This window comes from Geodermatophilus sp. SYSU D00742 (assembly GCF_054049935.1).
In genome coordinates, this window is the sequence record NZ_JBJGYJ010000007.1 from 56,382 (window position 1) to 112,637 (window position 56,256).

The window sequence follows — 56,256 nt, forward strand, 5'->3', positions numbered from 1 at the left end:
GCGGATGGACGGGCGGCACGGGCTGACCGGGGTGCTCGGCCGCATGCTGGCCGACCTTGTGCGCAGCGACGACGCCGTCGACGCCGACCCCGGTGACCGGCTCGCCGGGGAGCTGCTCGAGCTGGTCACCACCGCCGCCGGCGGCGACCGGTCACCGGGAGGGGCGGCGCGGGCGGACCGGGACCTGCTCGCCGCCGTCCGGGCGCACGTGGAGGAGCACCTCGCCGATCCCGGGCTCGACCCGCGGTCGATCGCGGCGGCCCACTTCGTGTCGGTCCGCCAGCTGCACCGGCTGTTCGCCGGCGAGGAGGACACCGTGGCCCGCTACGTCCGGCGGCGGCGACTGGAGCGGGCCCGCGAGGAGCTGGCCCGCAGCGGCGCGCGGGAGCTGTCGCTCACCGCGCTGGCGCACCGCTGCGGCTTCGCCGACCCGTCGGTCTTCGGCCGCGCGTTCCGGGCCGCGTACGGCGTGACGCCGTCCCGCTACCGGGTCCTCGCCCGCGGCTGACCGGTCAGGCGCGGACGGCGGCCAGCACGCGGGCCGCAGCGTCGGCGACCGGGACCTCCTCGCGCTCCCCGCTCGCGCGGTCGCGCAGCTCGACCACACCGTCGGCCAGTCCGCGCCCGACCGTGACGATCGTCGGCATCCCGAGCAGCTCGGCGTCCTTGAACTTCACCCCGGGCGACACCTTGGGCCGGTCGTCGTAGAGCACGGTGAGCCCCGCCCCCACCAGCTGGGTGGCCAGCGCCTCGGCCGCCTCGAACACCGCGGCGTCCTTGCCGGTCGCCACGACGTGCACGTCGGCCGGCGCGATCTCCCGCGGCCAGAGGAGGCCGAGCTCGTCGTGGGTGGACTCGGCGATCGCGGCCACGGCCCGCGAGACGCCGATGCCGTAGGAGCCCATCGTCACCGTGACGAGCTTGCCGTTCTCGTCGAGCACCTCGAGGCCCAGGGCCTCGGCGTACTTGCGGCCGAGCTGGAAGATGTGCCCGATCTCCACGCCACGGGCCAGCTCCAGGGGGCCCGAGCCGTCCGGTGCCGGGTCGCCGGGCAGCACCTCGGCGGCCTCGACGACGCCGTCCCAGGTGAAGTCACGGCCGGCGACGAGGTCGAACACGTGCTTGCCGGCCTCGTTGGCGCCGGTGATCCAGCGGGTGCCCGGGACGACCCGCGGGTCGACGAGGTAGCGGATGCCCGACTCGCTGTCGGCGCCCAGCACCTGCGGGCCGATGTAGCCCTTGACCAGCTCGGGGTGACCCTCGAAGTCGGTGAACGGCTCCACCTCGGCCGGTGCGACCTGCGCCTCCAGGCGCTTGGCGTCGACCTCCCGGTCGCCGGGGACGCCGACGACCAGCGGCTCGCGCGCGCCGTCGGGGTGCACGAGCGTGACGACGACGTTCTTCAGCGTCGAGGCGGCCGTGTGGCCGGCGTCCGGGAACAGCTGCTGGGCGACCGCCACCAGCGTCTCGATGGTCGGGGTGTCCGGGGTGTCCTCGACGTGCGCCGCGGGAAGCCCGTCCAGCGGGATGGCGTCGGGCACGACGGTGGAGACCGCCTCCACGTTCGCGGCGTAGCCACCGGCCGAGCGCACGAAGGTGTCCTCGCCGATCTCGGTGGGGTGGAGGAACTCCTCGCTCTTGGAGCCGCCCATCGCGCCCGACATCGCCGAGACGATCACGTACTCCAGGCCCAGCCGGTCGAAGATCTTGATGTAGGCGTCGCGGTGGGCGGCGTAGGACTTGTCCAGGCCCGCGTCGTCGACGTCGAAGGAGTAGCTGTCCTTCATCGTGAACTCGCGGCCCCGCAGCAGCCCGGCCCGCGGCCGCGCCTCGTCCCGGTACTTGGTCTGGATCTGGTACAGCGACAGCGGGAGGTCCTTGTACGACGAGTACAGGTCCTTCACCAGGAGCGTGAACATCTCCTCGTGCGTCGGCCCGAGGAGGTGGTCGACACCGCGGCGGTCCTGGAGCCGGAACAGGTTGTCGCCGTACTCCGTCCACCGGCCGGTGGCCTCGTAGGGCTCACGGGGCAGCAGTGCCGGGAAGTGCACCTCCTGCGCGCCCATCGCGTCCATCTCCTCGCGGACGACGCGCTCGACGTTGCGGAACACCCGGTAGCCCAGCGGCAGCCAGGTGAAGCCGCCGGGGGCCGCGCGCCGGATGTAGCCGGCGCGCACCAGGAGACGGTGGCTGGGCACCTCCGCGTCGGCGGGGTCGTCGCGCAGCGTGCGCAGGAACAGGGTCGACATCCGCAACAGCACGGGGACATTGTCGGCCTACCGGCCTCCACCGCCGCCAAGTGCCCTCCCGCGGCCCCGTCGAGCCCCGCCGTGTCCCGCGGGGAGCGACGTGCGACACGGCACCGCCGGGCCCGGTGTGGCCGAGCCCGGCGGTGGGAGGGATGAGGTCAGTCGTCGCTGCCGCGGCCACGACCGCGGTCGTCACCGGGGCCGTCGTCGGAGCCGTGGCCGCCGCCGACGCGACCGGCGGAGTCGTCACCGGGCGGGTCGTCGGACCCGTGGCCGCCGCCGACGCGACCGGCGGAGTCGTCCACCCCCGCCCCGGCCGAGGCCGGGCCCGGCACCGGGGCGCTGGGGTACGCGGAGGCGGGTGAGGAGGAGCTGGAGTCCTCCGGCTCGTTCCGGTCGCCGCGCACGCCCTCGTCGAAGAACGACGGGGTGCCGTCGGTGCAGGCGACGTGCACCTCCACCTTCTGGGTGGGGCTCTCGAACTCCACCTCGCCGCCGTGGTCCTGGTCGTCGAGCCACCAGCCCACAGCCGGCGCCGCGGCCACCTGCAGCACGCCGCCCTCGCAGGAGGCGTAGACGGTGCCGCCGACGGTGACGTACTCCCCGGAGGCCGGCGCCGCGACCGGCGGCTCGGGCGCCGGGACGCTCGCGGTGCCGTCCTCCACGGCGGGCACCGACGGGGTCACCGCCGCCGAGCCGGTGGCGGACGCCGGCTGGGGAAGGGGCGAGCGGTCGGCGTCCACGAAGGAGACGGCGAGGAATCCCAGGCCGACGGCCGCAGCCGCCGACGCGGTCCAGAGGGCTCCGAAAGCCACGGTGCGCTTCATGGCGAGGACTCTGTCGTCGCGTCGGTTAAGGCCACACCAAGAGCGTGACAAGGGCGGCACCCGAACTCATCCCCCTGGGTTGGGGAGCCATCGGGACCGGCGCGATCGGCGCTACCGTCCCGCCGTGGCCCAGCTCCTGGTCGTGGAGGACGACGAGCGGATCCGCACCGCCCTGATCCGGGCGCTGCGGGAACGCGGGCACGCCGTGGCCTCGGCCGCCACCGCGCTGGCGGGGCTGCAGCTGGCGGTCGAGGAGCGGCCGGACCTCGTCGTCCTCGACCTCGGCCTCCCCGACCTCGACGGCGGCGAGCTGCTGCGCATGCTGCGCGCGGTGTCGGCCGTGCCGGTGATCGTCGCCACCGCCCGCGACGACGACGGCAGCGTGGTGGCCGCCCTCGACGCCGGTGCCGACGACTACGTGGTCAAGCCGTTCTCCTCCGGGCAGCTCGAGGCCCGCATCCGCGCGGTGCTGCGGCGCGCGTCGGGAACCGACGGCGGGCCGGAGCCGGTGACCGTCGGTGGCCTCACCGTCGACCCGCGCAGCCGCCGGGTGACCCACGCCGGCACACCGGTGGACCTCTCCCCCCGGGAGTTCGACCTGCTCGCCTACCTGGCCGCCCGCGCCGGCACCGTGGTGTCCAAGCGGGAACTGCTCACCGAGGTGTGGCAGCAGCCCTACGGCGGCTCGGACAAGACCGTCGACGTCCACCTGTCGTGGCTGCGCCGCAAGCTGGGTGAGTCCGCCGCAGCGCCGCGGCTGCTGCAGACCGTCCGCGGGGTGGGCGTCCGCCTGGCCGAGCCCGAGCAGTGAGGCGCCGCATCACCCTGCTGGTGGCGGCGACGACCTCGGTCGTGCTGCTGGCGTTCCTGCTGCCCGCGGCCGCCCTGGTCGCACGGGTCGCCGAGTCCCGCGCCCTGGACACCGCCCAGGCCCGGCTGCAGGCGCTCATCCCGGGCGTGGGGCTCGACGAGCGCGAGGAGGTGGCGGCCTCCCTCGCCGTCGGCGACGGCCGGGCGGTGACCGTGCGCTGGAGTGACGGGACCTGGCTCGGCCCCGCCGGCGTCCTGGGCGACGACCCCGCCCCGGCGGGCGCGCAGCGGCGCGAGACCGACGACGGCGTGCACCTGCTGCAGCCGGTCCGCCGCGAGGGTGGGACGGCGGTGGTGGAGGTGTTCGTCCCCGCGTCCGAGCTGCGCGCCGACGTCCCCCGGACCTGGCTGGTGCTGGGCGGCCTGGGCGTCGTCCTGCTGGTCCTCGCCCTCCTGGTCGCCGACCTGCTGGCCCGGTCGCTCACCCGCCCCGTCACCGACCTCGCGACGACGGCGCACCGGCTCGGCAGCGGTGACCTGTCGGCCCGCGTGACCCCGGCCGGGCCGGACGAGGTGCGTGAGGTCGGGCTCGCGGTGAACCGGCTGGCCGGGCGCATCGGCGAGCTGCTGGCGGCGGAACGGGAGTCCGCCGCCGACCTCGCGCACCGGCTGCGCACGCCCCTCACGGCGCTGCGCCTGGACGTCGAGGCGCTGCCCCCCGGCGACCGGGACCGGCTGCTCGGCGACGTCGACGCCCTGACCCGCGGGATCGACGAGGTGATCTCCGAGGCCCGGCGTCCGGTGCGAGAGGGTCTGGGCGCGGGTTGCGACGCCGTCGCCGTCGTGGGCGAGCGGGTGCGGTTCTGGTCGGTGCTGGCCGAGGAGGAGCACCGCGAGCTCACCGTGGCGCTCCCCGAGGAGCCCCTCCCGGTGCGGCTGGCGCCGGCCGACCTCGGCGCCGCCGTGGACGCGCTGCTCGGCAACGTCTTCACCCACACCCCGGACGGCACCTGCCTGCGGGTCGCCGTCCGGCCCCGGGACGGCGGGGGCGCGGAGGTGACGGTGGCCGACGACGGTCCCGGCCTGCCGGCGTCCGCGGTGGAGCGGGGGCACAGCGGCGCCGGGTCGACCGGGCTCGGCCTCGACATCGCCCGGCGGACCGCGGAGGGCTCCGGTGGGGCGATGCGGGTGACCTCCTCCCCCGCCGGCGCCGCGGTCACCCTGGAGCTGGGCCCTCCCCGCTGACGCGCCGGGCTACGCCACCACCCGGCCGCGCAGGATGATCAGCTGCGGGCGGGCCAGGGTGTCGAGGTCGGCCCGCGGATCGGTCTCGTACACGACCAGATCGGCCGCGACCCCCTCCTCGATGCAGGGCAGCCCGAGCCAGTCGCGCGCCCCCCACGACGCCGCGGCCAGCGCCGCCTCGGCCGGCAGCCCGGCGTCGGCCAGGGCACGGACCTCCTCGGCGATCCGGCCGTGCTCGATGCCGCCGCCGGCGTCGGTGCCCGCGAACACCGGCACACCGGCCTCGAACGCCGCGCGGACGACGGCGCCGGAGTTCGCGTACAGCCGGCGCATCGTGCTCGCGTACGAGGGGAACCTCGCCTCCCCCGCGCTGGCGAACTCCGGGAAGTTCTCGACGTTGACCAGTGTCGGGACGACGGCGGTGCCACGGGCGGCCATCTCCCCGATGAGCTCCTCGGTCAGGCCGGTGCCGTGCTCGATGCAGTCGATGCCGGCCCCGATGAGGTCGGGCAGGGCACCGGTGCCGAACGTGTGCGCGGTGACCCGCGCGCCCTCCTCGTGCGCCGCCGTGATCGCCGCGGCGAGGGCGTCGGCCGGCCACTCGGGGGCGAGGTCCCCGACCCCCCGGTCGATCCAGTCGCCGACCAGCTTCACCCACCCGTCGCCGCGGCGGGCCTGCGCCCGCACCTCGGCGGCGAGGTCCTCGGGCGCCAGCTCGATCGCCAGGCCGGGGATGTACCGGCGCGGTGCGGCCAGGTGCCGGCCGGCGCGGATGATCTGCGGCAGGTCCGGCTCGCCGTCCAGCACCCGGGTGTCGACCGGGGAGCCGCAGTCGCGCAGCGCCAGCACGCCCGCGGCCCGCTCGGCCAGCGCCTGCTCGCGCAGCCCGTCGAGGTCCTCCACGCGCACGCCGCCACGGCCGATGCCGACGTGGCAGTGCGCGTCCACCAGGCCGGGCACCAGCCAGCCGCCGCGGCTGACCGTCTCGGCACCGGGTACCGGCTCGGCGGTGATCCGGCCGTCGCGCACCCACAGGTCGCGGTGCTCCCCCTCGGGGAGCACGACACCGGACAGGTGCAGGGCGGGGGCGCTCACCGCGAGGGCCGGTCGTCCCCGGGCGGGTCGAAGTTCAGCTTGGTGAGGTCGGGCAGCCCCTGACCGTTGGCGAGACCGGGCGGCAGGGCCGGCATCCCACCCGGGAAGCCACCGGGCACGCCACCACTGGGGAAGCCGGCACCGGGCGGCAGGCCGGGCGCGCCCATCGGCCGGCGGGCGGGACCGCCCTTGCCCTTGCCCTTGCCCTTCTTGCCCTTGCCGCGCGTCTGGGCCTGCATCTGGCGTCCGCGGGCCTTCTTCGACATCGGGCCCATCCCCGGCAGGCCCATGCTGCCGGCCATCTGGCCCATCATCTTCTGGGCCTGGGCGAAGCGTTCCAGCAGCTGGTTGACCTGGGTGACGGTCACACCGGAGCCGTTGGCGATGCGGACCCGCCGCGACGCGTTGATGATCTTGGAGTTGACCCGCTCCTCCGGCGTCATCGAGCGGATGATCGCCGCGGTGCGGTCCAGGTCGCGGTCGTCGACCTGCTTGAGCTGCTCCTTCATCGCCCCGGCGCCGGGCAGCATGCCGAGCAGGTTGGCGATCGGGCCCATCTTGCGGATCGCCATCATCTGCTCGAGGAAGTCCTCGAGGGTGAAGCCCTCCCGCGAGGCCAGCTTGCCGGCCATCCGCTCGGCCTGCTCGGTGTCGAACGCCTGCTCGGCCTGCTCGATGAGGGTGAGCACGTCGCCCATGCCGAGGATGCGCGAGGCCATCCGCTCGGGGTGGAAGACGTCGAAGTCGCTCAGCTTCTCGCCGGTGGAGGCGAACATGATCGGCTGACCGGTGACGTACCGGACCGACAGTGCCGCACCACCGCGGGCGTCACCGTCGAGCTTGGTCAGGACGACGCCGCTGAACCCGACACCGTCGCGGAACGCCTCGGCCGTGGTGACGGCGTCCTGACCGATCATCGCGTCGACGACGAACAGCGTCTCGTCCGGCTGGACGGCGTCGCGGATGCCGGCGGCCTGCGCCATCAGCTCCGCGTCGATGCCCAGCCGGCCGGCGGTGTCGACGACGACGACGTCGTGCATGGTGCGGCGGGCGTGCTCGATGGAGTCCGCGGCCACCCGGATGGGGTCGCCGATGCCGTTCCCGGGCTCGGGCGCGAAGACGTCCACCCCGGCCTGGCCGGCGACGATCGACAGCTGGTTGACCGCGTTGGGCCGCTGCAGGTCGGCGGCGACGAGCAGGGGGGTGTGGCCCTGCGACTTCAGCCAGCGGCCGAGCTTGCCGGCCAGCGTCGTCTTACCGGAACCCTGCAGACCGGCGAGCATGATGACCGTCGGCGACTGCTTCGCGTAGCGCAGCCGCCGGGTCTCCCCGCCGAGGATCTGGATGAGCTCCTCGTTGACGATCTTGATGACCTGCTGGGCGGGGTTCAGCGCCTGGGAGACGTCCGCGCCGCGGGCCCGATCCTTGACCGCGGTGATGAACGCCCGCACCACCGGCAGCGCGACGTCGGCCTCCAGCAGCGCGATGCGGATCTCGCGCGCGGTCGCGTCGATGTCGGCGTCGGTCAGCCGGCCCTTGCCGCGCAGACCGCTGAAGACCTTGTCCAGGCGGTCGGAGAGGGTCTCGAACACAGCACGTCCTCGGTACGTCGCGGGCGCGGCCCGCCGGTCGGACCGACCGGCTGCTCGGCTGCCGGCACCCGGGGGACCCCGGCACCGTCGCGCCACCTCCGGACCAGCCTAACGAGCGCGGCGTCCCGCGCGGCGTCGCCGGCCGACGAACGGCGGGCGACCCCTGCCGGACCCGGCCCCGTCCCGAGCCCGCGAGGGGTGGGGCGACGGGGCCGTCGACGAGCGGTGGGGGGAGGTCCTCCGTCAGGCCGCGCGGGCGACGGCCGCGGCCACGGCGGCGGCGCCGGAACCGCCGACCACCGCGACACCGCAGTCGGCGCAGGCCCACTCGGGGCACTCCCCGCCGTCCTCGGTGTGCCCGTCGACGCACGGCGGCTGCACGAACTCCCGGTCGTCCCCGCAGGCCGGGCAGCGCCACACGCGCCCCTCGGCCGCCGCGATCTCGAAGGACCGGTGGTCCATCAGCGAGCTCCCTCCGCGTCGGCGGGACCGGTCCGTCCCACTCGCCTCCGACGGTGACACGGGGTACCGACAGGACCGCGGACCTCAGCCCGGCGTGTCCTCCCTCGCGGGCACCGGCTCGGCCACCCCGCCGCGGACGGCGGCGACCAGGGCGGCCTCCACCCGGGTCCGCTGCCCGTCGTCGATCGGCACCCCCGACGGGTTGCTGACGTAGAAGTGGTCGGCGGCGTCGGCGCCGAGGGTCTCGATCCGGGCGGAGGTGACGTCCAGCCCCTCGGCGGCGAGGGCCGCGGTGAGCCGGTAGAGCAGGCCGGCCCGGTCGTCGGCCCGCACCTCGACGATGCCGGTGGCGTCGCCGGTGACCTCGCCGTTGTGCCAGGAGATCCGCGGCGGGGCCGTCCGGACGCCGTCCTGCCGGTAGTCCGCCTCCCGCTGCCGCAGCCGGTCGGCCAGGGGCAGTGTCCCCTCCAGGGCCGCACGCACGGCGTCGGCCAGGATCGACGGCACCGGCACCCGCCCGAAGCGCGGCCGGACGGCGAACACGGCGGTCGCCCGGCCGCCGGCGACGTTGACCTTCGCCGCCCGCACGTCGAGCTGGTTGAGGGCCAGCACGCCGGCCAGCGAGCTGAACAGCCCGGGCCGGTCGGGGGCGCCGATGGTGACCTGCTGGCCGTCGGCGACGTCCTCGACCCCCACGGTGACGCCGCCCGCGCCGGGCAGTCCGACGGGGGCGGAGCTGACCTGGGGCTCGACGGGGTGCAGCACGGGCTCGGCGTCCCGGGCTGGGGCGCCGCTCAACCGGCCCTGCACGCGCGCGACCAGGGCCGCCACGAGATGGGCCTTCCACGGGCTCCACGCCGAGGTGCTCGTGGCGGCGCCGTCGGCCTGCGCCAGGGCGTGCAGCAGCTGCAACAGCGCGGGATCGTGGCCGATCGTCACCGCGACCCGGTCGATCGTCGCCGGGTCGTCGATGTCACGGCGGGTGGCGGTGTCGGGCAACAGCAGGTGGTGGCGCACCATCGCGGCGAGCGTCGCGACGTCGGCCTCCGAGAAGCCCATCCGGGTCGCGATCCCCGCCGCGATCTCCTGCCCGACGACGCTGTGGTCACCGGGCCAGCCCTTGCCGATGTCGTGCAGGAGCGCGCCGACCAGCAGCAGGTCGGGCCGGTCGACGTCGTGGGTCAGCTCGGCGACGGCCGCGGCCGCCTCGACCAGGTGCCGGTCGACGGTGAACCGGTGCCAGGGGTGGCGCTGCGGCAGGGAGCGGACCCGGTCCCACTCGGGCAGCAGCCGGGACAGCAGCCCCTCCTGGTCCAGCTGCTCGAGCACCGCGACGGCCGACCGGCCGCTGGCCAGGAGCCGGAGGAACGACCAGCGCACCTCGGCCGGCCACGGCTCGGGCACCGGCGGGGAGTGCACGGCGAGCACCTTGAGCGTGTAGGGCGACAGCAGCAGGTCGGCCCGCGCGGCCGCGGCGGCACCGCGCAGCAGGAGACCGGGATCCGCGGCGGGGCGGGCGTCCCGGGCCAGCACGACCTCGTCGCCCTGGCGGACCACACCCTCGGCCAGCGGCTCGCGCCGCACCCGCCGGTAGCGGCTGCGGGGTCGGCGCACCAGGGCCGCCTCCACCCGCCGCCAGGTCTCGTCGGCGACGAAGGCCAGCCGCCGCCCGGCCAGGCTCACCTCGCGCAGCAGCGCGTCCTCGTCGGGCAGCCCGAGGGCCACCGCGACCGGCCGCTGCTCCTGGCGGACCAGCACGTCGGTCGCCCGTCCGGACCGCCGGCGCAGCTCGTCCCGGACGTCGAGCAGGAACGCGTAGGCCGCCTCCACGTCGGCGGTCGGCTCGTCGGCCAGCTGGGCGGCGGCCACCGCGCGCAGGACCTGGCCCTCGCGCAGGCCGCCGTAGGCCTCCTTGAGGTCGGGCTCGAGCAGGAACGTCAGCTCGCCGACCTGACGGGCGCGGCCGCGGCGGAGGTCCCGCAGCTGGGGCAGCAACCGGGACGCCGACTGGCGCCAGCTGGCCAGCGTCGCGGTGCGCAGGGCGGCGGCGAGGTCGGCGTCGCCGGCCACCAGCCGGGCGTCGAGCAGCCCGAGCCCGGCCTTGACGTCGGTGGAGGCGACCCCGACCGCCTCGGCGACGGTGCGCACGGAGTGGTCCAGCCGCAACCCGGCGTCCCAGATCGGGTACCAGACGGCGTCGGCGAGGGCCGCGATCTCCGGCCGCCCGTCGTGGACCAGCACGAGGTCGAGGTCCCCGTGCGGCGGGAGCTCGCGGCGGCCCAGGCTGCCGACCGCGACCAGCGCGATCCCGTCGGCGCCCGTGCGCTGGCCCACTCCCCACCCACCCGCGCCGCGCCTCGGACGGGGCGGTGGGGTGCTCGCGACGGCGTCGTCCAGCAGTCCCGCCAGCCAGGAGTCCAGCTCCTCGCCCCGCCGCGCTCGCGGCAGTGCGGGCAGCGACCCGGTGTCCAGCACGTCTCCCCCTCCGGTTGGTCCTGACCGTGGAAACGACGTCGGCCGGGACGGCGGGTCCCCCCACCACCCCGGCCGACACTGAGCGGTCCGGCCCCGTCCTCCGCGCGCCGGGCATGCGGGGCGCGGAGGACGGGGCCCTCCTCCTAGAGGGCGTCGGCGCCGCGCTCGCCGGTGCGGACCCGGACGATCTCGTCGATCGTCGTCACCCACACCTTCCCGTCGCCGATCTGGCCGGTGGACGCCGCCTCGACGATGGCGTCGACCACCCGCGCGGCGTCGATCTCGCCGACGACGACCTCGATGCGGACCTTCGGGACGAAGTCCACCTGGTACTCCGCGCCGCGGTAGACCTCGGTGTGACCGCGCTGGCGGCCGAAGCCCTGGACCTCGCTGACGGTCAGCCCGGCGATGCCGATCAGCTCGAGGGCGTTCTTGACGTCGTCCAGCTTGAACGGCTTGACGATGGCGGTGACGAGCTTCATGCCCGGACCCCTTCCGTGTTACGGGCCTCGGCGCGCGCCTGGCCGGTCAGTGGTGCGGTGGAGCCACCGCCGCTGGTGAGAGAGGTGAAGTCGTACCCGGACTCGGCGTGGACGACCGTGTCGATGCCGGCCACCTCGTCCTCCTCGGTGATGCGGAAGCCCATGGTCTTCTGGATGGCGGTCCCGATGATCCAGGTGGCCACGAACGACACGACCAGGACCACCGCGGCCCCGACGACCTGCCGCCACAGCTGGTCGACACCACCGCCGTAGAAGAGGCCGTCGACTCCGGCCGGGGCCTCCGCGGTGGCGAGGAAGCCGACGGCGATGGTGCCCCACAGGCCGCCGACGAGGTGGACGCCGACGACGTCCAGGGAGTCGTCGTAGCCCAGGCGGTACTTCAGGCCCACGGCCAGGGCGCACAGTGCGCCGGCGACCAGGCCGAGGGCGATCGCGCCCATCGGCGAGACCGACGAGCAGGCCGGCGTGATGGCGACCAGGCCCGCGACCGCCCCGGAGGCGGCCCCCAGCGAGGTGGCGTGCCCGTCCCGCAGCTTCTCGGTGGCCAGCCAGCCGAGGATGGCGGCGCTGGTGGCGACCAGGGTGTTCACCCAGACGACGGCCGCGGAGTTGTTGGCCGCGAGGGCCGAGCCGGCGTTGAAGCCGAACCAGCCGAACCACAGCAGGCCGGCGCCGAGCATGACCAGCGGGAGGTTGTGCGGGCGCATCGCCTCGCGGCCGAAGCCGCGCCGCTTGCCGAGCACGAGCGCGAGCGCCAGGGCCGCCGCACCGGCGTTGATGTGCACCGCCGTGCCGCCGGCGAAGTCGATCGCCAGCAGGTCGTTGGCGATCCAGCCGCCGACGTGGCCCTCGGCGTCGAAGTCGAACACCCAGTGGGCGATCGGGAAGTAGACGACCGTGGCCCAGATGCCGGCGAAGACCATCCAGGCGCCGAACTTGGCCCGGTCGGCGATGGCGCCGGAGATCAGGGCCACGGTGAGGATGGCGAACACGGCCTGGAAGCCGACGAAGGCCATAGTGGGCAGCCCGCCGGACTCCGAGGTGAGGTCCTCCATCAGGCCGTTGAGCCCGAGGAACTCGGTCGGGCTGCCGAGCAGGCCCCCGCCGACGTCGTTGCCGAAGGCCAGCGAGTAGCCGTAGAGCACCCAGAGGACGCCGATCAGCGCCAGCGCTCCGAAGCTCATCATCATCATGTTGAGCACGCTCTTCGCGCGGACCATGCCGCCGTAGAAGAGGGCCAGGCCTGGGGTCATCAGCAGCACGAGCGCCGCGCTGGTGAGGATCCAGGCCGTGTCGCCGGTGTTGACCACGGCAACCTCCTGAGTGGGTCTGGGCCGGACGGCCGCATCGGGGTGGCGGCCGGTGCACCTGGGTGCACCGGATGGGGCTGCGCGCGCCGACCGGTGTCCCGGCGGGTGGCGACGTGGCGTTCACGGTGCCGCCCGCCTGTTTCACCTGAGGACGTGTCGCTGTTTCCGGGCGGTGAACTCCGGGCCGCGTGTCCGGCCGGTGTGTTCCGGCCGTGTTGCGCAGCCCCCCGGCGTGGAGACGGTCACGCCGGATCGCGCCTTGTTGCGACCCGTGTGCAGTTGCGAAGGAGGTGCAATAAGGTCGCGTCGGCGCAGGCCGCGCCGCACCGACGACACACCCCGAGGAGGCAGCGTGCACGTACCCGACGGGTTCCTGGACGCCCCGACGTCCGTGGCCACCGGGGTCGTGGCCGCCGGCGCGGTCGCGGTGGCCCTGCGCGGCGCGCGCCGCGAGCTCGACGAGCGGACGGCTCCCCTGGCCGGCCTCACGGCCGCCTTCGTCTTCGCGGTGCAGATGATGAACTTCCCCGTCGGCGCCGGCACCAGCGGTCACCTGATCGGCGGCGCGCTCACCGCCGTCCTGGTCGGGCCGTGGACGGCGGTGCTGTGCATGACGGTGGTCCTCCTCGTCCAAGCCGTGCTGTTCGCCGATGGCGGGCTCACCGCGCTCGGCACCAACGTCGTGCTCCTGGGCGTGGTCGCCGTCGGCGTGGGCTACGGCGTCTTCCGGCTGCTGTCGGCCGTGCTCCCGCGCACCCGTACCGGCGTGCTGACCGCGGCCGGCGTCGGCGCCTTCCTCTCGGTGCCCGCGTCCGCGCTCGCCTTCGTCGGCCTGTTCGCCGTGGGCGGCGTGGCCGACGTCCCGCTCGGCGCCGTGGCCACCACCATGGGCGGCATCCACCTGCTGATCGGCCTGGGCGAGGCGGCGATCAGCGTCGCCGTCCTCGGCACGGTGCTCGCCGTCCGGCCCGACCTGGTGCACGGCGCGGCAGCGCTGCGCCGACCGGCCGACCTGGCCCGCCGGTCGGCCCCGGTCGAGGCGGGCGCCCGGTGAACGCCCCCCGCCGCACCCGGGGCCTGTGGATCGCCGGGCTGCTGGTCGCCCTGCTCGTCGCCGGCGTGGGCAGCTGGTACGCCAGCGGCTCTCCCGACGGGCTGGAGTGGGCAGCGGAGGAGACCGGCTTCTCGCACACCGCCGAGGACAGCCCCGTCGCCGACTCCCCCCTCGCCGACTACGCCGTGGCCGGCGTCGAGTCCGAGCGGCTCTCCGGCGGGCTGGCCGGGGCGGTGGGCGTTGCGGTGACGCTGCTGCTGGCCGGTGGCCTCACCCTCCTGGTCCGCCGGCGCGGGCGCGAACCCGCCGGCGTCGGCGACTGAGGTGGGCGCCGGGCACGGCGGTGTCCTCGGCGCCGCCTACGTACCCGGGGACACCCCGGTGCACCGGCTGGAGCCCCACCTCAAGCTCGTCGCCGTCCTCGGGTTCGCCCTGGTCGTGGTGGCCACCCCGGTGCACGCGCCGTGGGCCTGGAGCGCCTACGCCGGGTACCTCGTGCTCGTCCTCGGCGTCGCCGCGCTGGCAGGCGTGCGCCCCCGGCGGCTGGCCCGCGGCCTGGTCGTCGAGGTGCCCTTCGTCGTCTTCGCCCTGCTGCTGCCGGTGGTGGCGCGCGGGCCACGCGTCGACGTCCTCGGGCTCTCCCTGTCCGAGAGCGGGCTCACCGCCGCCGGTGGCCTGCTGGCCAAGGCGACCCTGTCGGTGCTCGCCGCCACCGTGCTGGCCGCCACCACGCAGCCGCGGGAGCTGGTGCGCGGGCTGGAGCGGCTGCGGCTGCCCTCGGTGCTCGTGCAGATCCTGATGTTCATGTTCCGCTACGCCGACGTGGTCGGCGGCGAGCTGCGGCGCATGCGGGTCGCCCGGGAGTCGCGCGGCTTCCGCGGCCGCCACGTCGGTGCCCTGCGGGTGCTCGGCCCCGCGGCCGGCTCGCTGTTCATCCGCTCCTACGAGCGCGGCGAGCGGGTGCACCTGGCCATGCTGTCGCGCGGCTACACCGGGCGGATGCCCAGCGGCCCGGCTGCCGCGGTGCCCGCGCAGGCGTGGGGGGCCGCGCTCGCCCTCCCGCTGGCCGCAGGCGCCGTCCTGGCGTCTGGTCTCCTTCTCGGGTGAGCTCAGCACCCTCCCCGGTCGGCTCCCCGCGTCCGGAGCCCTCGCTGCGTGTCGAGGACCTCGCCTTCGCCTACCCCGACGGGCACCAGGCGCTGTTCGGCGTCGACCTGCGGATCGAGCCGGGCGAGCGCGTGGCGCTGCTCGGCCCCAACGGCGCGGGCAAGACGACCCTGGTGCTGCACCTCAACGGCATCCTGACCGCCGGGCGCGGCTCGGTCACCGTCGCCGGGCTGCCGGTCGACCGGCGCCACCTCCAGGAGGTCCGGCGCCGGGTCGGCATCGTGTTCCAGGACCCCGACGACCAGCTGTTCATGCCCACCGTCGGCGAGGACGTCGCCTTCGGCCCGCGCAACCTGGGCCTGCCGGAGGCCGAGGTCGCCGCCCGCGTCGCCGCCGCGCTGGACCAGGTGGGCATGGCCGGCGCCGCCGACCGCCCGCCGCACCACCTGTCGTTCGGGCAGCGCCGGCGGGTCGCGGTGGCCACCGTCCTGTCCATGCACCCGGAGGTCCTGGTGCTGGACGAACCGTCGTCCAACCTCGACCCGGCCGGACGCCGGGAGCTGGCCGAGGTGCTCACCAGCCTGCCGGTGACCATGCTGATGGTCACCCACGACCTGCCCTACGCCCTGCAGCTGTGCCCGCGGTCGGTCGTCCTGGACGGCGGCGTCGTGGTCGCCGACGGGCCGACCCGCGAGCTGCTGGCCGACACCGAGCTGCTCGCCCGGCACCGCCTGGAGCTGCCCTACGGTTTCGACCCCGCCAACGTCCCCTGAACCAGGAGGGGCAGGAACGGCCGCCCCCGCCCCTCCCCCGGTTCAGTCCGCGCCGCCGACCAGCGCCTCGGCGAAGGCCTCCGGCTCGAAGGGCGCGAGGTCGTCGGCCCCCTCCCCCAGCCCGACGAGCTTCACCGGGATGCCGAGGTCGCGCTGCACCGAGACGACGATCCCGCCCTTGGCGGTGCCGTCGAGCTTGGTGAGGACGACGCCGGTGACGTCGACCGCCTCGGTGAACACCCGCGCCTGGACGACGCCGTTCTGCCCGGTCGTCGCGTCGAGGACCAGCAGCACCTCGGTGACCGGCGACTGCTTCTCCACGACCCGCTTGATCTTGCCGAGCTCGTCCATGAGGCCGCCCTTGGTGTGCAGCCGGCCCGCGGTGTCGACGACGACGGTGTCCACCTCGGCCTCCACACCGGTGCGGACCGCCTCGAAGGCGACCGACGCCGGGTCGCCGCCCTCGCGACCCCGCACGGTGAGGACGCCGACCCGCTCGCCCCACGTCTCCAGCTGGTCGGCCGCGGCGGCGCGGAAGGTGTCGGCCGCGCCGAGGACCACGCTCTTGCCGTCGCCGACGAGCACGCGGGCGATCTTGCCGACCGTCGTCGTCTTGCCGGCGCCGTTGACGCCCACGACTAGGACGACCCCCGGCCGGCCCTCGCGACGGTCGACGCCCAGGGTGCGGTCGAGGTCGGGCCCCAGGACCGCGGTGAGCTCCCGGACCAGCAGCTCGCGCAGCTCCGCGCCCGAGGCGGTGGCCAGCACCATCGACTGCGTGCGCAGCCGCTCGACGATCTGCGTGGTGGCCGCGACGCCGACGTCGGCGGCCAGCAGGGTCTCCTCGACCTCCTCCCAGTCGTCCTCGGTGAGCCGCTCGCGAGCCAGCACGGTCAGCAGGCCACGGCCCAGCGAGGACTGCGACCGGGCCAGCCGCGAGCGCAGCCGCACCAGCCGGCCGGCCGAGGGCGGCGGGGTCTCGAAGACCAGGCCCGGCTCCGGCTCGGCCGGCGGCAGCGGTGCGGTCGGCGCCGGCGGCTCCGCGGTCTCCGGTGGCAGCCCCAGGCCGCTGGCGGTGGAACCGGTCGGCCGTGGCTCCTCGGTGGGCGCCGGGGCGGGGGGCCGCGGCCGCGTGAGGGTCGTCCCGAGAGCGGCATCGTCGTCCAGACGGGTGGTGCGGCGGCCACGGCCGACGAGCAGGCCGACCCCGAGGACCAGCGCGACGACGAGGATCGCGACCGCGATCAGCACGAACTCCATGCCGTCAGTCTCCCAGCCCGCGCACAGCCGGGTCTGGGCGGAACCCAGCTCCGTGGGCCACGCTGGTGGGTATGCCGCTGCCCGGCCGGGAGTCCCCGGTCCTCCTCCTCGGTCCGCTCCTGCGGCACGTCGACCCCGTCTCGGCCACCGTCTGGGTGGAGACCGACCGGCCCTGCGAGGTCACGGTGCTGGACCGCAGCGCCCGGACCTTCACCGTCGACGGTCACCACTTCGCCCTCGTCGTCGTCGAGGGCCTGGAGCCGGGGAGCACCACGCCCTACGACGTGCGCCTCGACGGCGACCGGGTGTGGCCGGAGGCCGCCTCCCCGTTCCCGACCAGCCGCATCCGGACGCCGGGCCGGCCGGCGCCCTTCCGCATCGCCTTCGGGTCCTGCCGCTACGCCACCCCCAGCAGCGTGGACCTCACCGAGGGCATCCCGCCCGACGCCCTGGACACCTACGCCGCCCGGCTGACCGGACGGCCGGAGACGGAGTGGCCCGACGCGCTGGTCCTGCTCGGTGACCAGGTCTACGCCGACGAACTGACCACGGCGACGCGCCGGTGGCTGTCGCTGCGCCGGGGCGAGCACGCACCGGCCGGCACCCAGGTCGCGGACTTCGAGGAGTACACCCGCCTCTACGCGGAGTCCTGGAGCGACCCCCAGGTGCGCTGGCTGCTGTCGACCATCCCGTCGTCGATGATCTTCGACGACCACGAGATGATCGACGACTGGAACACCTCGGCCGCCTGGCGCCGGAAGGTCACCGGACGGGACTGGTGGAAGCACCGGATCAGCGGCGGGCTGGTCAGCTACTGGGTGTACCAGCACCTGGGCAACCTCAGTCCGCAGGAGCTGGCGGACAACGCCACCTGGCAGGCGGTGCGCGCGCACCCCGACGACGCCGGTCCGGTGCTGCAGGCGATGGCCGAGGCCGCCGACACCGACCCCCGCTCGGTCCGGTGGAGCTACGTGCGGCACTGGGGTGACGCCCGCATGGTGATGATCGACAGCCGGGCGGGGCGGGTGCTCGACGAGCACCGGCGACGGATGCTCGACGACGACGAGTTCGCCTGGGTCGAGGCCGCCCTCGACCGGGCCGTCGACGAGGGGGTCGAGCACCTCGTCCTCGGTACCTCGCTGCCGTGGCTGCTGCCGCACGCCATCCACGAGGTCGAGCGGTGGAGCGAGACGATGAACGGCCGCCACCTCGGCGGGCCGGTCGGGTGGCTGTCGGAGCAGCTGCGCCAGGCAGCCGACCTCGAGCACTGGGCGGCCTTCGGCGACTCCTTCGAGCGCCTCGGCCGGATCCTGGTCTCGCTGGCCCGGGGGGAGCGCGGCCGGGCGCCGACGACCGCGCTCGTGCTCTCCGGTGACGTCCACCACGCCTACGCGGCCGAGCTCGTCTCGCCGGCCGGGCTCTCCACCCGGGTGCACCAGCTCACCGTGTCGCCGCTGCACAACGAGGCACCGCACCCGATCAAGATCGGTTTCCGCATGGGCTGGAGCCGCTGGGCGCGACGGTTGACCACCGGCATGGCACGGCTGGCCCGCGTGCAGCGCTCGGAGCTGGACTGGGCCAAGGCGGCCGGCCCCTTCTTCGGCAACCAGCTCGGCGAGCTGGTGCTCGACGGCCGGGAGGCGCGGTTCCGGTTGTTCGTCTGCGAGCGGGCGGGCGAGGACGGGGACGTGCTGCGCGAGGTCGCCGACCTGCCGCTGTCGGACCCGGTGGCGGCGGAGGTGACAGGCTGAGGCGGTGACCGACGCGACCGGGACGAAGCCCGCACCGGGCCCCGACCAGCCGCCCATCCCCGTCCGGCTGGTCACCTTCAACACCCACCACGGGGTCGGCGACGACGGCCGGCACGACCTGCCGCGGCTGGCGAAGGTGCTGGCCGCCGCCGACGCCGACGTCATCTGCCTGCAGGAGGTCGACCGCTACTTCGGCGACCGCAGCGAGGACGTCGACCAGGCGCTGCTCCTGTCGCGGGCCCTGGACATGCAGCTGGCGTGGGGGCCGGCGATCGACGAACCCCGCCGCGACGAGCGGGAGCGCCGGCAGTACGGCAACGCCCTGCTGTCGCGGCTGCCGGTGCTCGTCAGCGACGTGCACCCGCTGCCGGGCACCGGCGAGCCGCGCAGTGCCCTGCGGACCATGGTGGAGCTCGACGGCGGGACGCTGTGGGTGACGACGACGCACCTGTCCACCCGCACGGCGGAGGAGCGCGCCGCACAGGCCGCCCACCTGGCCGCGCTGCACACCGGGCCGATGGCCGCCGGCGTCCTCGTCGGCGACTTCAACACCCCGCCGGACGCCCCGGAGCTGGCGGCGCTGCGCGAGCGCTTCACCGACGCCTGGGACCTCGCCCGCGACCGCGACGACCAGGCCGGGTGGCGGTTCTGGCACCAGGACGAGGGCCACACGCACCCGGCCCGGCGACCGCACCGGCGGATCGACCACGTGTGGGTGTCGCCGGGTGTCGCGGTCGCGGGGGCACACGTGCTCGGCGGCGCCGGGGCGTCGGACCACCTGCCGGTCGTCGTCGACCTGGAGGTCACCTCGGGGGTGTGACGGAGGACCCCTGCCCCCACCCGCTCGCACGCTCGCGGCGGGCCCCTGCAGGGGGCCGTCAGGCGGGTTCGGCCTCGCGGAGGCGCTGGCTGATCACACCGGTGATGCCGTCGCCGCGCATGCTCACGCCGTACAGGGCGTCGGCGATCTCCATCGTCCGCTTCTGGTGCGTGATGATGATCAGCTGCGACGTCGACCGCAGCTGCTCCACCAGCGTCAGCAGCCGGCCGAGGTTGACGTCGTCCAGCGCCGCCTCGACCTCGTCCAGCACGTAGAACGGCGAGGGCCGGGCCCGGAAGATCGCGACCAGCAGCGCCACGGCGGTCAGCGAGCGCTCGCCGCCGGAGAGCAGCGACAGCCGCTTCACCTTCTTGCCCGGCGGGCGCGCCTCGACCTCGACGCCCGTGGTCAGCATGTCCTCCGGGTCGGTCAGGGTCAGCCTGCCCGAGCCACCGGGGAACAGCGTGGCGAAGACCTGCTCGAACTCCCGCTGCACGTCGGCGAAGGCCGAGGCGAAGACGGTGTGGATGCGCTCGTCGACCTCCCGGACGACGGTCAGCAGGTCGCGGCGGGTGGCCTTGAGGTCCTCGAGCTGGGTGGCGAGGAACGAGTGCCGCTCCTCCAGCGCCGCGAACTCCTCCAGGGCCAACGGGTTGACCTTGCCCAGCGTGGCGAGGTCGCGCTCCGCCTTGGCGGCCCGGCGCTCCTGGGCGGCGCGGTCGTAGGGAACCGGCTCGGGCTCGGGCTCCCCCGCCGCCTGTGCCGCCGCGACCTGCGCGGGCGTGGGCGGCACCGGCGCGGCCGGACCGTACTCGGCCAGCAGGGTGGGCAGGTCGACGCCGTACTCCTCGGCGGCGCGGCCCTCCAGTGCCTCGATCCGGTAGCGCTGCTCGGCCCGGGCCACCTCGTCGCGGTGCACCTCGTCGGTCAGCCGTTCCAGCTCCGCGGTCGCCACGCGGACCGCCGCCCGGACCTCGAGCAGCTCCGCCTCCCGGGCGGTGCGCACGCGGGCCAGCTCGTCGCGCTCGGCGGCCGCGCGGGCCAGCGAGTCCGCGAGCGCGGTCAGCGCCGTCTCCGCGCCGGCGCGCACCCGCGCGGCGACCGCCGCACCCCGCTCGCGGGCGACCCGGGCGGCGGCGGCCCGCTCCCGCGCCGCGCGCTCCTGGCGGGCCTGCCGGCGCAGCGACTCGGCGCGGCCGGACAGCGCCCGGGCGCGCTCCTCGGCGGTGCGCACGGCCAGCCGCGCCTCGGTCTCGGCCTGGCGGGCGGTGGCGGTCTCCAGCCGCAGCCGGTCGCGCACGGCGGGGTCGGGTTCCTCCTCCACCGGGGCGGCCTCCGCCTCGGCGAGCCGCGCCTCCAGGCCGGCCAGGGCCGCCTGCGCCTGCTCGAGGGCCTGCTCGGCACGCACCCGGGCGGCGGCGGAGCGCTCGGCCTCGGCGGCCGCGGACCGGGCGGCGGCGCCCAGCTCGGCCAGCTGCGCGGCGGCCGCCGAGCGGGTGCGGTCCGCGGCCTGCCGCGCGGCGAGGGCGGTGTCGACGTCGGCGGAGCGGTCCCGTGCGGTCGACCGGGCGGCGGCCAGCCGGTCGGCGAGGTCGGCGGCCCGCGTCGCGGCGGCGGCGAGCTCGCGGTCGGCCTCGTCGACCCGGGCGCGCACCTCGAGGCCGGAGGGGGCGTTGGCCGAGCCGCCGACCGACCAGTCGGCACCGACCACGTCGCCGAGCGCGGTGACCGCCCGCACCCGCGGATGGGTGCGCACGAGGGGGACGGCGGCGTCGAGGTCGCCGACCACGGCGACCCGGTCCAGGGCACGGGCCAGCGCCGGGCGCAGCTCCTCCGGCGCGGTCACCAGGTCGAGGGCCCAGCGGGCGCCGTCCGGCAGCTCCGGCCAGCCCTCGCGGGGCAGCGGCGGGAGGCCACCGGTGACCAGCAGCCCCGCCCGCCCGCCGTCGACCTCCCGCAGGTGCGCGAGGACGGCGGCGGCACCGGTGACGCCGTCCACCACGAGCGCGTCGGCAAGGCCGGCGAGCGCGGCGGCCAGCGCCACCTCGGCCCCGGGCTCGACGGTGAGCCGCTCGGCCACCGGTCCGAGGACGCCGGGCAAACCCGCGGCCAGCGCGGCCGCGGTGCCGTCGGCGGGGGCCAGCCCCAGGGCGAGGGCGTCCCGCCGGGCCTGCCAGGAGGCGCGGTCACGCTCGGCGGCCCGCTCGGCGGCGGCCAACTCGGTGACCGCCGCGGCCGCCGCGGCGTGGGCGGCGACGGCGTCCTGGTGCGCGGTGACGAGGGCGACGTCGGAGTCCTCCTGGCCGGACACCTCGTCGCGGCGCTCGGCCAGCCGCTCGGCGGCGACCTCGGCCCGGTCGGCGGCCTCGCCGGCGGCCAGCGCCAGCCGCTCGATCTCCGACTCCCCCGCCGCGACCCGGGAACGGGCTGCGGCCACCTGACCGGACAGCCGGGCCAGCCCCTCCCGCCGGTCGGCCAGCGCCCGGGCGGCGGCGACCCACGCCTTCTCGGCCTCGGTGAGGGCGGTCTCGAGCTCCGCGCGCGCGGCCACGGCCGTGGCCAGGCGTCCCCGTTCGGCCTCCAGGCCGGCGGCCAGCTCGGCCTCGGTCGCCGCGACCCGGTCGGCCTCGGCGTCCAGCTGGTCGGGATCGCGGCCCCCGGCCGGGGCGGGCGGGGCCGCGGAGAGGTGCCGGTGCCGTTCGGCGGCCAGCTGGGCGACACCGCGGAAGCGCTCGGTGAGCGCCGAGAGCCGGTACCAGGTGTCCTGCGCCCCGCCGAGCAGCGGCGCGTTCGCGGCGAGCTCGGCCTCCAGGGCGGACTCCCGGGTCGAGGTGCGCGCCAGCTCGGCCTCGACGACGGCGCGGCGCTGCCGGGCGGCGGTCTCGTCGGCGACGTCCTTCTCGAGGGCGTCGCGCAGCTGCACCAGGTCGTCGGCGAGCAGCCGCAGCCGGGCGTCCCGCAGGTCGGCCTGGACGCCGGCGGCACGGCGGGCGACCTCGGCCTGCCGGCCCAGGGGCTTGAGCTGCCGCCGCAGCTCCGCGGTGAGGTCCCCCAAACGGTCGAGGTTGGCCTGCATCGCGTCGAGCTTGCGGAGCGCCTTCTCCTTGCGCTTGCGGTGCTTGAGGACGCCGGCGGCCTCCTCGACGAAGGCGCGACGGTCCTCGGGGCGGCCGGAGAGGACGGCGTCGAGCTGCCCCTGCCCGACGATGACGTGCATCTCACGGCCGATGCCGGCGTCGCTGAGCAGCTCCTGGACGTCGAGCAGCCGCACCTTGTCGCCGTTGATCTCGTACTCGCTCTCACCGGAGCGGTACATGCGGCGGGTGACCGAGACCTCGGTGTACTCGATGGGGAGCGCGCCGTCGGCGTTGTCGATGGTGAGGGTCACCTCGGCGCGGCCCAGCGCCGGACGGCCGGCGGTGCCGGCGAAGATGACGTCCTCCATCTTGCCGCCGCGCAGGCTCTTGGCACCCTGCTCACCGAGGACCCAGGCGATGGCGTCGACGACGTTGGACTTCCCGGAGCCGTTGGGGCCGACGACGGCGGTGATACCCGGCTCGAGGCGCAGGGTCGTCGCGGACGCGAAGGACTTGAAGCCCTTCAGCGTCAGGCTCGACAGGTGCACGGGGAGAGGACTCTAGCCCGGCGGGGCGCCCGCGCCCGTGAGGCGAGGCGCGGGCGGGGTGGGTGGTGCCGGTGTGACGGAGCGGTTCAGGCGAGCGCGGGCTCGGCGTTGTCGCCGGCCAGGCTGAGCAGCTCGTGGGCGATGGCGGCGTCCCGTTGGGCGCGCAGTTCCTGCAGTTCCTGCTCCAGCCGGCGCACCCTCGCCCGGAGGACGGCGTTCTCCTCGACTACTCGGAGTTCCGCTGAGGTGACGACGTGACCGAACAGGGCCTTGGCCATGGTGGATGCGGCCTTTCGACTGCGTGAGTGGTTGACCTGCGCCCCGTACGACGGTCGGCGCGGTGCGTGTGTTCCCAGGGTGACAGGCCTGCTCACACAGGTCAACGGCCACACTGCACACCCACCGTGTCGGGGGGATGTCGTGTTCGTCACGCGGTCGTGAAGCCGGTTCCCCCCTGTGCCGCCTCGTCCCGCACGTCGACCCGGGCGACCCGTCCGGGGGCGTCCGCGCCGTCCAGGTCGGCCAGGACGGCGGCCACCGCGGCGTCCTCCCCCTCGAGCACCACCTCGACCCGGCCGTCGGGGAGGTTGGTCGCCGACCCGGCCAACCCGGCGGCCTCCGCACGGCCGCGGACGAACCAGCGGTAGCCGACCCCCTGGACCGACCCCGACACCAGCGCGACAGCGCGGCGGGTCATGACCGGCGGGGGCGGGTCGGGGACGACCGGGGCCGCGGCTGGCACCGCGGGCAGCTGTAGCTGGACCGGTTCATGAACGACTCGCGCACGATCGCCGTCCCGCAGCGCGGGCAGGCCCGGTCGGCCTGACCGTAGACGGCGAGGAACCGGGAGAAGTAGCCGCTCTGGCCGTTGACGTCGACGTAGAGGGAGTCGAACGAGGTGCCGCCCTGGGCGAGGGCCTCCCCCAGCACGTCCCGGACGCCGTCGAGCAGGTCCGCCACCTGCGCGCGGGTGAGCTTGTCGGTGGGGCGGTTGCCGTGCAGCCGCGCGCGCCACAGTGCCTCGTCGGCGTAGATGTTGCCCACGCCGCCGATCAGCGTCTGGTCCAGCAGCGCGCGCTTGACCTCGGTGCGCCGACGGCGCAGGGCGGCGCTGAACCCGTCGGCGTCGAAGGAGTCGTCGAGCGGGTCGATGGCGATGTGCGCCAGGCGCGGCGGCAGTCCGGCAGCGTCTCCACCCCCGGCCGGCCCGGCCTCCTCGACGGCGAGCCCGCCGAACGTGCGCTGGTCGACGAAGCGCAGCTCACGGCCGCCGTCGGTGAAGGTGAACCGGGCCCGCAGGTGCGTCTCGTCCGGCGCGGACGGCTTCTCCACCAGGAGCTGGCCGCTCATGCCCAGGTGGGCGACGAGCGCCTGCTCCGACGGCGAGCCGCCGGGCTCGGCGAGGGGGAGCCACAGGTACTTGCCACGACGGCGGGCGGCGGTGAGGGTACGGCCGGTCAGCGCGGCGACGAAGTGCTCGGTGCCCTCGAGGTGTCGTCGGACGGCGCGCGGGTGGCGCACCTCGACGGCAGCGACGGTGCGGCCGGCGACCCACTGCTCCAGACCGCGCCGCACCACCTCGACCTCGGGCAGCTCGGGCACGGTCGGTCAGTCCCCCGTCGAGGGGGGGACGGCGCCGTCGCCGGCCGACAGCGCGTGGTAGGCCGCCTCGGCGGCCTCCTGCTCGGCGGCCTTCTTGGTGCGGCCGGCACCCCGCCCGTAGACGGTGTCGCCGAGGACGACGGCGGCGGTGAAGGTCTTGGCGTGGTCGGGTCCCTCGTCCTCGACCAGGTAGGTCGGGGCTCCCAGACCCCGCGCCGCGCCCAGCTCCTGCAGGCTGGTCTTCCAGTCCAGACCGGCCCCGCGGGTGGCGGCCTGGTCCAGCAGCGGGTCGAACAGCCGGTGCACGATCACCGACGCGGCGTCCAGGCCCAGCCCGACGTGCACCGCACCGATCAACGCCTCCAGCGCGTCGGCGAGGATGGAGTCCTTCTCCCGCCCGCCGGTGGTCTCCTCGCCGCGGCCGAGCAGCAGGTGCGGGCCCAGCCCGCCGGCGCCGAGCCGGCGCGCCACCCCGGCCAGCGAGGTCATGTTGACCACCGAGGCGCGCAGCTTGGCCAGCCGGCCCTCGGGCAGGTCGGGGTGCCGGCGGTAGAGCTCGTCGGTGACGACCAGCCCCAGCACCGAGTCGCCGAGGAACTCCAGGCGCTCGTTGGTGGGCAGCCCGCCGTTCTCGTAGGCGAAGGAGCGGTGGGTCAGCGCCAACGCCAGCAGGCCGCCGGGCAGCTCGACGCCGAGGGCGTCGAGGAGCCAGGCGGCCGAGCGCTCGGCGTGGGCCAGGCCGGCCGGGGAACGGCCGGTGGTCCCGCCCGCGGCGGGCTGGGTGCCGGTGGCAGGGGTCGCCACGGCTGGTCTCCCCGCGAGGATCAGACCGAGAGGACCTGACGGCCCTCGTACTGCCCGCAGGTCGGGCAGGCCTGGTGCGGCGGCTTGAGCTCGCCACACGCCCGGTTCGGGCACGGCGACAGCGTGGGAGCGGACGCCTTCCACTGCGAGCGACGCATGCGGGTGTTGGCGCGGGACATCTTCCGCTTCGGGACGGCCACGGTCAGTTCTCCTCTGGGTTGTCCGTACCGGGGGTGCCCGGTTCGGAAGCGAATCGGCCGGCGAGCCCGGCCCAGCGGGGGTCGAGGACCTCGTGGGTGTGGTCGGCCGGCAGGTCGTCCAGACGCTGCCCGCAGTCGACGCACAGCCCGCCGCAGTCCTCGGTGCAGGTGGGCGCCAGCGGCAGGCTGAGGACGACGAGGTCGCGCACCATCGGCTCGAGGTCGAGGTGCTCGCCCTCGACGCGGCGGACCTCGTCCTCCTCGCTGGTGGCCTCGGTGGTGCTGCCCTCGTAGGCGAACAGCTCCTGGACGTCGAGCTCGAGGGTGTCCTCGATCGGCTCCAGGCAGCGCGCGCACGAGCCGGCGACGGGGACGTCGACCTCGCCGGAGACCAGCACGCCCTCCATGACCGACTCCAGCCGCAGCCGCATGTCGACCGGGGCCCCCTCGGGCACGCCGATGAGCTCGACCCGCCAGTCGCCCGGCGCCGGCACCGTGCGCTCGATCTCCTGCAGGGAGCCGGCGCGGCGACCGAGCTCCCGCAGGTCCACGCGCCAGGGGTTGGCGGCGGGACGCCGGGCGTCGGAGGACGCGGCGCCTGAGCGGGGCGGCTGAACGGCAGACATGTGAGTACTCACGGTAGGCAGCGGAGAGGCGGCCGGCCGGGGTGCGGGACCTCCGACGGTCGGACCGGGAGACCAGCCTACCCGATGCCCCGACGACACCGTCCCGGCCGGAGGGCACCCCCGGGGGGTGCCGCCGTGAGCCTGCGCACGGCCGGAGGGGGGCCTCCTACTCGCGCAGGGTGGCACGCGCCTTCTCGACCGAGCGGAGCATCCGCTCCAGCGTGGTGCCGAAGTCGGCCAGCCGGGTGTCGACGTACTCGTCGACCTCGGCCCGCATCCGGTTGACGTCGGCGACGGTCTGCGCGCCGAGCTCGTCGGCGCGGGTGACCGCACCCCGGTAGACCTCGGTCTCGCTGATCAGCCGCTCGTGCTCGGCCTGCGCGGCGGCCACGATCTCGGCGTGCTGGGTCTGGGCGTCGGCGAGCACCGCCTCGTGGTGGCCGCGGGCCTCCTCGACGATGCGCTCGGCCTCCTCCTCGGCGTGGGCCAGCAGGTCCTCGGCCTCGGCCTGCGCCCGGGCGAGCAGCTCGTCACGCTGCCTCCGGGCCGTACCGAGGATCTCCTCGCGCTGGCGTCGGGCCGCCCCGACGACCTGCTCGCTCTCGCTGCGGGTGCGCCCGGTGAGCCGCTCGGCCTCGGCCTGGGCCTGCTGGAGGATCTCGGTGCGCTGCTCGACGATCGCGCCGGCCTTGTGGACGTCGTCGGGGAGGTTCTCCCGCAGGTCGTCGAGCAGGTCGAGCAGGATGTCGCGGGGCACCATGCAGGAGCCGCCGGACATGGGGACGTTGCGGGCGTTCTCGATGACGCGGGTCAGCTCGTCGACGGTCTCGTACAGGCGGTACACGACCTCCGTCATGAGCCCTGCCCCCGGTGCGCGAGCAGCCGGTCGTGGACGGCCTTGGGCACGAGGCTGGAGACGTCCCCGCCGAAGGTGGCGATCTGCTTGACCAGGCTCGAGGACAGGTGGCCGACCTGCGGGGCGGTCGGCACGAAGAGGGTCTCGATGCCGGCCAGCTCGCGGTTCATCTGGGCCATCTGCAGCTCGTACTCGAAGTCACTGACCGCACGCAGGCCCTTCACGATGACCGGGATGTCCTTGCCGCGGCAGTAGTCGACGAGCAGCCCCTGGAAGTTGTCGACGGTGACGTTGGACAGGCCGGCCACGGCGTCGCGGAGCAGCTCCATGCGCTCCTCGACGGTGAACAGCCCCGCCTTGCCGGGGTTGACCAGGACGGCGACGACCAGCTCGTCGTAGAGGGCCGCCGCCCGGTTGATGACGTCGACATGGCCGTTGGTGACCGGGTCGAACGAACCGGGGCAGACCGCTCGCCTCACGGACAGCGACCGTACCGGAGCACGGCCTCGCCGTAGCGGCGGTCGCGCACTCCGGACAGGGGTGTCGGCCACTCCCAGGGCTCCTCGCGGCTGGAGCGCTCGACGACGACCACGGCCTCCTCGGCCAGCCAGCCGCCGGTGACCAGCGACCCGAGGACCCCCAGCACCTCCGCCACCGGCGTGGCGTACGGCGGGTCGGCCAGGACGAGGTCGAACCGGGCCGGTGGCGGTCCGGCGACGACCGTGGGCACCGAGCCCGCGACCACGCGCCCGCCGGGGAGGCCGACGGCGGCGAGGTTGGCGCGCAGCACCGGGAGCACCCGTGGGCCGGACTCGACGAAGACGACGCTGCCCGCCCCGCGGCTGAGCGCCTCCAGGCCCAGGGCGCCGGAGCCGGCGTAGAGGTCGAGGACGGCGGCGCCCTCGAGGTCGATGAGGGTGGAGAGGCTGTTGAACAGGCCCTCGCGGGCGCGGTCACCGGTCGGCCGCACTCCCGACGGGGGCACCGCGAGCCGCCGGCCGCGGGCCACGCCGGAGACGATCCGGGTCACCTCAGGCCTTCTCCAGGTACTCGGCGCGCTCGTCGGTGGCCAGGGCCGCGACCTCCATGGCCAGGCCCGGGAAGTCGGCCAGCCCGCCCTCGGTGGCGAGCAGCGCGGTGGCCTCGGCCCGGGCCTCGGCGATGAGCTCCTCGTCCTCGAGCAGGGACAGCAGCTTGATCGTCGACCGCCGGCCGGACTGCGCGGCGCCGAGCACGTCGCCCTCGCGGCGGGTCTCGAGGTCCAGCCGGGCCAGCTCGAAGCCGTCGGAGGTGGACGCGACCGCGGCCAGCCGCTGACCGGTGGGCGACGCGGTCGCCGCCTCGCTCACCAGCAGGCACAGCCCCTGGTGCTTGCCGCGGGCGACGCGTCCGCGCAGCTGGTGCAGCTGGCTGACGCCGAAGCGGTCGGCGTCCATGACGACCATCACCGTGGCGTTGGGCACGTCGACGCCGACCTCGACGACCGTGGTCGCGACCAGGACGTCGACGTCGCCGGCGGCGAAGGCGCGCATCCGTGCCTCCTTGTCCTCCGGCGTCATCCGGCCGTGCAGCACCTCCAGGCGCAGCCCGGCCAGCGGCCCGGCACGCAGCTCCTCGGCCACGTCGAGCACGGCCAGTGGCGGACGGCGGTCCGAGGCGTCGTCGGCGGGTGCGCCGTCGGCGTCGTCGGGCTCCTCCTCGGCGCCGGCGTCCTCGCCGATGCGCGGGCAGACGACGTAGGCCTGCCGCCCGGCCGCCACCTCCTCGCGCAGCCGCTCCCAGGCGCGGTCGACCCAGTTCGGCTTCTCCCGCGCCGGCACCACGGAGCTGGCCACCCCGCCGCGGCCGCTGGGCAGCTGCCGCAGCGTGGAGGTCTCGAGGTCGCCGTAGACGGTCATCGCGACGGTGCGCGGGATGGGCGTGGCGGTCATGACCAGCACGTGCGGCGGCCGGTTGCCCTTGGCGCGCAGCGCGTCGCGCTGCTCCACGCCGAAGCGGTGCTGCTCGTCGACGACGACCAGGCCCAGGTCGGCGAAGTCGACGCCCTCCTGCAGCAGCGCGTGGGTGCCGACGACGATGCCGGCGGTGCCGTCGGCGACCGCGGCCCGGGCCTCCCGCCTCGCGGCGGCCTTCTGCGAGCCGGTGAGCAGCACCACCCGGGTGCCCTCCAGCGCGCCGTCGAGCTCACCGGCGCGGCCCAGCGGGCCGAGCAGCGCACGGATGCTGCGGGCGTGCTGGGCGGCGAGCACCTCGGTGGGCGCCAGCAGCGCGGCCTGGCCGCCGGCGTCGACGACCTGGGCCATCGCCCGCAGGGCGACGACGGTCTTGCCGGAGCCGACCTCGCCCTGCAGCAGCCGGTGCATCGGCTGCTCGCGCGCCAGCTCCGCCGACAGCTCCTCCCCCACCTCCCGCTGACCTTCGGTCAGGGCGAACGGCAGCGCGGCGTCCACGGCGTCGAGCAGGCCACCGGACCGCGGCGGCCGGGCGATGCCCGGCTCCAGCGCGGCGGCCTTCCGGCGTGCGGCGAGGGTGAGCTGGAGGGTGAGTGCCTCGTCCCACTTGAGCCGGTGCTCGGCGTGCTCGACGTCCTCGGCGGAGGTCGGGCGGTGGATGTCGAGCAGCGCCGCCGCCAGGCTGGGCAGGCCGTGGCGGGCGCGGATCTCCTCGGGCAGCGGGTCGTCGACGAAGCCGAACCCGCCGGCCGCGTCGAGCAGGAGTTTCACCGACCGCTGGACCACCCAGCTCGAGACGTCCTTGGTGGCCGGGTAGAGCGGGATGAGGGCGCGCGCCCAGTCCTCGTCGTCGTCCCCGGTCATGAGGTGGCAGTCGGGGTGGGCGAACTGCTTGCTGTTGCGGTACTCGCCGACGGTGCCGGCGAACAGGCCCCAGGCGCCCTCGTGCAGGTTGGCGTGCCTGCGGTTGAAGAAGACCAGCTGCATCGAGTTGGCGCCGTCGCCGACGGTCACCTCGGTGAGCGTGCCGGGGCGGTTGCGCATCTTCCGCGTGGACACCTTGCGCACCTGGGCGAGGACCGTGACGCGGTCGCCGACCTGGAGGTCCTCGAGCTTGGTCATCTCCCCGCGGCGGGCGTACCTGCGCGGGTAGTGCCGCAGCAGGTCGCGGACGGTGTGCAGGGACAGCTGCTCGGCCATGGCCTTGGCCGTCTTCGCGCCCAGGACGCGGTCGAGCCGGGTGGACATGTCGACCGCCATCACTCCACCCCCACCTGGAGCGGGACGCCGCCCGGGCCGTCGTAGCGGGTCACCTCCACCATGGGGTGCTGCGTGGCGAGGTGCCGGCAGACCGCGTCGCCGAGGGCGGCGTCGGGGCCGACGACCAGCGTGACCAGCTCCCCGCCGGCCGAGAGCATCCGGTCCAGCAGCTCGCAGGAGACCCCCGCGAGGTCGTCGCCGACCAGCACGACGTCCCCCTCCGCCGACCCGAGGACGTCGCCGGGTCGGCAGGGGCCGGCGCTGGTCAGCGCCGCCTGCTCGGCCCGGGTGACCTCCGCCCACCGGGTGGCTGCGGCGGCCTCGGCCATCGTGATCACGTCGTCGTGGAAACGCCGTGCGGAGTCGGCGACGGCGAGCGCGGCCAGCCCCTGCACGGGGGACCGCGTGGGCACCACGACGACGTCGCGGTCCTCCTCGCGCGCGCGGTCGGCGGCCCGGCCGGCCAGCGCGGTCAGGGCGGGGTCGTTGGGCAGGACGACGACGGCCGCGGCGGCCGACGCGATGATCTCGGCGAGGACGTCGTCCTCGGTGACGCCGTCCGGGCCGCAGGTCACCACCCGGGCGCCCTCGCCGGCGAACAACCCGCCCGGGCCGTCCGCGGGGACGATCGCCACGACCGCCCGCGTGCCGGCGGCCGGTGCCGGTGCCCGGACCGGCGCCAGCGGGGTGACGGCGATGCGGTACGGCCGCCCGGCCTCGATGCCCGCCTCGATGGCGGCACCGACGTCGGTGGTGTGCACGTGCACGTTCCACTCCCGGCCGCCGGGGGTGTCGACGCCGACCACGACCAGGCTGTCGCCGAGCGCGGCCAGCCGGTCGCGCAGCCGGGCGACGGCCGCGTCCTCGCTGTCGGCCAGCAGGTACTGCACCTCGCTACCGGGCCCGGCGGGCGGCTGGTGCGGGAGGTCGGCGGGGTGCCCGTGGGGCCGCGTGGCGCGGCGCACCAGCGGCGGGCGGGACGGCTCGACCCCGGTCACCGTGGTGACCAGCGCGTCGAGCACCAGGCACAGGCCGGCACCCCCGGCGTCGACCACGCCGGCCTCCCGGAGCGCGGCGAGCTGCCCCGGCGTGGCCTCCAGCGCCGCACGGGCGCCGTCGGCCGCCGCCCGGACGACGTCGGCCAGCTCGGTGCTCCCGGCCGCGACCGTGGCCACCGCGGCCTCCGCACCGGCGCGGGCGACCGTGAGGAAGGTCCCCTCCTCGGGGTCGGCGACCGCGGCGTAGGCGGCGTCGGCGGCCTTCTGCAGTGCGGCGGCGAACGACGGACCGTCGGCCGGTGCCGCTCCGGCGAGCTGGTCGGCGAGGCCGCGCAGGAGCTGGGCGAGGATCGTGCCGGAGTTGCCCCGGGCACCGAGGACCGCGCCGCGGGCCAGGGCGGTCCACGGGGACTCCCCCGGGCCGGCCTCGCCCAGCGACGCCAGGGCCGCCTCGGCCGTCAGCAGGAGGTTGGTGCCGGTGTCCCCGTCGGGGACGGGGAAGACGTTGAGGTCGTCGAGCCGACCACGGGAGTCGGACAGGGCCGTGACCGCGGCCCGGCACCACTGTCCGACCGCGGCGTCGTCGAGCGCCGGCAGCACGGGCGGAGGGTACCCACGGACGGCGACAGGACCGCTGTCGCGAGCCGGTCGGCGACCTCACTCACGGGGTCCCCGACGGCGCCGGCGCGGAGCGGCTAGACTGTCGGACGGTCTGTATGCGGTCGCACCTGCGCACCGCCGTCTGTGAACGATTCTTTCTGGGAGTGATCCGCCGTGGCTGCCGTGTGCGATGTCTGTGGCAAGGGGCCCGGTTTCGGTATGTCGGTGTCGCACTCGCACCGCCGCACGCCGCGCCGTTGGAACCCGAACATCCAGTCCGTGCGGGCGCTCGTCGCCCCCGGCAACCGTCGCCGGATCAACGCCTGCACCTCGTGCATCCGCGCCGGCAAGGTCGTCCGCGGCTGATCCCCGCGGGCTGGTCCCACCTCCCGGCTCCAGCCGGGCAGAACCCCGGAGGTCGTCGACCTCCGGGGTTCTTCGCGTGCCGCTCCTGACCCACCGGATCGGCGGTCTCGGACGCGGCAGCGGGTGGACCGGCCGCTACAGCCCGCGGGCGCGGGCGGCCGTGACGACCAGGGCGACGACCGTGTCCAGCGGCAGCGCCGTGGAGTCGACGACCAGGTGGTAGTGGCGGGCCGCCGCCGGGTCGCAGCGGTAGAAGTGCCGCACGTAGCCCTCACGGGCGGCGTCGTTGGCCTCCAGCTCCCGGCGCACCTCCTCGACCGGCCGGCCCGTGCGCGCCACCGCGGCGGCCAGCCGGAGCTCCGGCGGGCCGTCCAGCCGCACGTGCAGCGCCCGCGGCCGGTCCCGCAGGACCAGCGCGGCCGCCCGGCCGAGCACCACGCCACCGGGGCCGTCGGCGATGTCGCAGACGACCCGCTCGGTCTGCAGCCGGAAGGCCCGCTCGTCGGGCTGCGGCGTCATCGGCACGATCCCGCCGACCGGGTCGGGCATCGTGCCCAGCGACGCCACGATCCGCCACAGCCCGCGGGCGACCTTCTCGTCGTTGGCCTCCGCGTCGCTCAGCGGCACGCCCAGCCGCCCCGCCACCTGCACCGGGATGGCGCGGTCGTGGAACTCCAGCCCGAGGCGGTCGGCGACGGCCGGCCCGATCTCCGCTCCCCCGGCCCCGTACGAGGCCGAGATCGTCACGACACCCGCGGTCCCGACGCCCATGCCGGTTCCTCCCCGTCCGCTCGCGCCAGTTCCTTGCCCAGGAACACCGCCCCGGGCGCGTCGGCGTAGATCCCGTACCCGGCCACGGGGGTGTACCCCAGTGCGGCGTAGAGGGCCAGCGCCTCGGGCTGCCGGTCGCCGGAGTTGAGCACGACCGCACGGTGGCCGGCGGCCGCCGCGCTGCGCTCCAGTTCCGTCATGACCACCTGCGCCAGCCCGCGGCGCCGGAACGCCGGCTCCACGTACACGCGCTTGACCTCCACGACGCCGTCCGCGTGCACCCGCCAGGCCCCGCAGCCGGCCGGGACGCCGTCCACCTCGGCGACGAGGAACAGCCCGGCGGGCGGGACGAACTCGGCCGGGTCGACGACGGCCTCGTCCGGCCCCCCGTAGCGGGCCACGTACTCCTGCTGGACGCGCGCGACCAGCGCCCGGGCGACGGGGTCGTCGTAGGGCACCGCGCGCAGCCGGGCCGGCACCCGCTCAGCGGAAGTGGACATGCCCCACCGCCTCCGCACCCACGGACTCCGCGACGGCCGCCGCCGGCTCACCGCCGACCAGCACGGCGGGCGCGGCCGGCGCCTCCCGCACCGCGCCGATCGCCGTCCAGCCGCCGGGCAGTGCGGTGCCCGCGGGGAAGGTCGCGATCAGGGCGTGGTCCTCCCCGCCGGTGAGCACCCACGCCAGCGGGTCGCCCCCGAGCGCCGCGGCGACCTGCTGCAGCGGCCCCGCCGGCTCCAGCGTCGCCCGGACCAGCGCGGCCCGGTCCAGGTCCACCACGACGCCGCTGTCGTGCGCGAGGTGCCCGGCGTCGGCCAGCAGGCCGTCGCTGACGTCGCACATGGCCGTCGCCCCCGCCTCGGCAGCGGCCGGTCCGGCCGCGTAGGGCGGCGCGGGGCGCCGGTGCGCGGCCACCGCCGCCACCGGGCTGGTGAAGCCGCGCCGGAGGACGGCCAGCCCGCAGGCCGACCAGCCCAGCCGCCCGGTCAGCGCCAGGACGTCGCCCGGCCGCGCACCCGAGCGCAGCACCGGGGCGCGACCGCCGAGGTCGCCCAGCGCGGTGACCGAGAGCACGACGGCGGTGCTGTCCGGCGCCGCCGAGACGGTGTCCCCGCCGACGACGGCGGCCCCCAGCGGGGCGCACTCCTCGGCCAGACCGGCGGCGACGCCCTCCAGCCACGCGGTGGAGGTGTCGGGCGGGCAGGCCAGCCCGACCAGCAGCGCGGTGGTCACGCCACCCATCGCCGCGACGTCGGCGAGGTTGGCCGCCGCGGCCTTGTGCCCGATGTCCTCGGCCGAGGACCAGTCCCGCCGGAAGTGGCGGCCCTCCACGAGGACGTCGGTGGTCGCCACGACCCGCCCGTCGGGGGCCCGCAGCACCGCGGCGTCGTCCCCCGGCCCCACCTCGGCGACCCGTGCGGCCCCCGCGTGGGCGAGGACGCGGGCGATGACGCCGAACTCGCCGACGACCCGCACGCTGTCGGCGGGGTCCTCCCGGGGCACCAGTGGTCGAGGGCGAGTCACCGGTCACCCTCCACCGCTGAGGTAGGTTGCCCAACTGTCCGCCCAGCGGCGCGGACGCCGCACCGGCAGCGCTGCCCGAGGAAAGGTCTCCCGTGGTCCACGCCTACATCCTCATCCAGACCGAAGTCGGCAAGGCCGCCCAGGTCGCCACGACGATCAGCCAGATCTCGGGCGTGACCAAGGCCGAGGACGTCACGGGTCCCTACGACGTGATCGTGCGCGCCGAGGCCGAGACCGTCGACGAGCTCGGCCGCCTCGTGGTCGCCCGCGTGCAGTCGGTCGACGGGATCACCCGCACGCTGACCTGCCCCGTCGTCAACATCTGAGCGCCCTGACCGAGAACCTCCCACCCCGCGACCCCGCCCCGGCCGGGGCGGCGGCCGAGGAGACCCCGGCTCCGGCGCGGACCCGCCCCGACGACCCGCTGCGGCGGATCGCGCTGCTGGTCACCGCGGTGGTCGTGCCGCTGGTCGTCGTGCTGCTGGTGCTCGTCCGCGTCGTGGACGACGGCAGGGGGGACGACGGCGGCCAGGGCGTGGCCGAGGTCGAGGGCTCCCCCGCCCCCGGCCGCGCGGAACTGCCGCCCCTGCCGGTGGAGGTGCCGCCGGTGACCCCGGAGGCCGACGCGTCCTGCCCGGCGCTGATGGCCGCGCTGCCGCTGGAGCTCGCCGGCGAGCCGTCCCGGCCGGTGCAGTCGGACTCGCCGTACGCCTACGCGTGGGGGGACCCGCCGATCGTGCTGGTGTGCGGTGTCGACCGCCCCGCGGGGCTGGAGCCGACGTCCCCGCTGATCCAGATCAACGGTGTGAACTGGTTCGTCGACACCACCGACCCCGACTCGGTCGTCTGGACCGCCGTCGACCGCCCCGTCCACCTCCAGGTGACCGTCAGCGCCGACACCGACAGCGCGCCGGTCACGGCGCTGGGCCCGGTCATCGGCGACACCCTCCCGATCCGCCAGCCGTAGCCGGTCAGGACGGCGGGAGGCGCTCCAGCTGGTCGGCCAGCACGGCGTGCACCTCGTCGGTGGCGGCCGTCACCGACTCCGCGACCGCGCTCACGCCGACGCTGAAGACCCCGTGCCCGCACCAGGCGGACACCGCGGGCCCGGGCAGCCCCGTGGCCGGGTCGGCCTCGTCCACCGTCAGCAGCCGGCAGCCGCCGGGCAGGTGGGGCGGGTCCTCGCGCAGCACGGTGCCGTAGAGGGCCGCCTCGTTCTCGGCGAGGTCCCGCGCGTACCCGCCCGCGCCGGCGCGGGTCTCGAACTGGTCGACGAACACGCTGGTCACCGGTCCACTCCCGGAGCTCCAGAAGCGCTCCCAGCCGTACCGGTACCCGTACTCCTCGAGCACCTCGGCCTCCCGGCCCGGGTCGAGGGAGTAGGCGGCGACGTCGTGGGCCGACTTCTCGCCGGCGGGCGGTGAGAGGTCCTCGTCGGGCACCCGCGGCAGCCCCGAGGGCACCGTCGCGACGACGAGCTCCTCCAGCTCCTCCGGGCTGGCCGGGGTGGGGTCGGCGGGTGCCGCGTTGGCCGCGCCCTCGACGGTCGTGGTGCACCCGGTGAGGGCAGCGGGCACCAGCCCGAGCAGCAGCGCCGTCCCCCCGAGCCGGGCCGGCACCGGCGGGGTCACGCCCGCGCGCCGCCGTCCAGCGCCGGGGCCGCCGGGCGGGCGGCGACCAGCGCCGCCTCGACCAGCCGGTCCACCAGCCCGGCGAAGTCCACGCCGGTCGCCGCCCACATCCGCGGGAACATCGAGATGGGGGTGAACCCCGGCATCGTGTTCACCTCGTTGATGACCAGCCGCTCGGCGCCGTCGGGGCCCTCGCCGAGGAAGAAGTCGACCCGGGCCAGGCCCTGGCAGTCCATCGCCAGGTAGGCCCGGCAGGCCGCCGCCTGCACCGCGCGGGTCTGCTCCGGGGTCAGGTCGGCCGGGACGTCGAACTCGGCGGCGTCGGCCAGGTACTTGGCGGTGAAGTCGTACCAGTCGGTGCCCGGGCGCAACCGGATCTCGGCCGGGAGGCTGGCCTCGGGCGGCCCGCCGTCGGGGCCGGCCAGGACGCCGCACTCGATCTCCCGGCCGGGGACGGCGGCCTCGACGACCACCTTCGCGTCGACCGCCGCCGCGGTGGCCACCGCCTCGGGGAACTGCGCCCAGTCGGTGACCCGGCTGATCCCGATGCTGGAGCCGGCCCGGGACGGCTTCACGAACACCGGCAGGCCCAGCCGCTCGCGGGCGGCGTCGTCGAGCAGCGCGGGGTCGGCCGACAGCGCACCGGCGGCGTCGCGGAGCACCACGTGGTCGCCCTGCGGCAGCCCGGCGGCGGCGAGCAGCTTCTTGGTGAACTCCTTGTCCATCGAGGCGGCGCTGGCGAAGACGCCGGACCCCACGTAGGGCAGGCCGCTCATCTCCAGCAGGCCCTGGATGGTGCCGTCCTCGCCGTAGGCGCCGTGCAGCACCGGGAAGACGACGTCCAGCTCGATCCGTGCGCCCTCGCCGTCCAGCCGCACCAGGCCCCGGCCGGCGGGGTCGCCCACCAGGGTCACCGCCGTCCCACCGGTGACCTCCGGCAGCACACCGTCGACGATCGTCAGCCGCAGCGAGGGGTCGGGCAGCACCCACCCGCCGTCCCGGGTGATGCCGACGGGGACCACGTCGTACCGGTCGGGGTCCAGCGCCGCGAGGACGCTCCCGGCGGAGACGCAGGAGATGGGGTGTTCCGCGCTGCGGCCGCCGAAGACGACCCCGACCCGCAGCTTGCCTGCCTGTCCGCTCATCGCGGCCGACACTAGTGGAGCGCCCCACCTCCGCCCCGGCGACCGGCGGGACCACGCGCGCCACGGAGCTGGTGGGCGGGTGGTGTGGGAGCCTCGACGCACGATGCGCGAGAACGTGGCTGCCGCCTCCGGCGGGGACCTGCCCGGGACGACGACCGGCGCCGGCGGGCCGTCCCGCTCCCACCCGCGGGCGCTGCGGCTGGCCGGCGCCGCGGTGCACCTCTACACCGCCAGCGGCACCGTGCTGGCGCTGCTGATCGTGCTGGCCGCCTTCGACGGGGACGCGGTCACCGCGCTGTGGCTGGGCCTGGCCGCCCTGGTGATCGACGGCACGGACGGGATGCTGGCGCGCCGGATGCGGGTCAAGGAGACGATCCCCTGGTTCGACGGGGCCCGGCTGGACGACATCGTCGACTACCTGACCTACGTCTTCGCGCCGGTCGTCCTGCTGTGGACCACCGGCTCGCTGCCGGGCGGGGCCCTCGGCTGGGTGGTGGCCGCGCTGCCGCTGCTGGCGTCGAGCTACCAGTTCTGCCGGGTCGACGCGAAGACCGACGACCACACCTTCCTCGGCTTCCCCAGTTACTGGAACGTGGTGGCGTTCTACGCGATCGTGCTCGACGCCGCCCCCTGGGTCACGACCGCCTTCGTGGTGGTGTTCGCGGTGCTCGTGTTCGTCCCCGTCCGCTACCTCTACCCGTCCCGGACCACCGCGCTGCAGGGGCTGAGCCTGGTGCTGACGGCGGTCTGGCTGGTCTCCTACGCCGTCCTGCTGCTGCAGGTGCCCGACCCGCACCCGGTGGTCGTCGTCCTGTCGCTGACGTACCTCGTCTACTACCTGGGCGTCAGCGGCTGGCTGACCGCGCGCGCGGCCCACCGCCGGCGCCGCGACGACCGTGCCGCGGGCCTGAGCCCCGTCGCCTGACCGCGGTCAGCGCAGCAGGGGCGAGCGCAGCACCAGCTCCACGTTGCGGTCCTGGGGCCGGCCGGCCAGGCCGGAGGAGAGCCCGGCCCACGGCACGTTGGCCGACAGCTCACGGTGCAGCGAGGCCAGTGCTGCCGGCTGGCGCGCCGCGGGGTCGAGCGGGTCCGGCGGCCGGGCCGGGCTGTCGTGGTCGACCATCGTGCAGACCAGCGACAACGTGCCGTCGCCGTTGTCGACGAACTCCACCAGCCGCGCCTGCCCCGGCCAGTCGACGACCGCGCAGGTGGTGACCTCCCAGAAGCCGCGGCCGGCCTCCTCCGGGTGCGCCCACGGCCGCACCTCGCTGACGTGGGTGTGCCCGTTGAGCCACAGGACGACGTTGGGGAACCGGTGCAGCAGCGCGACCAGGTCGGGCCCCCCGAGGACGTCGGCCCCCGCGCCGGGCCGCGGGTGCAGCGGGTCCTCCCGCGTCAGCGTGGAGAAGCCGTGGTGGGAGATGACGACGACCAGCCGGTCCTCGTTGCCGGTCGCGACCCGCGTGCCGTCGGCCTCCACGACCACCGAGGAGACCTCGCGCAGCCGCTCGGCCAGCCAGCGGCCCTGGACGGCGTCGATCGAGCCGTCGCCGCCGCCGGTGACCCGGGTGGTGTCCAGGCAGACGACCCGGATGCCGGGCAGCCCGTCCCAGGCGTAGTACGCCGTCCCGTCCCGGAGGTTGGCCTCGGTGAACCCGTGACCGGCCGGCTCCCCGCCGTCGGCGAGGTGGGCGGCGACGAAGTCCCCGCGGTCGATGAACCGCCGCGCGGCCAGGGGCGTGACGGTGCGTGCGCCGGCGGTCGTGAACACCTCCGAGGAGTGCGTGAACAGCCGCAGCGCGTCGTCCAGCGGCACGTCGGAGGCGAACTCGACGGGCTTGCGGTCGGCGAGCAGGAGGCCCTGCAGCGCCGGCGTGGGCACCCCCACGCCCTGGATCAGCGCCTCGTGGTTGCCGTGGCAGCCCAGCCACGGCAGCCGCAGCCCCTCCGCCCGGAAGGACGCGAACGCGGCGGCCAGCAGGCCCGGACGGTCGGGGAAGCCGTGCCGCGACCGGTACAGGTCCGGCTCTCCCCCGCCGTCGCACTCCGGGCGCCAGAACAGGTCGTGCGGCCAGCCCGAGGCCTGCACACCGTCGTAGGCGGTCAGCCCCGCCCCGGGCCACACCGGCCCGCCGCCCAGGATGTCCAGGAGCAGCCCGAGCTCGTTCCACTGGGCGTTGTCGATGGCGTCGCCGGTGGTGACCACCACCTGCACCGGGTGTCCGGTGCGCGGCCCGCCGGAGAGCCCGTTGAGCGTGCGGACCAGCGCGTCGATCGCGTGCGCGGTGATCGCCTCCTGCGGCCGGTGCATCGGCACGAGGGCACGCATCCGCGGATCGGTGAAGTGGCCGTTGAAGAACTCGAAGCGGGCCGGGGAGCAGACGTCGGCCAGCTGCATGTCGGTGACGTGGGCCAGGCACGCCACCGGCCGGACGCCGGTGCGCGGGCGCTGCCAGGTGGAGCCGACGAGCTCACGACGGGTCCGGTGCGGTTCGCCCGGGTGCCAGGCCAGACCGAGGTAGTCGGTGTCCCGGCCGCGCCGCAGCACGGGGCCCGCGCCCAGGACGCGCTCGAGGGTCGTGCGGCTCATGCAGGGACGGTCGTCGACTCGAGCACGGTGTCGGGGTGCCCCGTGCCCCCGGCGGCCGAACGCGGCATCACAGCGCCTCGAGCGCGGCGGCGAGGTCGGCGGTGAGGTCGGCGGTGTCCTCGATGCCGCAGGAGAGCCGCACGAAGCCGGCCGGGACCGCGTCGCCGCCCCACTGCGCCCGCCGGTCGATCGTGCTGTGCACCCCGCCGAAGCTGGTCGCGGCCGTCCACAGCCGGGTGGCGGCCAGCAGGCGGCCCACCGCCGCCTCGTCGACCAGCTCGGCGGAGACCACCCCGTTGGGGCGCAGCATCTGCCGGGTGGCCAGCTCGTGGGACGGGTCCCCGGTCCGCCACGGCCAGCGCACGCCGCTCACCGCGGGCGATGCCGCGAGGAGGTCCGCGACGGCCGCGGCGTTCCGCGCCTGACGGGCCAGCCGCAGGTCGAGCGTGCTCATCGAGCGGTGCCCGAGCCACGCCTCGAACGGCCCCGGCGTGCCGCCGGTGTGGTCGCGGAAGGCCTTCATGCGGGCGTACAGCTCGGCATCGGTGGTGCTGACGTGCCCGAGCAGCAGGTCGCTGTGGCCGGTGAGCGCCTTGGTGTCGCTGCCCACGGTGAGGTCGGCGCCGAGGGCCAGGGGCCGCTGCCCCAGCGGGGTCGCGGTGGTGTTGTCGACGGCGAGCAGCGCGCCGGCCGCCCGGGTGGCACGGGCCACCGCGGCGATGTCGCAGACGTCCAGCTGCGGGTTGCTCGGGGTCTCCAGCAGCACCAGCCGGGCGCCGTCCAGGTCGCCCCGGGCGGCGACCTCCTCGATCTCCGGCGTGGCCACGTACTCGACCCGGACGCCGAAGCGCTCCAGCTCCTCGCGGGCCAGCATCCGGGTCGCGTAGTAGCCGTCCGAGGGCAGCACGACGCGGTCGCCGGCGCGGGCGGTGGCCAGCACCGCCGCGCTGATCGCGGCCATGCCGGTGGCGAAGGACAGGCAGCGGCCGCCGTCGAGCTCCCCGACGGCGTCCTCGAACACCCGCAGCGTCGGGTGCTCGGTGCGGGCGTAGGCGTCGGCGCCGCCGGCGCGGGGTGGCTGGTCACCCAGGTGGTAGGGCGCGGCGAAGACCGGGGAGGGCCGCAGCGGGGCGCCCGGCACGGGCGCCGGCTCCCCCGCCCGCACCGACCGGGTGCCGTCGCCCCAGGAGTGGTCGCTCACTCGGGCTTCGCCTCCCTCGACATGATCTCCTTCACCATCTGCGCGGCCGGCACGCCCTCGTGACAGACCCGGACGACGGCCTCGGTCAGCGGCATGTCCACCCCGTGCGCACGGGCGAGGTCCAGCACCGGCCGGCAGCTCTTGACCCCCTCGGCGACCTGCCGGGTGGTCTGCTGGACCTCCTCCAGGGTCATGCCGCGACCGAGCTTCTCCCCGAAGGTGCGGTTGCGCGACAGCGGCGAGCTGCAGGTGGCCACCAGGTCACCGAGGCCGGCCAGGCCGGCGAAGGTGGTCAGCTCCGCACCGAGGGCCATCCCCAGCCGGGCGGTCTCGGCCAGCCCACGGGTGATCAGCGAGGCCCGGGTGTTGTCGCCGAAACCCATGCCCTCGGTGATGCCGCAGGCCAGCGCGATGACGTTCTTCACCGCGCCGCCGAGCTCGCAGCCCACGAGGTCCCGGTTGGTGTACGGCCGGAAGTACGGGGTGTGGCAGGCGGCCTGCACCTGCGCCGCCCGCTCCTGGTCGGTGCAGGCGATGACGGTCGCGGCAGGCTGCTCCTCGGCGATCTCCCGCGCCAGGTTCGGGCCCGACAGCGCCGCCACGCGCTCGGCGCCGGCCCCGGTGATCTCGCAGATCACCTGGCTCATCCGCTTGGTGCTGCCGAGCTCGATGCCCTTCATCAGCGACAGCAGCACCGCGTCGCCGGGCAGCAGCGGCGCCCACTCGGTGAGGTTGTCCCGCAGCGACTGCGACGGGACGGCGAGGACGACGATCTCCGCGCCCTGCAGCGCCTCGGCGGGGTCGGTGGTGGCCCGCAGCCGGTCCGGCAGCGCGATGCCGGGCAGGTAGTCGGGGTTCTCCCGCGTCTCGCTGATCGCCCGGGCGAGCTCGGCACGCCGGGCGTGCAGGGTGACCGCGCAGCCGGCGTCGGCCAGCACCTTGGCGAAGGTGGTGCCCCACGAGCCGGCGCCCAGCACCGCGGCGCGGGTGCCGTGCTCCGGCACGATCCCGCTCACGCCGCGCTCCCCGGCAGGTCGCCGGGCAGGGTGTGCCGGGGGCGGGGGGCGAAGGACGCCGGAGCCGGTTCCCCGCGCACCTCGGCCAGCTGGTCGCGGACGGCGCCCATCATCCGGTCGGTCACCTCGCGCAGCAGCTCCCCCGTCAACGGCCGGCCGGCGCGCACCTCGGCCCGCAGGTCCGTGAGGTCCACCGGCTCCCCGATCAGGTACTCGGCCGGCACGCGCAGCCGTGGGTGCAGCTTCTTGGCGTGGTAGTCGTGCAGCCGCTGCGGGCCCCACTGCGCCACCGGCAGCACGACCGCGTCGGTGCTCAGCGCCAGCCGGGCGACCCCCGTGCGGGCCTCCATCGGCCACCAGCCCGGGTCCCGGGTGACCGAGCCCTCCGGGTAGATCACGACGACGTTGCCGGCGGCGAGGTCGGCCTCGGCGGCCGCGAGCGACGAGCGCGCGTCGGCCGAGCCCCGGGCCACCGGGATCTGGCCGGCGGCGCGCAGGATCGGCCCGGCGAGCCCCTTGAACACCGACGCCTTGGCCAGGAAGTGCGGCACCCGGCCGCAGTCCCACACCAGCCGCGCGCACGCCAGGGGGTCGAGGACCGACACGTGGTTGGCCACGACCAGCACCGGCCCGGTGCGCGGGAAGCGCTCGGGGTGGCGGTAGCGCAGCCGGAACAGCAGCGAGGACACCGGGTACACGACGACGACGCACAGCCAGAGGGCCGGCGGGAGCGGCTTCCGGGTACGCCACCGGGACGGCGCTCGTCCGGGTCGGCCCGCGAGCCCGGCCTCCGGGGACCGGTCGTGGCTCACCGGCGACTCCCTCCTGCTGCTCCCGCGCTCCTGCCGCGCCGGATGTGATCTGCGTCCATGATCGGGCCTGCGCCCGCCCCGGCGCTCCACCGGGGTCCCGGCAGGCCCCCGGCAGGACCCAGGCCGGGCTGCTCCCGGCGCCGCCCGGTGTGCTCACATGGAGCCGTGTCCCCCTGGTCGGTCGTCGTCCCGGCGAAACGGCTCGCCGTCGCCAAGACGCGGCTGACGCCCCTCACCGGCGGCCCCGACGGGCCGCCGGGCACCGCGCACGCCCGCCTGGTGCTGGCCCTGCTCGCCGACACCGTCGCGGCCGCGCTGGCCTCGGCCGCGGTCACCGACGTCCTGGTGGTCACCGACGACCCCGACGCCGCGGGGGTCGTCACCTCCCTGGGGGCCCGGACCGTCCCCGACGCACCCGACCGCGGACTGAACCCGGCCCTGGCCCACGGCGCCCGCGCCACCGGCGCCCGGGCCGTCGCGGCGCTCTCCTCCGACCTGCCCGCGCTGCGTCCCGAGGAGCTCACCGCCGCCCTGACCGCGGCCGGGACGGCGCCACGGTGCTTCGTCGCCGACGCCCAGGGCACCGGGACGACGCTGCTGACCGCGGCCGGCGTCGACCTCGCGCCCGCGTTCGGGGCCGGGTCGGCGGTCCGGCACCGGGACGGTGGCGCGGTCGAGCTGACCGGCTCCTGGCCGGGGCTGTGCCGGGACGTGGACACCGCCGACGACCTGCGCGCGGCCCTGGCCCTGGGCGTGGGGCGACACACGTCGGCGCTGGTCGCGGAGGGCGTCCTCGGACCCCGGTGAGCGTCACCCGCCGTTCACCGGCCTACGGCACGATGGCCACGTGGCGAATCCCCGACCCGCACTGCCGGCCGACCGGTTCCTGAATCGCGAGCTGTCCTGGCTGGACTTCAACTCCAGGGTGCTGGAACTGGCCGAGGACGAGACCCTCCCGCTGCTGGAGCGGGTGAAGTTCCTGGCGATCTTCGCCAGCAACCTCGACGAGTTCTACATGGTGCGCATCGCCGGGCTCAAGCGCCGGCAGAGCACGGGGCTCACCGTGCGCTCGCCCGACGGGCTGACCATCCGGGAGCAGCTCGCCCGCGTCACCGAGCGCACCCGGGAACTGGTGCACCGGCACGGCGACGTCTTCACCAAGGACATCACCCCGCGGCTCGAGCAGGCCGGGATCCGGGTCGTGCACTGGGGCGAGCTGGCCGAGACCGAGGCCAAGCGGCTGCGCGACTACTTCCGCGACCAGGTGTTCCCGGTGCTCACCCCGCTGGCGGTCGACCCCGCGCACCCGTTCCCCTACATCAGCGGGCTCTCGCTCAACCTCGCCGTCTCGGTGCGCGACCCCGAGACCGGGGCCCCCCGCTTCGCGCGTCTCAAGGTGCCCAACAACGTGCCGCGGTTCGTGCCGGTGTGGTCGGCCGACCCGACGTCCGAGGCGACCTTCCTCCCGCTCGAGGACCTCATCGCCGCCCACCTGCCGCAGTTGTTCCCCGGCCTGGACGTCCTCGACCACCACCTGTTCCGCGTCACCCGCAACGCCGACCTCGAGGTGGAGGAGGACCGCGACGAGGACCTCCTGCAGGCGCTGGAGCGCGAGCTGGCCCGCCGCCGGTTCGGCCCGGCGGTGCGGCTGGAGGTGGCCTCGTCGATGGACCCGCGGATCCTGCAGGTGCTCATCAACGAGCTGGAGGTCGACAAGGAGGACGTCGTCCACGTCCCCGGCCTGCTCGACCTCGCCGCGCTGTGGGCGCTCTACGACCTGGACCGGCCCGAGCTCAAGGACGAGCCGTTCGTGCCGGCGACCCACCCGCGGTTGTCCGAGGGCGAGACCCCGAAGAGCGTCTTCGCCACGCTGCGCGAGGGCGACGTCCTGGTGCACCACCCGTACCACTCGTTCGCCACCAGCGTGCAGCGGTTCATCGAGCAGGCCGCCGCCGACCCGGACGTGCTGGCGATCAAGCAGACGCTGTACCGCACCTCCGGGGACTCCCCCATCGTCACCGCCCTCATCGAGGCGGCCGAGGCGGGCAAGCAGGTCGTCGTGCTGGTGGAGATCAAGGCCCGGTTCGACGAGGAGGCCAACATCACCTGGGCCCGCTCGCTGGAGCGGGCCGGCTGTCACGTCGTCTACGGGCTGGTGGGCCTGAAGACCCACTGCAAGACGGCGCTGGTCGTGCGCCGGGAGGGCGGCGTGATCCGCCGGTACTGCCACATCGGCACCGGCAACTACAACCCGAAGACCGCGCGCACCTACGAGGACCTCGGCATCCTCACGGCCGACCCGCGCGTGGGTGCCGATCTCACCGACCTGTTCAACACCCTCACCGGCTACTCGCGGCAGACGACCTACCGCCGGCTGATGGTCGCGCCGCACGGGGTGCGCGCCGGCCTGATCGAGAAGATCCGCCGGGAGGCGCGCAACGCCGCCGAGGGCCGCCCGGCCGGCATCCGGTTCAAGATGAACTCGCTGGTCGACGAGCGGATCGTCGACGCCCTCTACGAGGCCTCGATCGCGGGGGTCCCGGTGGAGCTGTTCGTCCGCGGCATCTGCTCGCTGCGGCCGGGGGTGCCGGGGCTGTCGGAGAACATCCGGGTGCGCTCCATCGTCGGCCGCTTCCTCGAGCACTCGCGGGTCATGCACTTCCGCAACGGCGGCGAGGGCGAGTGGTGGATCGGCAGCGCCGACCTGATGCACCGCAACCTCGACCGCCGCGTGGAGGTGCTGCTGCAGGTGTGCGACGAGCCGGCGCAGCGCCTGCTGGAGAACGTGTTCGACCAGGCGATGGCCGACGACGTGCGCTGCTGGGAACTCGGCCCCGACGCCGCCTGGACCCGCCGGGAGGGCAGGGACTACCAGGCCGGGCTCATGGCGCTGGCCGCCGCGCACGCCAACGGGGACTCCTGATGGTCGTCCGCGCCGCGGGCGGGGCGCTGTGGCGGCCGGCCGACGACGGCGGCATCGAGACGGCGGTGGTGCACCGTCCGCGGTACGACGACTGGTCGCTGCCCAAGGGCAAGCTCGCCGCCGGTGAGCACGCCCTGACCGCCGCCGTCCGGGAGGTCGTCGAGGAGACCGGACTGGCCGTCGTCGCCGGCCGGCGCAGCGTGCGCACCGAGTACGAGGTCGCCGAGGGAGCCAAGAGGGTCGACTACTGGCTGATGCGGGTGGTCGGCGGGGAGTTCGCCGCCAACGACGAGGTGGACGCGCTGCGCTGGCTGCCGTTGGAGGAGGCCGGGGCGCTGGTCAGCCACGAGGCCGACCGGGCGGTCCTGGCCGACCTCGCGCGGACCGGCGTCCCGCGGGAGCCGACCCTGCTGCTGGTGCGGCACGGGCGGGCCGGGGACAAGTCCGCCTGGGACGGCCCCGACGACGAGCGGCCGCTGGACGGCAAGGGCCGGCGGCAGGCGCGCCGGCTGGCCGAGGTGCTGCCGCTGTTCGCCCCGACGGCGGTCCTCAGCGCCCGCCGCGCCCGCTGCCGGCAGACCGTGGAGCCGCTGGCCGAGCACCTGGGGCTGGCGGTCGAGGACCTGCCCGAGCTCGGCGAGGAGGAGTACGACGCCGACCCGCGGGCGGGGCTGGCCGTCGTCGAGCAGCTGCTCGAGCCGCGGGAGACCCCCGGCGTGACGGTGGTCTGCAGCCAGGGCGGGGCGATCCCGTCGGTGCTGATGAGCCTGGGGGTGCGCTGGGCGGGGGTGGCCGGGGCGCTGTGGCCACCGGCGGCCAAGGGCAGCGTGTGGGTCCTCGGCGGCCGGCCGGGCGCGCTGGCGGCGGACTACTACCGCTCGTTCGAGCCCGACTCCGACGACGACGGCTTCCCGCGCTGAGGGGCAGGGAGGGCCCTCCCTGCCCCTCGGCGGGGAGGGCTCAGCCGGGGAGAGCGGGTAGCGCCGTGGGCAGCCAGGGCTGACGCCCGGCCTCGTAGGCCTCGATGTCGGCCAGGTGCCGCTCGGTGAGGCCGACGTCGTCGAGGCCCTCCAGCAGCCGCCAGCGGGTGTAGTCGTCGATCTCGAACGGCACCGTGACCGAGCCGTAGCGGACCTCCTTGGCCTGCAGGTCGACGGTCACCTCGGTGGTGGGATCGGCCTCGACCGCCGTCCACAGCGCCTCGACGTCGGCCTGCGGCAGCAGCACGGTGAGCAGCCCGGCCTTGGTCGAGTTGTTGCGGAAGATGTCGGCGAACCGGGAGCTGATGACGACCCGGAACCCGCCGTCCATGAGCGCCCAGACGGCGTGCTCGCGGGACGAGCCGGTGCCGAAGTCCGGGCCGGCGACCAGGATCGAGGCGTTCGCGTACTCCGGCTTGTTGAGCACGAAGTCCGGCTCGTTGGTGCGCCAGGCGACGAACAGGCCGTCCTCGAAGCCGGTGCGGGTGATCCGCTTGAGGTACTCGGCCGGGATGATCTGGTCGGTGTCGACGTTGGTCCGCCGCAGCGGGGCCGCGGTGCCGGTGTGCGTGGTGAAGGCGTCCATCGCCGATCAGACTCCAGCCGTCGTGAGGTCGGCGGACTCCAGATCCGCGGGGGCGGTGAGCTTGCCGGTCAGCGCGGTGGCCGCGGCGACGGCCGGGCTCACCAGGTGGGTGCGCCCGCCCTTGCCCTGCCGGCCCTGGAAGTTGCGGTTGCTCGTCGAGGCCGAGCGCTCCCCCGGCTTGAGCTGGTCGGGGTTCATGCCCAGGCACATCGAGCAGCCCGCGCCGCGCCACTCGGCGCCGGCCTCGGTGAAGACCTGGTCCAGGCCCTCGGCCTCGGCCTGCGCCTTGACCGCCACCGACCCGGGGACGACGAGCATCCGGGTGTCGGGGTCGATGTGCCGGCCGCGCAGCAGCTCGGCGGCGACCCGCAGGTCCTCGATGCGGCCGTTGGTGCAGGAGCCGAGGAAGACGGTGTCGACCTCGATCTCCCGCAGCGGCGTGCCCGGCGTCAGGCCCATGTAGGCCAGCGCGCCCTCGGCGTCGCGGCGGTCGTTCTCGTCGGCGATCTGCGCCGGGTCGGGCACGCTGGCCGAGATCGGCAGGCCCTGCCCGGGGTTGGTGCCCCAGGTGACGAACGGGGTCAGGGACGCCGCGTCGATGTGCACCTCGCGGTCGAACACCGCCCCCTCGTCGGTGCGCAGCGTCTCCCAGTACTCGACCGCGGCGTCCCAGTCGGCGCCCTGCGGGGCGTGCGGGCGGCCCTGCAGGAAGTCGAAGGTGGTCTGGTCGGGGGCGATCAGGCCCGCCTTGGCGCCGGCCTCGATCGACATGTTGCAGATCGTCATCCGGGCCTCCATCGACAGCTTCTCGATGGCGCTGCCGCGGTACTCGATGACGTGGCCCTGGCCGCCGCCGGTGCCGATCCGGGCGATGACGGCGAGGATGACGTCCTTCGCCGAGACGCCGGGGGGCAGCTCGCCGTCGACGGTGACCGCCATCTGCTTGGGGCGGTACTGCGGCAGGGTCTGGGTGGCGAGCACGTGCTCGACCTCGCTGGTGCCGATGCCGAAGGCCAGCGCGCCGAACGCCCCGTGGGTGGAGGTGTGGCTGTCGCCGCACACGATGGTCATGCCCGGCTGGGTCAGCCCGAGCTGCGGGCCGATGACGTGCACGATCCCCTGGTCGCGGTCGCCCATGGGGGCCAGCCGGATGCCGAACTCCTCGGCGTTGCGGCGCAGCGCCTCGACCTGCGCCCGGCTGACCGGGTCCGCGATCGGCTTCAGGATGTCCAGCGTCGGGACGTTGTGGTCCTCGGTGGCCATCGTGAGGTCCGGACGGCGCACCGTGCGGCCGGCCGCCCGGAGACCGTCGAAGGCCTGGGGGCTGGTGACCTCGTGCACGAGGTGCAGGTCGATGAAGAGCAGGTCCGGCTCGCCCGCGGCGCTGCGCACGACGTGGGCGTCGTAGACCTTCTCCGCCAGGGTCTTCGGCACGGCTGGTCCCTCCTGGGTGCGGTCTCGCTGCGGCCAGCTGGCCATCCCATGATATGGGATGCGAGTATTGCTGTGTGGGACAGCCTAACCCCGTTGCCGTGCTGGACAAAGCAGTGGCCATCCTCCGCGCCGTCGCGGCCGAGCCCGCGACGCTCGCCGAGCTGGTCGAGCGCACCGGCCTGCCCCGGGCGACCGCCCACCGGCTGGCCGTCGCGCTGGAGGGCCACCGCCTGGTCCGCCGCACCGCGGTCGGGGCGTGGGCGCCCGGACCGGGGCTGGCCGAGCTGGGCCGCGGCACCGCCGACCTCGCCGAGATCGCCGGCCGGCACCTGGTGACGCTGCGCGACGCCAGCGGGGAGAGCGCGCAGTTCTACGTGCGCGACGGCGCCTCGCGGGTGTGCCTGGCCGTCGCGGAGCGGGCCCACGGGCTGCGGGACACCGTGCCGGTCGGGTCGCGCCTGCCGATGACCGCCGGCTCGGCCGCGCACGCACTGCTCGCCTTCGCCCCGGCCGACGAGGTCACCCCGCTGCTGCCCTCGGCCAGCTTCACCGCGCGCACGCTGCTCGACGTCCGCCGGCGCGGCTGGGCGCACAGCGTCGCCGAGCGTGAGCCGGGCGTGGCGTCGCTGTCGGCGCCGGTGCGGGACGCCGCCGGCGGGGTCCTCGGGGCGGTGTCCATCTCCGGTCCGGTCGAGCGGCTGGGCCGGCGCCCGTCGCCGGAGGTCGTCGGCGCGGTGCTCGAGGCGGCCGGCGCCATCTCCCGCGCCGCCCGGTAGGAGCGCCTACCGGGTGGGGTGTCAGACGAGCCGGTGGGCCCCCCGAGCAGGAGTGACGGCGAAGGTCCGCGGCGCGCCGTACCCCTCCGCCGCGAAACGACCGGAGACCGCTCGCACGATGCCCGCGGTCCGCTCCGCGTCGACCAGCACGACCGCGCTGCCGCCGAAGCCGCCGCCGACCATCCGGGCACCGGCCGCCCCCGCCTCCAGCGCGGTCGCGACGGCGGTGTCGAGCTCGACGGTGGAGATCTGGAAGTCGTCACGCAGTGAGGCGTGGCCGGCGGTGAGCACCGGGCCGATCCCCTCCGGCCCCCCCGCCCCGCGCAGGATCTCCACGACCTCCAGCACCCGCGCGTTCTCGGTGACGATGTGCCGGGCGCGGCGCAGCAGCACCGCCCCCTCGGCGGTGCCGTCGTCCAGCGGGGCGAGCGCTGCCACGTCGGGGACGTCGCGCAGCGCGGCGACCCCGAGCCGCTCAGCGGCCTGCTCGCACTCGCGGCGCCGGTCGCCGTAGCCCCCGGTGGCGTGGTCGTGCGTCGTCCCGGTGTCGACGACCAGCAACTCGAGCCCGGCGGCGGCGAGGTCCAGCGGCACCTGCTCGCTGCGGCGGTCCCGGGTGTCGAGGAACAGCGCGTTGCCGGCCGTGCACAGCAGTGACGCGGACTGGTCGAGGATGCCGGTGGGCGCCCCCACGAAGTCGTTCTCCGCCCGCCGGGCGACGTCCACCAGGTCGGCGACGGCCAGGTCCGGCGCGGCCAGGTCGCGCAGCGCCAGGGCGACCGAGCAGGACAGCGCGGCCGACGACGACAGCCCCATGCCCGACGGCACGTCGCCGTCGACGAGCACGCTGACCCCGCCGGGCACGCGGTGGCGCAGCGCGTCCACGACACCGGCCGGGTACCCCGCCCAGCCGCCGGGCCGGCCGGGAGCCAGCTCCGCGACGGGCACCTCGACGCGCTCCCCCGGGTGCTGCAGCGAGACCAGGGCGACCACGCCGTCGTCCCGCCGGGCGACGGCGGCACGGGTGGTGTGCGGCAACGCGACCGGGAGCACGTAACCCTCGTTGTAGTCGGTGTGCTCGCCGATGACGTTCACCCTGCCGGGAGCGGCCCACACCCCCTCCGGCTCGCCGCCGAACGCCTCGGCGAAGGCCCGCCGTGCCCGCTCCACCACGCTCAACGCACGTCCCGCAGCTGCCCGGCCACGTCCTCCGGCGTCGTGTCGCTGATGAACGCGCCCATCCCCGACTCCGAGCCGGCGAGGTACTTGAGCTTGCCGGGGGCGCGGCGCAGGGAGAACAGCTGCAGGTGCAGCCACCAGTCGTCCCGGCCGCGGGTGACCGGCGCCTGGTTCCAGGAGGCGATGTAGGGCATCGGGGTGTCGAAGCGGCGCGCGAACCGGCCGAGGACGTCGAGGTAGAGGGTGGCCAGGGCGTCGCGCTCCTCCTCGGTGAGCGCCGGCAGGTCGGGCACCCGGCGGTGCGGGAACAGCTGCAGCTCGTAGGGCCAGCGGGCCGCGGCCGGGACGAACGCCGTCCAGTGCTCGTTGGCCGCCACCACGCGGGGCCCGGCGCGCTCGGCGGCCAGGACGTCGGCGAAGAGGTCCCCGCCGGTCTGCGCCCGGTGCCGCCCGACGGCGGCGAGCACCTTCTCCACCCGCGGGGTCACGAACGGGTAGGCGTAGATCTGCCCGTGCGGGTGGGACAGCGTCACCCCGATCTCCTCGCCGGAGTTCTCGAACGCGTAGACCTGCTCCACGCCCTCGATGCCCGACAGCTCGGCGGTCCGCTCGGCCCACACGTCGACGACCAGCCGCGCCCGCGCGGCGTCCAGCGTCGCGAACGAGCGGTCGTGCTCGCTGGTGAAGACGACCACCTCGCAGCGGCCGAAGCCCGGCCGCAGCCCGGTCAGCGGGGCCCCCGGCGCCGAGGGCGGGACGTCGAGCTCGACCGCCGTCGCCAGCGACGGGAAGCGGTTCTCGAAGACGACGACCTCGTAGTCGGCCTCGGGGACCTCGGTCGGCTCCCGGCCGGGCCGGGTCGGGCACAGCGGACACAGGTCGGCGGGCGGCAGGAAGGTGCGGGTCTGCCGGTGCGAGGCCAGGACGACCCACTCGCCGAGCAGGGGGTCCCACCGCAGCTGGGAGCGGGTGCTCACCGGGGGGAGGTCGCGCGGGTCCTCCGCCGTCCGTGCGGCGGCCGTGCCGTCCGCGTCGAAGTAGAGGATCTCCCGGCCGTCGGCCAGCCGACGACTCGTCCGGATCACGTGCACTCCCGCCTTCCTGCCGCCGGTCACTGTGCGTGAGCGGCGTCCAGACGCTAGTCCTGCGCCGGGACCGGCGGCCACCCGGTGCCCCGGACGGGGAGAGCCCCCGGCCGGATGGCCGGGGGCTCTCCCTGCTGTAGCCCCGAAGGGATTCGAACCCTCGCTACCGCCGTGAGAGGGCGGCGTCCTGGGCCGCTAGACGACGGGGCCGTGCGGTACTGCGGTGGTGCTGGAGGAACAGGACTTCCTCGCTGGGGTACCAGGACTCGAACCTAGACTAACGGAACCAGAAACCGTCGGGCTGCCAATTACCCCATACCCCAAGGGCCGTGCTGCGCCTCGCGGCGCTGGACATGAGCATACCCGATGGCCGGAGCCGGTTCCGGCACCCCCCGGGGTGACGGTCGTCGCAGGTCCTGCGCCGCCGTGACCGTCTCCGGCCGCAGCCGCTCCCGGGCGCGGGCCACCAAGGCCACGTAGGCGGCCATCGCCACCAGGTCGACGGCGACCACCAGCACGCCGGTACCCGCCGGCACCGCGTCGGTGGTGACGCCCTCCCCCAGCCCACCGGTCAGCAGGAAGACCAGCACGTTGTTGACCGCGTGCAACACGATCGCCGCCTCCAGCCCGCCGGTCAGCCACACGACGGCCGAGGCGGCCAGGCCGAAGGCGAACCGGTCGAGGAAGGTCCACACGTCCGGCGGGGCGTGCGCGGCGGAGAACAGCGCCGCGGTGACCACCCCGGCGACGACCGCGCCGGTCCGCGGGTTCCTCATCCAGCCGGCGATCGCCTGGCTCAGGTAGCCGCGGAAGACGTACTCCTCGGCCGCCGACTGCAGGGGCGTGGTGAGCACGACGACGAGCACCAGCCACAGGTAGGACGACGACGGGCCGGTGACGTCGCCGCCCTCGAGCAGGAAGCCCAGCAGCAGGGTGAGGAGGATGCCCACGCCGAGGGTGGGCAGCGACAGCAGGGTGAAGGGCAGGAACAGCCGCCAGCGCAGCCGCGCCAGGACCGACGACGACCACCCCCGCTCCATCCCGTGCGCCACCACCCAGGCCAGCCACACGATCGGGATGGCGACGATCAGCGACAGGTTGGTGATCAGCAGGACGCCGGGGTCGACCAGGTCGAGCAGCTGCAGATCGGGGAACGCCCCGGTGACGAACGCGGCGAGCACCACGATCGTGGCCGCCACGGTGTAGACGACGGTGACCAGCAGCAGGCCCAGCAGCGGCCGCCACCAGCGCCAGTCCCGGGAGCGCATGGCGTGCAGGTAGGGCACCGGGACGTCGTGTGGCGGCGTCCCCGGGGGCGGCTCGAACCGCAGGCCGGGCGGCGGGACGGAGTGCGGCCCGGGCTGCAGCGGCACCGGCCCCAGCGGCCAGGCCACCGGCCCGGCCCAGGCCCCGGTCGCCGGCAGCGAGTGCACCCCGTGCAGCGCGCCCGGCACGTAGGGCGGCGCCCCGTAGGGCCCCGTCGGCGGCGGCCCGGTGTAGGGCTCGTCGTCGGCCGGGCCCGGGTCTGCGGGCGGCCCCCAGGTGGTCACGGGGCGCCGATCACCCGGGAACGGCGGCCCGCGCCGCGGCGAGGCGGGCGAGGGTCCGGTCGCGGCCGAGCAGCTCGATCGACTCGTAGAGCGGCGGGGAGACCGTGCGGCCGCTGACCGCGACCCGCACCGGGCCGAAGGCCTGCCGGGGCTTGCGGCCCAGCCCCTCCACCAGGGCGTCCTTGAGGGCGCTCTCGACGGCGGCGGTGCTCCAGTCGGGCAGCTCGCGCAGCGCGGTCGTCGCCGCGTCGAGCACCTCGGCGGCCTCCGGACCGGCCAGCTGCTTCGCCGCGGCGGCCGGCTCGATCTGCACGTCGTCCACGAACAGGAACCCCAGCAGGCCGACCGCCTCGGAGAGCACGACCATGCGCTCCTGGGCCATCGGCGCGATCGCCCGCAGCACGCGGTCCTGCTCGGGCGTCAGCGGGTCGCCGACCAGCCCGGCACGGGCGAGGAAGGGCACGACGCGGGCGACGAAGTCGTCGACCGGCAGGGCGCGCAGGTGCGTGGCGTTGATCGCCTCGGCCTTCTTCACGTCGAACCGGGCCGGGTTGGCGCTGACCCGGGTGACGTCGAAGGCCTCGACCATCTCGGCCATGGAGAAGATGTCGCGGTCCTCGGCGATCGACCAGCCCAGCAGGGCCAGGTAGTTGGCGAAGCCCTCCGGGATGAAGCCGCGCTCCCGGTAGACGTCGACGTTGGACTGCGGGTCACGCTTGGACAGCTTCTTGCTGCCCTCCCCGGTCACGTACGGGAGGTGGCCGAAGCGGGGGGTGCCCGAGGCGACGCCGATCCCGTGCAGCGCCGCGTAGAGGGCCAGCTGGCGCGGGGTGGAGGGCAGGAGGTCCTCACCGCGCAGGACGTCGGTGATGCCCATGAGCGCGTCGTCGACGGGGTTCACGAACGGGTAGAGCGGCACCCCGTTGCCCCGCACGATGACGAAGTCGGGGACCGAGCCGGCGGCGAAGCGCACCTCACCGCGCACCAGGTCGGTCCAGACGAGGTCCTCGTCGGGCATCTTCAGCCGCAGGACCGGCTCGCGGCCCTCCGCCCGGAACGCCGCCTTCTGCGCCTCGGTGAGGAACCGGTCGGCGTTGTCGTAGCCGAGCTTCGGGTCCTGCCCGGCGGCGCGGCGGCGCGCGTCGACCTCCTCGTTGGTGGAGAACGACTCGTACGCGTGGCCGGCGGCCAGCAGCTTGCCGGCCACCTCCCGGTAGATGTCGTGTCGCTCCGACTGCCGGTACGGGCCGTGCGGGCCGCCCACCTCGGGGCCCTCGTCCCAGTCCAGGCCCAGCCAGCGCAGGCTGTCGAGCAGGTGCCGGTAGGACTCCTCGGAGTCGCGGGCGGCGTCGGTGTCCTCGATGCGGAAGACGAACGTGCCCCCGGTGTGCCGGGCGTGCGCCCAGTTGAACAGCGCCGTCCGGAGCAGGCCGACGTGCACCATGCCCGTCGGCGACGGGCAGAATCGGGTGCGGACGCCGGTCGCCGGCGGCGGGCCGGCGGGGGACGTCATCGGGCGCCGCCGGCGGTGGAGGCCGCGTCTGCGCCGGTGACCGTGTTGGCCAGCGTCCCCAGGCCCTCGATGGTGACCTCCACGCGCTGCCCCGGCTGGATCGGACCGACGCCCGACGGCGTACCGGTGAGCACGACGTCGCCGGGCAGCAGGGTCATCACCTGGGAGATGTAGGAGACCAGCGTCGGGACGTCGAACAGCAGCTGGCTGGTGCGGCCCTGCTGGCGCAGCTCGCCGTCCACGGTGCAGGTGACCTCCAGGTCGGCCGGGTCCTTACCCAGGCCGGGCAGGTCGGTCTCGATCCACGGGCCCAGCGGGCAGAAGGAGTCGAACCCCTTCGCGCGGGTCCACTGCCCGTCGCTGCGCTGCATGTCCCGCTCGGTGACGTCGTTGCCGATCGTGTAGCCGAAGATGCTGGCCGCCGCCTGCTCCGGGCTGACGTGCCGGGCGCCGCGGGCACCGATGACGACGCCGAGCTCGGCCTCGTGGTGGACGTTGGTGCTGCCGGGCGGGATGCGGATGGCGTCACCGGGGCCGATGACCGACGTCGAGGGCTTGAGGAAGAGCAACGGCTCCTTGGGCGCGTCCCCCGTCTTCATCTCCTCGACGTGCGCGGCGTAGTTCTTGCCGACGCACACCACCTTGCTGGGGAGGATCGGCGAGAGCAGCCGGACGTCGGCCTGCGCGAAGCGCTGGCCGGTGAAGGAGATGGTGCCGAAGGGGTGGCCCTCGATCTGGGCGACCTGGCCGTCCCCGTCGAGGACTCCGAAGGACATGCCCGAGGGCGAGGCGAAACGGACGATGCGCACGGGTCGAGGCTACTGACCCCCGCCCGGCGTGGTTCGCCCCTACGGTCGCACCCATGGCCTGCCGCCTCAGCGAACTCGTCGTCGACTGCCGGGACCCCGATGCGCTGGCGGCCTGGTGGGCGGAGGTCCTCGGGTACCGCGTCCTCTCCCGCGAGGAGGGCGAGGTGGAGATCGGCCCGGAGGCCGGCTCCGGCGGTCCCGCGCCGACCCTGGTCTTCGGCCGGGTCGACGACCCCGCCCCCGGGAAGCCGCGGCTGCACATCGACCTGTCCCCCACCGACCGGGACCAGGACGCCGAGCTCGAGCGGCTGCTGGCCCTGGGGGCGACCCGCGCCGACGTCGGCCAGACTGGCGAGGAGAGCTGGCACGTGCTCGCCGATCCGGAGGGCAACCCGTTCTGCCTGCTGCGCCGCCGGCTCGACCCGCTGGAGACCCCCGAGGAGCCGACATGATCCTGATCGTCATCAAGTTCCCCGTCCGGCCGGACCGGATCGAGGAGTTCCGGGCCA

Annotated in this window: 56 protein-coding genes and 2 tRNA genes (2 of these 58 running past the window's edge); 19 read left to right on the plus strand and 39 right to left on the minus strand. The window is 75.4% G+C overall.

Annotation, left to right across the window (positions count from 1 at the left end; all coding sequences use genetic code 11):
• Window positions 1-508, plus strand: the 3' portion of a protein-coding gene (locus tag ACI78V_RS07005) for a helix-turn-helix domain-containing protein (RefSeq protein ID WP_456850110.1). 434 nt of this gene lie to the left of the window's left edge; only the last 508 of its 942 coding nucleotides appear in the window; its start codon lies off the left edge, out of view; the stop codon is at window positions 506-508.
• Window positions 509-512: 4 nt separating this feature from the next.
• Here ACI78V_RS07005 and ACI78V_RS07010 read toward each other — a convergent pair whose 3' ends face one another.
• The gene (locus tag ACI78V_RS07010; RefSeq protein WP_456850111.1) at window positions 513-2,261 is read right to left on the minus strand and encodes a proline--tRNA ligase; all 1,749 of its coding nucleotides are present in this window, start codon (window positions 2,259-2,261) and stop codon (window positions 513-515) included.
• Window positions 2,262-2,407: 146 nt separating this feature from the next.
• A complete protein-coding gene (locus ACI78V_RS07015) occupies window positions 2,408-3,076 on the minus strand; it encodes a hypothetical protein (protein ID WP_456850112.1) in 669 nt (222 codons plus the stop codon).
• A 124-nt stretch (window positions 3,077-3,200) separates the two neighbouring features.
• Here ACI78V_RS07015 and ACI78V_RS07020 point away from each other — a divergent pair, with 124 nt between their 5' ends.
• A complete protein-coding gene (locus tag ACI78V_RS07020) occupies window positions 3,201-3,887 on the plus strand; it encodes a response regulator transcription factor (RefSeq protein ID WP_456850113.1) in 687 nt (228 codons plus the stop codon).
• On the plus strand, window positions 3,884-5,131 hold the full coding sequence (locus ACI78V_RS07025) for a sensor histidine kinase (RefSeq protein WP_456850114.1): 1,248 nt from the start codon (window positions 3,884-3,886) through the stop codon (window positions 5,129-5,131). The genes ACI78V_RS07020 and ACI78V_RS07025 overlap by 4 nt, the downstream gene beginning before the upstream one ends.
• Before the next feature lie 9 nt (window positions 5,132-5,140).
• Here ACI78V_RS07025 and ACI78V_RS07030 read toward each other — a convergent pair whose 3' ends face one another.
• The 6 genes from ACI78V_RS07030 to ACI78V_RS07055 all read right to left on the minus strand — a co-directional run bounded on the left by ACI78V_RS07030 (window position 5,141) and on the right by ACI78V_RS07055 (window position 12,568).
• On the minus strand, window positions 5,141-6,226 hold the full coding sequence (locus ACI78V_RS07030) for an amidohydrolase family protein (protein ID WP_456850115.1): 1,086 nt from the start codon (window positions 6,224-6,226) through the stop codon (window positions 5,141-5,143).
• On the minus strand, window positions 6,223-7,818 hold the full coding sequence (gene ffh, locus ACI78V_RS07035; protein ID WP_456850116.1) for a signal recognition particle protein: 1,596 nt from the start codon (window positions 7,816-7,818) through the stop codon (window positions 6,223-6,225). Before ffh ends, ACI78V_RS07030 begins: the two co-directional genes overlap by 4 nt.
• Before the next feature lie 243 nt (window positions 7,819-8,061).
• Window positions 8,062-8,280 (minus strand): hypothetical protein, encoded by a 219-nt coding sequence (locus tag ACI78V_RS07040; RefSeq protein WP_456850117.1) that lies wholly within the window; start codon window positions 8,278-8,280, stop codon window positions 8,062-8,064.
• An 84-nt stretch (window positions 8,281-8,364) separates the two neighbouring features.
• Complete coding sequence (locus tag ACI78V_RS07045; protein WP_456850118.1) at window positions 8,365-10,755, minus strand: [protein-PII] uridylyltransferase; 2,391 nt, start codon at window positions 10,753-10,755, stop codon at window positions 8,365-8,367.
• A gap of 143 nt (window positions 10,756-10,898) precedes the next feature.
• Window positions 10,899-11,237 carry a P-II family nitrogen regulator gene (locus ACI78V_RS07050; RefSeq protein WP_097208882.1) on the minus strand — a complete coding sequence of 113 codons (339 nt, stop codon included), beginning with the start codon at window positions 11,235-11,237 and terminating at the stop codon, window positions 10,899-10,901.
• Window positions 11,234-12,568, minus strand: coding sequence for an ammonium transporter (locus tag ACI78V_RS07055; protein WP_456850119.1), 1,335 nt, complete (start codon window positions 12,566-12,568; stop codon window positions 11,234-11,236). The genes ACI78V_RS07050 and ACI78V_RS07055 overlap by 4 nt, the downstream gene beginning before the upstream one ends.
• A 352-nt stretch (window positions 12,569-12,920) precedes the next feature.
• Here ACI78V_RS07055 and ACI78V_RS07060 point away from each other — a divergent pair, with 352 nt between their 5' ends.
• From ACI78V_RS07060 to ACI78V_RS07075, 4 genes are read left to right on the plus strand one after another with little or no spacing between them, the layout of a single operon-like run.
• Window positions 12,921-13,622, plus strand: coding sequence for an energy-coupling factor ABC transporter permease (locus ACI78V_RS07060; protein WP_456850120.1), 702 nt, complete (start codon window positions 12,921-12,923; stop codon window positions 13,620-13,622).
• Window positions 13,619-13,945 (plus strand): PDGLE domain-containing protein, encoded by a 327-nt coding sequence (locus tag ACI78V_RS07065; protein WP_456850121.1) that lies wholly within the window; start codon window positions 13,619-13,621, stop codon window positions 13,943-13,945. The genes ACI78V_RS07060 and ACI78V_RS07065 overlap by 4 nt, the downstream gene beginning before the upstream one ends.
• 1 nt (window position 13,946) lies before the next feature.
• Window positions 13,947-14,729, plus strand: a complete 783-nt coding sequence (gene cbiQ, locus ACI78V_RS07070; RefSeq protein ID WP_456850122.1) for a cobalt ECF transporter T component CbiQ — start codon at window positions 13,947-13,949, stop codon at window positions 14,727-14,729.
• Entirely contained in the window at window positions 14,726-15,502 is a 777-nt protein-coding gene (locus ACI78V_RS07075; RefSeq protein ID WP_456850123.1) for an energy-coupling factor ABC transporter ATP-binding protein, read from the plus strand. The genes cbiQ and ACI78V_RS07075 overlap by 4 nt, the downstream gene beginning before the upstream one ends.
• A 42-nt stretch (window positions 15,503-15,544) precedes the next feature.
• Here the strand turns inward: ACI78V_RS07075 and ftsY are convergent, their stop codons facing one another.
• On the minus strand, window positions 15,545-16,762 hold the full coding sequence (gene ftsY / locus ACI78V_RS07080; protein WP_456850124.1) for a signal recognition particle-docking protein FtsY: 1,218 nt from the start codon (window positions 16,760-16,762) through the stop codon (window positions 15,545-15,547).
• A 71-nt stretch (window positions 16,763-16,833) separates the two neighbouring features.
• Between ftsY and ACI78V_RS07085 the strand changes: the two genes are divergently transcribed.
• Entirely contained in the window at window positions 16,834-18,513 is a 1,680-nt protein-coding gene (locus ACI78V_RS07085) for an alkaline phosphatase D family protein (RefSeq protein ID WP_456850125.1), read from the plus strand.
• Window positions 18,514-18,517: 4 nt separating this feature from the next.
• A complete protein-coding gene (locus ACI78V_RS07090) occupies window positions 18,518-19,333 on the plus strand; it encodes an endonuclease/exonuclease/phosphatase family protein (protein ID WP_456850126.1) in 816 nt (271 codons plus the stop codon).
• 58 nt (window positions 19,334-19,391) lie between these two features.
• Here the strand turns inward: ACI78V_RS07090 and smc are convergent, their stop codons facing one another.
• The 12 genes from smc to ACI78V_RS07150 all read right to left on the minus strand — a co-directional run bounded on the left by smc (window position 19,392) and on the right by ACI78V_RS07150 (window position 31,856).
• Entirely contained in the window at window positions 19,392-22,958 is a 3,567-nt protein-coding gene (gene smc / locus ACI78V_RS07095) for a chromosome segregation protein SMC (protein ID WP_456850127.1), read from the minus strand.
• A gap of 86 nt (window positions 22,959-23,044) precedes the next feature.
• Complete coding sequence (locus tag ACI78V_RS07100; protein WP_456850128.1) at window positions 23,045-23,236, minus strand: hypothetical protein; 192 nt, start codon at window positions 23,234-23,236, stop codon at window positions 23,045-23,047.
• A gap of 149 nt (window positions 23,237-23,385) precedes the next feature.
• Entirely contained in the window at window positions 23,386-23,655 is a 270-nt protein-coding gene (locus tag ACI78V_RS07105; protein ID WP_456850129.1) for an acylphosphatase, read from the minus strand.
• Complete coding sequence (gene mutM / locus ACI78V_RS07110) at window positions 23,652-24,560, minus strand: bifunctional DNA-formamidopyrimidine glycosylase/DNA-(apurinic or apyrimidinic site) lyase (protein WP_456850130.1); 909 nt, start codon at window positions 24,558-24,560, stop codon at window positions 23,652-23,654. The genes ACI78V_RS07105 and mutM overlap by 4 nt, the downstream gene beginning before the upstream one ends.
• Before the next feature lie 6 nt (window positions 24,561-24,566).
• Window positions 24,567-25,364 carry a ribonuclease III gene (rnc, locus tag ACI78V_RS07115; protein WP_456850131.1) on the minus strand — a complete coding sequence of 266 codons (798 nt, stop codon included), beginning with the start codon at window positions 25,362-25,364 and terminating at the stop codon, window positions 24,567-24,569.
• Between the two features lie 20 nt (window positions 25,365-25,384).
• On the minus strand, window positions 25,385-25,564 hold the full coding sequence (gene rpmF, locus ACI78V_RS07120; protein WP_097208873.1) for a 50S ribosomal protein L32: 180 nt from the start codon (window positions 25,562-25,564) through the stop codon (window positions 25,385-25,387).
• A gap of 2 nt (window positions 25,565-25,566) precedes the next feature.
• Window positions 25,567-26,190 (minus strand): YceD family protein, encoded by a 624-nt coding sequence (locus ACI78V_RS07125; RefSeq protein WP_456850132.1) that lies wholly within the window; start codon window positions 26,188-26,190, stop codon window positions 25,567-25,569.
• Between the two features lie 166 nt (window positions 26,191-26,356).
• On the minus strand, window positions 26,357-27,046 hold the full coding sequence (locus ACI78V_RS07130) for a hypothetical protein (RefSeq protein WP_456850133.1): 690 nt from the start codon (window positions 27,044-27,046) through the stop codon (window positions 26,357-26,359).
• A complete protein-coding gene (gene coaD, locus ACI78V_RS07135; RefSeq protein WP_456850134.1) occupies window positions 27,043-27,525 on the minus strand; it encodes a pantetheine-phosphate adenylyltransferase in 483 nt (160 codons plus the stop codon). Before coaD ends, ACI78V_RS07130 begins: the two co-directional genes overlap by 4 nt.
• Window positions 27,522-28,076: a 16S rRNA (guanine(966)-N(2))-methyltransferase RsmD gene (gene rsmD, locus ACI78V_RS07140; protein WP_456850135.1), complete on the minus strand. Its 555-nt coding sequence runs from the start codon at window positions 28,074-28,076 to the stop codon at window positions 27,522-27,524. Before rsmD ends, coaD begins: the two co-directional genes overlap by 4 nt.
• A 1-nt stretch (window position 28,077) precedes the next feature.
• Window positions 28,078-30,258 carry an ATP-dependent DNA helicase RecG gene (gene recG, locus ACI78V_RS07145; protein ID WP_456850136.1) on the minus strand — a complete coding sequence of 727 codons (2,181 nt, stop codon included), beginning with the start codon at window positions 30,256-30,258 and terminating at the stop codon, window positions 28,078-28,080.
• Window positions 30,258-31,856 carry a DAK2 domain-containing protein gene (locus ACI78V_RS07150; protein WP_456850137.1) on the minus strand — a complete coding sequence of 533 codons (1,599 nt, stop codon included), beginning with the start codon at window positions 31,854-31,856 and terminating at the stop codon, window positions 30,258-30,260. Before ACI78V_RS07150 ends, recG begins: the two co-directional genes overlap by 1 nt.
• 183 nt (window positions 31,857-32,039) lie before the next feature.
• Between ACI78V_RS07150 and rpmB the strand changes: the two genes are divergently transcribed.
• The gene (gene rpmB, locus ACI78V_RS07155) at window positions 32,040-32,222 is read left to right on the plus strand and encodes a 50S ribosomal protein L28 (protein WP_446423268.1); all 183 of its coding nucleotides are present in this window, start codon (window positions 32,040-32,042) and stop codon (window positions 32,220-32,222) included.
• Window positions 32,223-32,357: 135 nt separating this feature from the next.
• On the opposite strand, the gene ACI78V_RS07160 is transcribed toward rpmB, so the two are convergent.
• Genes ACI78V_RS07160 through ACI78V_RS07170 form a run of 3 tightly spaced genes read right to left on the minus strand, consistent with a single transcriptional unit; the run spans window position 32,358 to window position 34,517 of the window.
• Window positions 32,358-32,993: a cytidylate kinase-like family protein gene (locus ACI78V_RS07160; protein WP_456850138.1), complete on the minus strand. Its 636-nt coding sequence runs from the start codon at window positions 32,991-32,993 to the stop codon at window positions 32,358-32,360.
• Window positions 32,966-33,493, minus strand: coding sequence for a GNAT family N-acetyltransferase (locus ACI78V_RS07165; protein ID WP_456850139.1), 528 nt, complete (start codon window positions 33,491-33,493; stop codon window positions 32,966-32,968). Before ACI78V_RS07165 ends, ACI78V_RS07160 begins: the two co-directional genes overlap by 28 nt.
• Window positions 33,477-34,517: a thiamine-phosphate kinase gene (locus ACI78V_RS07170; protein WP_456850140.1), complete on the minus strand. Its 1,041-nt coding sequence runs from the start codon at window positions 34,515-34,517 to the stop codon at window positions 33,477-33,479. Before ACI78V_RS07170 ends, ACI78V_RS07165 begins: the two co-directional genes overlap by 17 nt.
• A 92-nt stretch (window positions 34,518-34,609) precedes the next feature.
• On the opposite strand from ACI78V_RS07170, the gene ACI78V_RS07175 reads away from it, so the two are divergent.
• Both ACI78V_RS07175 and ACI78V_RS07180 read left to right on the plus strand, forming a co-directional pair.
• The gene (locus tag ACI78V_RS07175; RefSeq protein ID WP_456850141.1) at window positions 34,610-34,843 is read left to right on the plus strand and encodes an Lrp/AsnC ligand binding domain-containing protein; all 234 of its coding nucleotides are present in this window, start codon (window positions 34,610-34,612) and stop codon (window positions 34,841-34,843) included.
• A gap of 134 nt (window positions 34,844-34,977) precedes the next feature.
• Window positions 34,978-35,484, plus strand: coding sequence for a DUF3515 domain-containing protein (locus ACI78V_RS07180; protein WP_456850142.1), 507 nt, complete (start codon window positions 34,978-34,980; stop codon window positions 35,482-35,484).
• A gap of 4 nt (window positions 35,485-35,488) precedes the next feature.
• On the opposite strand, the gene ACI78V_RS07185 is transcribed toward ACI78V_RS07180, so the two are convergent.
• Together ACI78V_RS07185 and ACI78V_RS07190 are read right to left on the minus strand one after the other, a co-directional pair.
• Entirely contained in the window at window positions 35,489-36,148 is a 660-nt protein-coding gene (locus ACI78V_RS07185; RefSeq protein ID WP_456850143.1) for a hypothetical protein, read from the minus strand.
• Window positions 36,145-37,293 carry a D-alanine--D-alanine ligase family protein gene (locus tag ACI78V_RS07190; RefSeq protein ID WP_456850144.1) on the minus strand — a complete coding sequence of 383 codons (1,149 nt, stop codon included), beginning with the start codon at window positions 37,291-37,293 and terminating at the stop codon, window positions 36,145-36,147. Before ACI78V_RS07190 ends, ACI78V_RS07185 begins: the two co-directional genes overlap by 4 nt.
• A 103-nt stretch (window positions 37,294-37,396) precedes the next feature.
• Here ACI78V_RS07190 and ACI78V_RS07195 point away from each other — a divergent pair, with 103 nt between their 5' ends.
• Complete coding sequence (locus ACI78V_RS07195; RefSeq protein ID WP_456850145.1) at window positions 37,397-38,218, plus strand: CDP-alcohol phosphatidyltransferase family protein; 822 nt, start codon at window positions 37,397-37,399, stop codon at window positions 38,216-38,218.
• Window positions 38,219-38,224: 6 nt separating this feature from the next.
• Here the strand turns inward: ACI78V_RS07195 and ACI78V_RS07200 are convergent, their stop codons facing one another.
• The 4 genes from ACI78V_RS07200 to ACI78V_RS07215 form a co-directional block, all read right to left on the minus strand.
• Entirely contained in the window at window positions 38,225-39,883 is a 1,659-nt protein-coding gene (locus tag ACI78V_RS07200; RefSeq protein WP_456850146.1) for a TIGR03767 family metallophosphoesterase, read from the minus strand.
• Between the two features lie 67 nt (window positions 39,884-39,950).
• A complete protein-coding gene (locus ACI78V_RS07205; RefSeq protein WP_456850147.1) occupies window positions 39,951-41,084 on the minus strand; it encodes a cystathionine gamma-lyase in 1,134 nt (377 codons plus the stop codon).
• Window positions 41,081-42,100 (minus strand): NAD(P)H-dependent glycerol-3-phosphate dehydrogenase, encoded by a 1,020-nt coding sequence (locus ACI78V_RS07210; protein WP_456850148.1) that lies wholly within the window; start codon window positions 42,098-42,100, stop codon window positions 41,081-41,083. Before ACI78V_RS07210 ends, ACI78V_RS07205 begins: the two co-directional genes overlap by 4 nt.
• A complete protein-coding gene (locus tag ACI78V_RS07215; RefSeq protein WP_456850149.1) occupies window positions 42,097-42,912 on the minus strand; it encodes a lysophospholipid acyltransferase family protein in 816 nt (271 codons plus the stop codon). Before ACI78V_RS07215 ends, ACI78V_RS07210 begins: the two co-directional genes overlap by 4 nt.
• Window positions 42,913-43,077: 165 nt before the next feature.
• Here ACI78V_RS07215 and cofC point away from each other — a divergent pair, with 165 nt between their 5' ends.
• The 3 genes from cofC to ACI78V_RS07230 are packed head-to-tail and all read left to right on the plus strand — an operon-like array spanning window position 43,078 to window position 46,755.
• The gene (gene cofC, locus ACI78V_RS07220) at window positions 43,078-43,719 is read left to right on the plus strand and encodes a 2-phospho-L-lactate guanylyltransferase (protein ID WP_456850150.1); all 642 of its coding nucleotides are present in this window, start codon (window positions 43,078-43,080) and stop codon (window positions 43,717-43,719) included.
• Window positions 43,720-43,759: 40 nt separating this feature from the next.
• Complete coding sequence (locus tag ACI78V_RS07225; protein WP_456850151.1) at window positions 43,760-45,835, plus strand: RNA degradosome polyphosphate kinase; 2,076 nt, start codon at window positions 43,760-43,762, stop codon at window positions 45,833-45,835.
• Complete coding sequence (locus ACI78V_RS07230) at window positions 45,835-46,755, plus strand: NUDIX hydrolase (RefSeq protein ID WP_456850152.1); 921 nt, start codon at window positions 45,835-45,837, stop codon at window positions 46,753-46,755. The genes ACI78V_RS07225 and ACI78V_RS07230 overlap by 1 nt, the downstream gene beginning before the upstream one ends.
• Window positions 46,756-46,795: 40 nt before the next feature.
• Here the strand turns inward: ACI78V_RS07230 and leuD are convergent, their stop codons facing one another.
• Together leuD and leuC are read right to left on the minus strand one after the other, a co-directional pair.
• Window positions 46,796-47,401: a 3-isopropylmalate dehydratase small subunit gene (leuD, locus tag ACI78V_RS07235; protein WP_456850153.1), complete on the minus strand. Its 606-nt coding sequence runs from the start codon at window positions 47,399-47,401 to the stop codon at window positions 46,796-46,798.
• Between the two features lie 6 nt (window positions 47,402-47,407).
• Window positions 47,408-48,835, minus strand: coding sequence for a 3-isopropylmalate dehydratase large subunit (gene leuC, locus ACI78V_RS07240; RefSeq protein ID WP_456850154.1), 1,428 nt, complete (start codon window positions 48,833-48,835; stop codon window positions 47,408-47,410).
• A 98-nt stretch (window positions 48,836-48,933) separates the two neighbouring features.
• Here leuC and ACI78V_RS07245 point away from each other — a divergent pair, with 98 nt between their 5' ends.
• Window positions 48,934-49,611, plus strand: a complete 678-nt coding sequence (locus tag ACI78V_RS07245) for an IclR family transcriptional regulator (protein WP_456850155.1) — start codon at window positions 48,934-48,936, stop codon at window positions 49,609-49,611.
• A 21-nt stretch (window positions 49,612-49,632) separates the two neighbouring features.
• On the opposite strand, the gene galK is transcribed toward ACI78V_RS07245, so the two are convergent.
• From galK to ACI78V_RS07280, 7 genes are all read right to left on the minus strand, one after another.
• The gene (gene galK / locus ACI78V_RS07250; protein WP_456850220.1) at window positions 49,633-50,784 is read right to left on the minus strand and encodes a galactokinase; all 1,152 of its coding nucleotides are present in this window, start codon (window positions 50,782-50,784) and stop codon (window positions 49,633-49,635) included.
• A 2-nt stretch (window positions 50,785-50,786) separates the two neighbouring features.
• Window positions 50,787-51,875 (minus strand): galactose-1-phosphate uridylyltransferase, encoded by a 1,089-nt coding sequence (galT, locus tag ACI78V_RS07255; protein ID WP_456850156.1) that lies wholly within the window; start codon window positions 51,873-51,875, stop codon window positions 50,787-50,789.
• Between the two features lie 137 nt (window positions 51,876-52,012).
• Window positions 52,013-52,085, minus strand: a tRNA-Glu gene (locus ACI78V_RS07260).
• 41 nt (window positions 52,086-52,126) lie between these two features.
• Window positions 52,127-52,198 (minus strand) — tRNA-Gln (locus tag ACI78V_RS07265).
• Complete coding sequence (locus ACI78V_RS07270; protein WP_456850157.1) at window positions 52,184-53,425, minus strand: CPBP family intramembrane glutamic endopeptidase; 1,242 nt, start codon at window positions 53,423-53,425, stop codon at window positions 52,184-52,186. The genes ACI78V_RS07265 and ACI78V_RS07270 overlap by 15 nt, the downstream gene beginning before the upstream one ends.
• 10 nt (window positions 53,426-53,435) lie before the next feature.
• Window positions 53,436-54,938 (minus strand): glutamate--tRNA ligase, encoded by a 1,503-nt coding sequence (gene gltX / locus ACI78V_RS07275; protein WP_456850158.1) that lies wholly within the window; start codon window positions 54,936-54,938, stop codon window positions 53,436-53,438.
• A complete protein-coding gene (locus tag ACI78V_RS07280) occupies window positions 54,935-55,747 on the minus strand; it encodes a fumarylacetoacetate hydrolase family protein (RefSeq protein WP_456850159.1) in 813 nt (270 codons plus the stop codon). The genes gltX and ACI78V_RS07280 overlap by 4 nt, the downstream gene beginning before the upstream one ends.
• A 53-nt stretch (window positions 55,748-55,800) precedes the next feature.
• Here ACI78V_RS07280 and ACI78V_RS07285 point away from each other — a divergent pair, with 53 nt between their 5' ends.
• Entirely contained in the window at window positions 55,801-56,199 is a 399-nt protein-coding gene (locus ACI78V_RS07285) for a VOC family protein (protein WP_456850160.1), read from the plus strand.
• On the plus strand, window positions 56,196-56,256 hold the beginning of the coding sequence (locus ACI78V_RS07290; protein WP_456850161.1) for a putative quinol monooxygenase. 269 nt of this gene lie beyond the right edge of the window; only the first 61 of its 330 coding nucleotides appear in the window; it begins with the start codon at window positions 56,196-56,198; its stop codon lies beyond the right edge, outside the window. The genes ACI78V_RS07285 and ACI78V_RS07290 overlap by 4 nt, the downstream gene beginning before the upstream one ends.

Excerpts from the sequence above, each read along its gene's own strand:
- recG (WP_456850136.1), bottom strand. The coding sequence starts at position 30,258 with ATGGCGGTCGACATGTCCACCCGGCTCGACCGCGTCCTGGGCGCGAAG.
- ACI78V_RS07040 (WP_456850117.1), bottom strand. The coding sequence starts at position 8,280 with ATGGACCACCGGTCCTTCGAGATCGCGGCGGCCGAGGGGCGCGTGTGG.
- ACI78V_RS07160 (WP_456850138.1), bottom strand. The coding sequence starts at position 32,993 with ATGGGCGTCGGGACCGCGGGTGTCGTGACGATCTCGGCCTCGTACGGG.
- ACI78V_RS07165 (WP_456850139.1), bottom strand. The coding sequence starts at position 33,493 with ATGTCCACTTCCGCTGAGCGGGTGCCGGCCCGGCTGCGCGCGGTGCCC.
- ACI78V_RS07130 (WP_456850133.1), bottom strand. The coding sequence starts at position 27,046 with ATGACGGAGGTCGTGTACCGCCTGTACGAGACCGTCGACGAGCTGACC.
- gltX (WP_456850158.1), bottom strand. The coding sequence starts at position 54,938 with ATGACGTCCCCCGCCGGCCCGCCGCCGGCGACCGGCGTCCGCACCCGA.
- ACI78V_RS07125 (WP_456850132.1), bottom strand. The coding sequence starts at position 26,190 with ATGTCTGCCGTTCAGCCGCCCCGCTCAGGCGCCGCGTCCTCCGACGCC.
- ACI78V_RS07105 (WP_456850129.1), bottom strand. The coding sequence starts at position 23,655 with ATGACCCGCCGCGCTGTCGCGCTGGTGTCGGGGTCGGTCCAGGGGGTC.
- ACI78V_RS07200 (WP_456850146.1), bottom strand. The coding sequence starts at position 39,883 with ATGAGCCGCACGACCCTCGAGCGCGTCCTGGGCGCGGGCCCCGTGCTG.
- ftsY (WP_456850124.1), bottom strand. The coding sequence starts at position 16,762 with ATGGAGTTCGTGCTGATCGCGGTCGCGATCCTCGTCGTCGCGCTGGTC.
- leuD (WP_456850153.1), bottom strand. The coding sequence starts at position 47,401 with ATGGACGCCTTCACCACGCACACCGGCACCGCGGCCCCGCTGCGGCGG.
- ACI78V_RS07050 (WP_097208882.1), bottom strand. The coding sequence starts at position 11,237 with ATGAAGCTCGTCACCGCCATCGTCAAGCCGTTCAAGCTGGACGACGTC.
- ACI78V_RS07085 (WP_456850125.1), top strand. The coding sequence starts at position 16,834 with ATGCCGCTGCCCGGCCGGGAGTCCCCGGTCCTCCTCCTCGGTCCGCTC.
- ACI78V_RS07230 (WP_456850152.1), top strand. The coding sequence starts at position 45,835 with ATGGTCGTCCGCGCCGCGGGCGGGGCGCTGTGGCGGCCGGCCGACGAC.
- ACI78V_RS07100 (WP_456850128.1), bottom strand. The coding sequence starts at position 23,236 with ATGGCCAAGGCCCTGTTCGGTCACGTCGTCACCTCAGCGGAACTCCGA.
- ACI78V_RS07015 (WP_456850112.1), bottom strand. The coding sequence starts at position 3,076 with ATGAAGCGCACCGTGGCTTTCGGAGCCCTCTGGACCGCGTCGGCGGCT.
- ACI78V_RS07285 (WP_456850160.1), top strand. The coding sequence starts at position 55,801 with ATGGCCTGCCGCCTCAGCGAACTCGTCGTCGACTGCCGGGACCCCGAT.
- ACI78V_RS07190 (WP_456850144.1), bottom strand. The coding sequence starts at position 37,293 with ATGAGCGGACAGGCAGGCAAGCTGCGGGTCGGGGTCGTCTTCGGCGGC.
- ACI78V_RS07195 (WP_456850145.1), top strand. The coding sequence starts at position 37,397 with ATGCGCGAGAACGTGGCTGCCGCCTCCGGCGGGGACCTGCCCGGGACG.